Source organism: Methanococcus aeolicus Nankai-3 (assembly GCF_000017185.1).
Taxonomy (GTDB): Archaea; AGJL01; Methanococci; order Methanococcales; family Methanococcaceae; genus Methanofervidicoccus; species Methanofervidicoccus aeolicus.
Window position 1 is genome coordinate 1 of sequence record NC_009635.1, and the last position, 57,671, is coordinate 57,671.

Genomic DNA, 57,671 nt, shown 5'->3' on the forward strand with positions numbered 1-57,671 from the left:
ATAATCAAATATATGGCATACTAAGAACTTTTTGCAATATTATAGAACAAATTAAATAAATATCCCTTTGGGATTTTTATTTTTATAATATAATGATTTTGTTTTAATAAATCTTTGATTTATCATAATTATGAAGGAATTTGACTTTTTGAACACACTATAAAAAACATAAAAATAATATTTAACCGTGATTACATGATTTCAACATTTAAAGAAATATTGGCTAAAAAAAATATAAAATATGATAATCCCGTAATTGTTATTTTATTAGGTTATTTGGCAATATTTGTCCTTGCCATACCTTATTATTATAAGTTTAATTTATTTTCTCTATTAAATATATTTTTAGTTATTTTTTTACTTATTCTTTCCTTTGCCCTGCCATTTTTGTTAAATGTGGATATAGAGGGAAATAATAAAATCTCTAATTTTTATAGACTTTACGGGTTATTATTATTTATTATTATATTTTATGGCGTATTTGTTGTTATGAATTCCATTTTATTTGCCGTTTTATGCTCACTGTTTGTTATTGGAATATCAAATTTATATGTTAAATATAAACTATACGATAACGGACAGGATATAAAAAATAAACAACATGAAAAATATTGTAAATTCAAGGAATTGCTATTTAAAAATATGGATAATATAATATTTGCCATTGGAATTATGTCATTTATGGCGTTGGTGATTATTCATAATGCTATACCGTTGTTTAATTATCCTGTTAGGATGAGTTTATCTGCGGACCCACTTAGATTAATATCTACGGGAGCTCTGGTATATGGAGGTATTAATAATATATTTTATTTTATAATTGCCTTTATTTTACTAATATTATTGGGCTATAAAATGGGCGTATTAATCGTTTTTATAGCTTTTTTAGTATATAGATATCAAACAAAAAAAATAAAAATAAAATATATATTGTTGTCAATCATAGGATTAATTGGATTATTGGCTTTAATGTCAAAAGCAATACTATATACATCAAATCAAAATTGGAATATTGGTGTATTTGGCATATTATCATATAGGGCCTATTTTGATATAATGGTGCTGGAAAAAATAATAAATTATCCATATATGTTGCTGGGGGCAATCTCTTTAAATCCTATTGGGGAAGGACTTATTGCAACCACTTTATTGGGGTATTCAAATCCACATAATATTACTTCAACAATGTTTGGACCCATATTATTGGATTTCGGATTATGGGGAGGATTATTATTTGCATTTTTATTGGGTCTAGCAAGTAAATTAATATATGGGGGAGATAGAAAACTATATGCAATATATGCATCAATATTATTATCTATGTGTGAAGTTGGTATTAATTATGGTTTTTTAATTATTGTGTTTGTAATGTTATATGTGAATTCTAAATTATCGATACTAAAAAATAAAAATAGAAATAAAAATAAAAATAGAACATAAGGAGCTCCACCATAAACACCATATAATGTGATATTATGGATTTTGAAAATAATAATGTTAATGATAATATTGAAGTTAAAAAACTTGAAAAGAATATAAAATATATCGTTCTTGTTGTTGATATGGATGACGATATTGGAAGAAAAGCCAATATTAAAACCCCGATATTAGGCAGATGTGACTGTATAGATGGAGCAATAAAATTAGGATTGGCTGACCCGGGGGATACAGATACAAACTCCATATTGGGGGGCGTAAAATTATATGATGAGTTAAAAAAAGAAGGAAAAGATGTTGAAATTATAGTTATAGCAGGACATAAAAATGTAGAATCAGAAGAATGTGCATTAAAAATAAAAGAACAATTGGATTTTTTAAATTATCTTTATGACCCAAATTTTATATATATAGTTTCAGATGGGAAAGAAGATGAATTAGTTTTAAATTATTTGAGAAATAATAATATTTTTGTATGGAAAAAAAGAATAGTTATAAAACAAAATGAATCATTAGAATCAACATATTATCTGGTTCAGGAATTCCTACATAAAACTATGTCCCAGTATGTTCCATTAATATTCACAGTAATAGGGTTTGTATTGGTAATGGGAGCTCTCTTAGAGGGATTAGGGTGGAGAATAATAGCAGGGTTAGCTGGACTATATATTCTTTTAGAGGGTTCCGGATTAACTAAATCCATCAGAAAATCATTTAAAGAAGGTAAAGAAAGCATTGAGTTTGGAAAAATTACTCCAATAGGTAATATATTAAGTGTGATTATTATAATAATTGGAATATTATATTCATATAAGGTATCCAGTGGTTTAGAATATATAACAGCACTTGGAACTTTTTTATATACGATTGCCAATCCATTAACTTTGGGGATATTAATATACATTGTAATTAGGTTTATCGATGAGGTATTATATTCGGAAAAGGATTTAATAACTTTATTCAAAGGACTATTCTTTAAAATATTGTTAATATTTATGTCAAGAGAATTATTGCTGTTATTTTCCGGATTTCTGTATGGGGATATTTCATTTATAATAATAAGTGTGTATGTTGCAATATATATTTCCATAATAGTTTTGCTATCAGCAGTATTATTTTCCATACGACATAGTAAAAAATAATGATAATAATTGATTATTAATTTAATTAAACAAATGGATATATGATATTTATATTTTGTTATATCATATATTAATTTATATTATGGGATATTATGCTAAAAATCATAGGATATGATGGAGAAGAAATAGAAACAATGGGCCCTGAGGAGATTAACAATGAGAACTACAATGTTATATGGGTGGATTGCTATGATCCATCTGATGAGGAGCTCCTACAATTGTCTAAAAATATTGGGATAGAAATAGAGGAATTAAAAGCAGGGCTCGATGAGTTGGAAGTTCCAAGGGTTGAAGAAGAGGACGACTATTATTTAATAGTTTATAAAGCTCCGCTATTTGAAGAAGACATTACAACAACATCTTTTGGGATATTTATAAAGGATAATATTATATTAACTATTCATATTGATAAAATAAACTCCCTTGGTAAGATATACAGCCTTTTAAAGACTAAAAAACCCAAAACTTTTTTAGACCGTGGAAAAGGATTTTTTTTATATTCCCTATTAAATCAAATAACAATTAGTTATTCAAGAATTATGTTAAATTTAGATGATGAATTGGATAGGTTGGAAGAAGTTTTATTAAAGCATCAAGACCAAAATATAACTACTGAAATACTTCAACTTAGGAAAACCTTGGTATATTTCCATAAGGCATTGGTATCAAATAAAGATGTTCTTTCTATCTTAAAAAGAAAATATCTTCCAATAACTACCCAAGATGATAGGGAGCATATTGAGGATTTATATTATGATACATTGCAGTTGATAGACATGGAGACCACATACAGGGAGCTCCTTGTTTCTACTATGGATATGGGCATATCTCTTGAAAATATAAGAATGAATCAAAAAATGAAAATATTAACTATGATTACGGCATTATTTGCCCTGCCAGTGTGGATAACTGGTATTTATGGTATGAATTTTAAATATATGCCTTTGTTAAATAATCCATATGGTTTTTGGGTTATATTTGGTATTACAATAATGTCTATTATGTTGGTGTTGTATGTATTTTCAATTGAAAAATGGATAAAATAATAAAAATCATACAGTAGTATAATACAGTAATATAACAATAAAGAATACAGAAAATACACATAAATATGGTGGTGAGATTATGAAGGAAATAATAATTTGGTCGGCTTATTTGGATGCTGAAAAAAGTAGAAAAGAAGGAAGAAAAATACCAAAAGAATTATGTGTAAATAATCCAAAAATAAAAGATATATATAATTCATTGAGAAAACTTGGATACAATGCAGAGATTGTGAAAAATAAATGCCATCCAAAAGAATGGTGGGAAATTGTGGGATATATTAAAGTTAAAGTAAATGATGATATTCCTAAATTGGAAATTCTTAAAAAGATATGTGAGAATTTGAAAAAATAAAAAAATAAAAATGCAAATCGAAGATTTGCTTTTATATCTTTTTGTGGTTATATTATAGTAAGTTCAAAAACTGTCCCTTTATTGTTCCAAATAATTAAGTGCGATAAGACGAATTAATATAATATAATCTTATTTACAAAATATGGGGTGAAACAGTTCGAAGATTGACTATATAGTATGGGAGCTCCCAATTATAGCATGTTCAAAAAGTGTATTCTTTAAATGTCCAAAAATACAATGAGCTCCCTTCCATAAATTATAAAGAATATTTATTGTATGTCATATTTTTGTGTAAAAAGTTCCTGAACATACCATATATTATTTTTTATTAGCTTCTTTTAATAATGAAACATAACCAACAAATGCACCAGAGGATATAGTATCACCCAATCCAACAGTAGATTTTGGAACATCTACTAATCTTGATGGTGTTGCCACAATTTTATAGTTTTTATATTTTTCTTCTTTTTGTAGGTTATCCACTATTGATTTAAATAATTCATTATATTTATTGTGGGGGACAGTTAATCCCTTCAACAGGTCTGAAACTTTTGATATTTCTCCTAATTTTGCCTTTGTAGCTGCAAGTATTGTGGCCAATTCAAGAATTTTTTTAAGTTGTTTTGTAGTTAATGGATTATCCTTTTTACACATTACCAGAATATAATATAGGGTATGAACTTGCAGGAGCTCCAAGTTAGGATATGTTTCCATTATAATTTTCGATGCTTCTACCACATCTTCCATTTTACTATCTTTTATTATTTTTTGCCCTAATTCTTCATATCCCATAGTGCTAATTAAATTGCCAACTTCTGTTTCATCCATACCCAAACAGTCCATTTTTGGAAGTATTCTATTAATTATATTTTTTCTGAGATTTATATTTTGAATAGATGCAAATTCCAAATGAATTTTTATTTTTTTATTTTTTTGCCGTAATAAATCCAAATCCTCCTCAGCCTTTGTGAAATAATATTCGTATGTCTTTCCATCGCTGTATTTTTCTTTTATGCCCTGATATCCTGAAAATATGGCACAATCAATTTGTTCTCCTATTTCTGGAAGTTTTTCTTTTAAATCTTCTTTTATTTCTAATCTTAATTTATCTGGTCTTGACGCTACAATAAATCTATTTGCAATAGGTGTAATTATGTGTTTGTCGCCCAATTTAAATTCTATTCCTTCTTTATATTCAAATATCCTATTTATTTTTAAAGGGTCATTTTCTTTATAAGATTCTATTGGTTTTTTTAACACTAAATTGCCATCTACAACGGAAGGATATACTAAATTATCATTATCTACAAACATTTCCGCCTGTTTCTTTGATAAAATTGGAGAATAAGCTATAACTTTTTTTGTCCTTAAAATTGATAAAAGATTTGCTATAATTCCAACCTGCCCTCCCATTCTTTCTTCATCATATTTAAAATTGTCAAACCATTTATTTAAATTTTCATCATCTAAAAGAGGAACCTCTGCTGGTTTTCCATTGGCCATGGCATGAATTAACCTAGCAATATAATCGATAGGATTACAGATTTTTCTAGGATATTCATTATATTTTTCAATTATATCGTCCTCCCCATATCGTTCTATGAGATTTTGAATTTCTTTTCCACTCGTATAATATTTTATGGCATCAACATTTACATTATATGCCAAAAAAATACTTATATTTGAAAAATCCAAATAATCCATGCATTCCCTATATTCTTTATATTCATTACAACTTGTATCCATAATTGCACCACCAAAAAAACAGCAAATATTGATTATATCAATGCGGAATATACAAAAATACTAAAAATACATATTTAAAGGATATTTTATATTTCAATGCAATATTTTTTAGTAGGTTTGGACTCTTTTATTTCATCAACTGGACATTCCTCCAATAATTTCCGCGTAATTATTTTACCTCCTTCAACTGCTGGCTGGTTAAAAGCATTAATTTCAAGGAGCTCCCCCATGAATGCCGTCTGCATCTCATATAAATATATTAATTTTCCAATAGTATATTCATTTAATTCATCTATATTGATACTAATATTTGGAATTTTATTATTAGTTAGTGAAATTTCAGTTCCTTTTTGCTCACTGTGTATTAGCGTTGATAAAGTCCGATTGTTTAGATAGTTGGAGCTCCGTATTTTTAAATCATATTTGAATTTATGCACGGTTATAAATGTAATAATTATATTTTTTAATCCATCCATATATAATTGAAGCTGAGAATGCTGGTCTTTTGCACCAAGGGATATAACGGGAGTTTGTCCAATCCCATTTTTACCTATACTTTCGGCCCATAATTGCCTATACCATAGTCCAAATTTATGCAATCTCTCAATATATGGCATAAGCACAGAAATAGTTTTTCCCTTATTGTAGGCAATATAATGTATTGTGGCGTTCATTAATGCAGGATTTTTAAAAATATCTTTATTCCTACATAATTTGTCCATTTCCTTTGCCCCTTCGATTAGTGCTTCAATATCTATATCCATACAGCATAGTGGGGCTAGTCCCACAGCAGAAAATACAGAAAATCTTCCTCCAACATTTTCGGGCATTCTATAAAATTTATATCCTTCCCTATCTGCAATATTTTTTAATTCGCCAGTATTTGCAACTACCACAATATTTTTTTTATAATCCTTTGTTATGCCTTTCAATTTTTCTTCAATTATCAAAAAATTTGCAAGAGTTTCAGCAGTATTTCCAGATTTGCTTATGGCAAATACCAATGTTTTTTTTAAATTAATAATATTTAAAATCTCAAAAGTTTTTTCTGGGTCAGAATTATCCAAAAAATATACCTTTTTATCATTAAGGTCATTGTAGTGTATTCCTTTTACTCCTTCATATATTGCCTGAGTTCCCAATATTGAACCCCCCATTCCAATAACTACTATATTGTCAAAATCTTTTGAATATTCTTTTAGTTCATAATATATCAATATATCATCATAAATAATCTTCATAAATCCTAATTCATCATTTTTGCATTTTTGCATAACCTTGTCATATGCCGTATTTATTTTCTCTTTTATGTTCACAAAATCTAAGAGTGATATCCCCTCTTCATATATAATTTCATCCATGATATTTGTGTAATTTAATTCTATGTTCATTATTTCCCCTCTATTCTTAATTATATATCATTAATTATTTGATGTAAAAAGTTCTCGAACAGACCACATATAAAATCCTTTAAATTTTCATATCTATACACTATATAATTTATACCTCATATCTTGCCATATGTGTGGGTATAAATTGCACCTCCAAATAGTGCCTTATATTTATCTGCACTGTCATTATTTTGCCAACTCAAATTTTTAAATACATGATTATAACAATTTTTCATCATATTATTCAAAGGACTACCTTTTTCATATGGACTTTTAGGGCAATTGCCATGACTATACTCTAAAAACATGCATACTTCTTCAATACGATAATATGTCCAATTTAAGGCATGTCCAATAGCCCACATTAATCCTACTTTATCGTAATTTTTAAACAAAATTCCAGTAGCTTCATGAAAATTGGGGTTATTTAATATGTCTGGATTTAATGAAATTATGGAGTCTTTTAATCCCCCCACCTCTCTTGCGATTACTGGTGTGCAGTGTGCCATGGATTCCATTTGAACTAATCCACATGGCTCCCATAATGAAGGTGTAATTGTCCAATCGCTACTAGCATATATGATCGAAGATAATGGCATGCAGTGTCCAATTAGTGCCATGACATTTCCATTATATGATTCGGCAAAATCAGCCAAATTTTTCTCTATTCGTTCATCTCCTTTCGCAAGTATTACTAATTGGATATCATGTTCCTCAAATAATTCGGAAAATGCTTCAATTGTTATATCGAATCCTTTCTGATGAGTTGCTCTACCAACAATTCCAAATAATGGAACATTTCGCTCTTTTTGTTTGTTATTTAATTCCCCATATATTTCAACATCTGTTCCAGATATTAACTGTTTATCCATTCCATTCCATGCTTCAACATATTTGGATATCCCCCTATCTGCCAACCATGCATATTTTATTTTAGGTTTGATAATATTTGCATCTTCTGCCCCATAATCGCAGGTGAAAGCATATTTTTTTGGATCCAATTTATTGTTGCATAATGTATTCATCCTATTTAATATGGTCGTTGAATTAAATGTTTCAAAATCAATACCATTTATAATTCCATGATATGGCTTAATTTTACTTTGATTGTGTATATAATCTATTAATTTTATTTCTTCGGCATGTGTTGGGCTCACGGTATTAAATGCATCACTAAAATAAATACCCAATTCCAAAAATGGCATGACTAATCCTTTATATTCTATAATTGGCCCTTTAAATGCTTCATTGTGAATGGTCATGGTCGTAGGTAGATTGAGTTTTTCATGACATTTTGCTATTGCAAGACCACATGCCCAGTCATGTCCTGAAACACAATCCACAGGATATTTACCCAAATATGACACAACCAAATCTGCAAATATATCATATTTCAAAGGGTCCCAAGTGTCAAGTGCATTGAAATCTTTGTTGCTAAATACCACCATATCAATATTTGTAGTTGGGTGTTTTGTGATTATAACATCAAATTCAAAATCAATCCCCTTATATTTGGTCTTTAATTTGTCTGTTTTTGCATGTGGTAAATTAGAGATTTTACCATTGTGGTCTGGCGTTATAATAATAACATCATTTCCATTTCTTTTCAAAAACTTTGGCAAATCTCTCATTACATCTCCTAATCCACCGATAGAAGTTAATGGTGCTATGGTAGGCGTTAATATGGCTAACTTCATAATATCCTCCACATAATGACATATATAATAACCATAATTATAATACTATTAATTATAATATTTTGTATTGATGGTATATATAATATATACATTTATAAATAGTAATATAATACAGTATGGCCATAGATATAGCATATTCAAAAAGTCAAATTCTCGGGTAAAGTTCCTGAACATATTATAATATAAATTTTATATCAATAAGCCAATTGGAGGCATATATTATAGGATAATTAATCTTTTTGGATTTATCAGAACAAACTTTTCGAACACATCAAGACTATATACTATCTATAAATATGTGGTGTGAAATATATAATGGCATATAAAATTATAGAATAGATTGAGAGAAAGGGGAGATTATGAAAATAGCCATGATAACTTGGGAATACCCTCCAATAATGGTTGGAGGATTGTCGGTTCATTGTAGAGGTCTTGCTGAAGCACTTGTTAGGGCAGGGCATGAGGTAGATATAATAACTGCGGCATATGATTTACCCGAATATGAAAATATGAATGGCGTAAATATTTACCGTGTAAATCCTATTAAACATTCTAATTTCTTAGATTGGTCATTATTCTCGGCAAATTTAATGATAAAAAAACTTGGAATGTTGGGAGCTCCTAACTACGATATAATCCACTGCCATGATTGGATGACCTATTTTGTAGGAACTGGTGTAAAACATCTATTAAATAAACCATATGTTCAATCCATTCATAGCACAGAATATGGGCGATGCGGGGGTATCCATTCCGAGGATTCAAATGCAATAAATGAAATAGAGTGGTTAAGCACATATGAGTCAAATGCCGTAATAACAGTTAGCAATTCTATGAAACGGGAATTATGTTCTATGTTTAATGTCCCCCATGATAAAGTAAATGTAATATATAATGGAATAGACCCCGAAGAATTTGATATACCAATGGGAGAACATGAAAAAAACGAATTTAGAAAGAGTTTTGGCGTTCAACCTCATGAAAAAATGGTATTATTTGTGGGGAGATTGGTATATCAAAAAGGAGTAGAATATTTAATCAGGGCATTTCCAAAAATATTGGAGCAACATCCTGATTCAAAACTTGTCATAGCTGGTGCAGGTGATATGAGAGGTTATTTAGAAGAATTGGCGTGGAATATGGGGTATGGAGATAAAGTAGTATTTTTAGGGTTTATTGATGGTATGACATTGAAACTACTATACAAATCTACCGATGTGGCAGTCATACCTTCGATTTATGAGCCATTTGGAATTGTGGCACTTGAAGCTATGGCAGGGGGAGCTCCTGTTGTGGTAAGTGATGTAGGGGGGCTAAGTGAAATTATTCAACATGAATATAATGGTGTTAGAGTATATATTAAAAATCCAGATTCCATTGCATGGGGCGTAAATAGAATTTTATCTGATGAAGGATTTAGAAACTGGATTGTAAATAATGCTAAACATGATGTATATACAAAATATAGCTGGGACGCCATAGCTCAAAATACTATAAATGTATATAATGAATCCATTTTAAAACATAAATAATATTACAACTAAATGAATATTTTATCTAGGTGGTGGCATATGGATAATATAGTGAATAAAATAGGAGAAATAGCCGGGGAAATATATCATATATTAAAAGAAGGCGAAAAAAATATGAGTGGATTAAAAAAACCACTTAAAGAAAAAGGATATACTGATAGCCTTATTACAATGGCAATAGGATGGCTTGCAAGAGAAAATAAAATTGACATATATAAACAGGAAAGACAAACCATTGTAAAATTAATAGAAAAATAAGCAATAATTTGTTATTCTTGATTATAATTAAAATTACTGCCAATTGAGGAATTGTCGTAATAATGTATAACATAAAAAGATAATCCATAGTTATTTATGGTAAATCTTTGGTCTTTTTCAGGCGATATACAATATATTATTATATAGTTTATAAAATTTATTGTATCTATATTTATTTTTTTATTTAATGTATGTTGGTGTAATATGGTAGGAATTATAGGAAATAGCAAAGTTCTGGCTAAATTGGATGATATGGGCTCAATTGAATATGCCTTCTTTCCCCATTTAGGTTTTGAAAAACATATATTTGATTCTGCATTTGCTATTTTATATGATGGCGAATTAAAATGGCATTGGGATTACTCGTGGGATATTGACCAACGGTATTTAGATGATACAAATATTTTAAAAACTACCTATTCCAATAAACATTTTTTTGTGAGCTCTGAAGATTTCGTTTCAATAGCACATAATTTATTAGTTAAAAATATAACCATACACAACAATTCAAACCAAAAAAAGAAATTAAAATTATTTTTCTATGAAAATATTAGGATGGGAGAAAATCCACAAAAAAACACTGTAAAATTTTTAAAAACAAATAACTGTTTAATAAAATCCGATAAAAAATATATGTTCGGTATTGGGGGCGGTAAAAAGATATCTTCATACCAGTGTGGTGTTAGGGCATCAGAAAGTAGTGCATATAAAGATATTGAAAACGGACTTTTAAAGGAACAAATTACTGCTACTGGGGATATTACAGACAGTGCTTTGTGCTGGGATATTGAACTAGGACCCAATCAAAAAAGCAATATTCCGATATATATTATAATGGAAGAATATGATGATTATCATAGTAATATGATTGATGTTGTGAATAATCTAAACCAGATTTCAAATAATATCGACAATATATATAAATTAACATATAATTACTGGATAGATGCAGTTAAAAGTTTTTCAAATTTAAATATATCAAATAATTTAAATATCAATAAAAAACAGTGGAAAAATTATGTGGATATATGTAAAAGAGTTATTTTAACAATATTGTTATTAAAAAATTACGATGGTGGAATAATAGCTTCACCCTCAATTTATCCCGATTATAGGTATGTATGGAATAGGGATGCAAGTTATGTATCAATTGCTATGGATTTATATGGTATACCCAGAGTATCTGAAAAATTTTTTGAATGGTGCAAAAAAGCTCAAAACGAAGATGGCTCTTGGGTTCAAAATTATTTCATAGATGGAAAACCCCGTTTAACAGCAATGCAAAATGACCAAGTAGGCACTACAATATATGCCCTCCTTATACACTATAAAATTACAAAAGATAAATCATATTTGAAAAGATATTGGAACATGGTCAAAAAAGCGGGGGATTATATGACCAATGTTATAGTTTCGTCTTCTTCTTGCTATGATTTGTGGGAAGAAACCGTAGGTATATTTTCATATACTCTCGGAGCCCTATATGGCGGTTTAAAATCTGCTATAAAAATAGCCGAAATTTTAAATACAAATGATTTCGAAAGCATCGAAAAATGGGATAATGCCGTGAAATTAATTGAAGATAATATGTATAAGTTTTATTCGGAGAAGGAAAACAGATTTTTAAAATCTATAAATCCGATAGATAAAACAATTGATGCCAGTATTTTGGGGCTGAGTTTTCCATATAATTTAATTCCCGCAGATGACCCACGAATGATTAGCACAGCTGAACAAATTGAGTCAGCATTTAATTACAAAGTTGGAGGTATTGGGCGGTATCCAGAAGATGTTTATTTTGGGGGCAATCCTTGGATAATTACTACAATATGGTTGTATTTATATTATGTTCAATTAATTGAAGTATTATCTTCTAAAAATGCACCATCGGAAGTAATTGAAAAATATAAAAATAAATGCGATAAACTGTTAAAATGGTCATTGAAATATCAATTTAATGGATTATTCCCAGAGCAAATTCATAAAGATATGGGAGCTCCCATATCAGCAATTCCTTTGGGCTGGTCTCATGCCATGGTATTAATAGCATTACATAATGATGCTATTTCAAAATTACAAATCGAATAAGCAATATAAAAGCCAATATAAAATATAAAATATAAAATATAAAATAATAAATATAAAATATAATAGCGGGGGATATTATGCTAATTTCATTTAATTTTGAGGTCCATCAACCTCATAGATTGAATAAATATATTAAAAATGGGATTAATATTGACAAAATTAAAAATACTAACAATAACAACCATAATTTATGGGATAGATATATTGATGTGCCATTAAATAAAGAAGTATTTAATAAAGTTGCAAATAAATGCTATATTCCTACAAATCGAATTATGCTTGATTTAATAGATAAACATGATATTAAAATAGCATACAGCATAACGGGGGTATTTTTAGAACAGGCAATGGAATTTAATGATGAGGTGCTGGACTTATTTAAAGACCTTGTGAAAACTGGCAATGTTGAATTAATTGGGGAAACATACCACCATTCATTATCGTCTTTGTTTGAAACTCATGATGAATTTAAAGAAGACATATTAAGACATAAAAAGCTTATAAAGGACTTATTTAATTATAAAACAGAGGTATTTAGAAATACTGAATTAATATATCATAATAGCATAGCTAAAACTGTAAAGGACATAGGAGGATTTAAAGGTATATTTACAGAGGGCGCAGATAGATTGCTTGATTGGAGGTCTCCAAATTATGTATATGATTCACTTTGTGGTTTAAATGTTCTTTTAAGGAATTATCAATTAAGTGATGATGTTGGTTTTAGATTTTCGTGTTGTGGTTGGGAAGATTATCCATTATACGCCGATAAATATGCAAAATGGCTTGCAAATACTCCTGGAGACTGTATAAATATTTATGTGGATTATGAAACATTTGGAGAACATCAATGGAAAGAAACAGGGATTTTTGAATTTTTGAAGGAGCTCCCCAATGAAATTGAAAAATACTCCCATCTTGAATATGCAAAACCTACTGAAATATTGGATAAATGTAGGCCAAAGGGGGAAATTGATGTATTTGAGTTTTCTGCATTATCTTGGGCAGATACTGAACGAGATATTAGTGCATGGCTTGGCAACAGATTACAAAAGACATCATTTGATAAATTAAAATCCATTAGAGAACCTCTGGGAAGATATATTCAAACCAATAATAAAAATAGTAAAAATAATAACTCCAATACAACAGATACGGCAACACTCGATAACGATTTATATGACGAAATTATGGAATATAGAATTTATAAAAATCTTCAAACAAGTGATAACTTTTATTATCAATGTACAAAAGGATTCAATGATATGGATGTCCATGCTTATTTCAGTCATTTCGAAACTCCTTATGATGCATTTGTGGCTTATATGGATATAGTATATGATTTTAAAACTCACCTAACAATTTCTCAGATTTTGGAAATATATAAAGAAAAATTAAATCGATTAAATAATGAGCTAAATGAATTAAAAGAATTAAATAAAAAAGAAAACGAAGATACCTCAGAATTAAATAATATCATAAATGATTTAAAAGATAAGATTAAAAACATGGAGCTCCAATTAAACTTAAAAGATGAAAATATTCAAAAGTTAAAAGAGGAAGGTGTAAATTTAGTCAATAAATTAAAACAATACGAAAAAGAAATAATCTCAAAAACTGAGAATGTAAAAAAAGAAATAATGAATTTAAAAAAAGAGCACGAGCAAGAAATTAAAAAAAAAGAAAATAAACTAGGAAATAACTCATATAATATAAGAAATAATGATATACAAAAAGATAACAATAAAAATAATAAAAATAATAAAAATAATAGCAATAATAAGAATAATAAGAATAGTGATTTTATTATAGGCTCTTAATCGGGGAAATTATGAACGAAGAAACAAATAATGAATTTAAAAAAAACCTTGAAAAATTTAAAAAAATGGCAAAACGAGGAAAAGAAACTAAGATGGACAAAAAACCACAAATAATTGTGGTTGGTCGTTCCAATGTTGGAAAATCTACGCTAGTAAGACTTATCACAAAAAAAGATGTGAGAGTTGGAAAAAAACCAGGAGTTACTTTAAAAATAAATAAATATGATGTTGGAAACTTTATTCTTGTGGATTTGCCTGGTTTTGGATTTATGACTGGACTTGAAGAAAAAGTTCAAAATAAAATAAAAAAAGAAATTGTTCAATATATTGAAGATAATAAAGACCAAATTGTGGGCTCCATAATATTAATTGACGTCAAAGCATTTCCGGGCATTGTAGAAAGATGGGATAGTAAAGACGAAATACCGATTGATATAGAAATGTTTGAGTTTTTGGAAGAATTGGAGTTAAATCCATCAATATTTATAAATAAAATGGACAAAATAAAAAAGAACGACCAAGACAAAACACTTGATAAAATTGTAGCAATATTTGGTTGTCCTGCTCCGTGGAGACAGTGGATTAATGATATAATCACAATAGGAATTTTGAAAGAAGGAATCGGACTAAATGAAGTAATGGTCAAAATAAATAAAAATGTCAATGAATACAATCGGGTAAAAAATAAAAAATAAAAAAATAAAATAAAATTTTCGAGTATGTCGATAGGAGCTCCATAAAAAACTTTATATATTATATTACATTATATGGGATAAGCAACTTATAATATTTCATATTATAATTTTAAGAAATAACATTTTATATTTTTTGGAAATGTCTGTCGACTATTGCTATAATTATTGGATATGTTTTAAAAATATATTTGGGACATATAGTAATAGCGAATATTTTAATATTTAGCCATAGTCAATCTTCGGACTGTTTCACTCATAAGAGTAAAAATAAAACTGTATTATGTGTGTAGTATCCCACATTAAATTAATTGTTTAGAACAGTAAAAAGAGACAGTTTTGAAGATTAACTATAAAACACGATTTACTAAGAGAGGAGAAATTATGGCACTAAGACCAAGTAAATGTTATAGAGAAATTAATAAACCAGCATACACAAGAAAAAAATATATTAGGGCTGTTCCACAACCAAAAGTTGTTCATTATGTTAATGGAAACAAAGGTGGAGATTTCCCTGTGGAAGTTCATTTAGTTGTTAAAGATGATATTCAAATAAGACATAATGCATTGGAATCAGCAAGGATTGTAGGAAATAAATACACTCAAAATAAATGCGGTAGATTGGGATACAAATTCCAAATAAGAGTATATCCTCACCAAGTATTGAGGGAAAATAAAATGGCATCAGGAGCTGGTGCAGATAGGATTTCCGATGGAATGAGATTATCATTCGGAAAAGCTGTTGGAACAGCTGCAAGAGTTAGAAAAGGGCAAAAAATTATTACAATTTCAACAACTCCTGAAAATGTAATACACGCAAAAGAAGCTTTAAGAAGATGCAACATGAAAATGCCTGTAAAATGTAAAATAGTAATTGGAAAGGGAGCAGAATTAGTAAAAAATTAAATTAATTTCTTTTTTTATTTTTATTATATTTTATTTTTGTTATATTTTTTTTTAAAAATAATATTTAATGGTATATTATATTAATTATATTATTTTATATCTGGTATTTCTGCCCTAATGTATTCTTCTTTATTTCCTTTTCTTAAACTTATGGTGGCATCTATTCCCATTTTTGCCGTTAATTTATTTTTATGGTCTCCTGATGGGTCTAATGAAGAACCTTTTGTATCACTTATAATTACCACATCTTTATCGGCCTGAACTCGTGTAGCTATGGCAAATTCTACATCACTGGGGTTGTGTATGTTTATGTCATCATCAACAATCACAACATGTTTTAAACTTGGATGTGATGCAAGTGCCGCAAGTATGGCATTTTTACCATCTCCTTCGGTTTTCTTTTCGATAGATACAACGGCATGAAGCCAACAACATCCTCCTTCTGTTAGTGAAACCTGTTTAACTGATGGAACTGTGTTTCTAATTCCTTTATACATTCGTGGCTCTTGTGGCAATCCCATTAAAATTTTATGTTCTATTCCCCCTGGGAGAAGGGCATGGAATATTGGTTCTTTTTTTCTTTTTAAAGCTGTTATTTCTATTACTGGTTGCTGTCTAATTGTATCGTATGTTCCAGTAATATCTACGAAAGGTCCTTCTTCTTCCATTTTATTTGTTATTTTTCCTTCGATAATAAATTCCCCTGCTGGAACTTCCAAATCAACAGTATCACATTTTATCAATTTTAAGGGAGCTCCCATTAGTGCAGAGGCATATTTTAATTCATTAAATGTAACATCTCCCGATGTAGAGGATGCCAACAATAGGGCAGGATGCACTCCTATTACTATTGCTACATCTACCTCTCCATCTTTGATATTTTTGTTGTATATGTAGTGTAAATGTCTTTGTTCAACCATTCTAATTATTAATTTGCCATCTTTTACTAAAATTCTGTGAATTGAGGAATTTATGCCATGGTCTTTATCTTTTACAATTACTATGCCTGAGGTTAAATAAGCCCCCGCATCTTTTTCATAGTAAGTAGGTATTGGGTATTGACTTATTTTGCTTACTTCATCAGATACATATTCTTTTTTTAATTCGTTATCAACAATTAATTCCCCATTTTTTTCATTATCTAGGGCATTTATCATATATTCTACTAAGTCGCTTACTTCGATACCTAAACTTTTTGCTATTATTTCCCTGTTGCATAAATTTCCTATTACTTCATATCCATTTACATCTTTTATATAAGTCGGAGCTCCATCATTTTCAGCCAATATTTTTGTAATTTCAAATTTTTTGTTGGCTTTTTCTACTACTTTTAAATTATCTATTGAGTTAATTAAATCTCTTATCATATTTTATACCTCTATATTTGTTATTATTTTATTTACTGCTGTCATATTTTATTTTTTATTAATTTTATTTTTTATTATTTTATCGAGGATTTTACAAATTAAACTCTTTCATTTTTACTAAGTGCAATAATTCCATTGGCAATTGATACTGCAACAGGAGTTCCTCCCTTTGCCCCTACTGTGCTTATTGATGGTATATTTGTATTTCTCAATTCTTCTTTTGATTCACTTGCCTTTACAAATCCAACGGGAGCTCCCACAACTAACTTTGGTTTTATGCCTTCTTCATTAATTAATCTTATAACTTCAAATAGTGCCGTTGGAGCATTGCCTATTACCACAACTCCACCATCAATATATTCTTTTGCCATTCTCATTGAAGCTACTGCCCTTGTTATTTGTTCTTCTTTTGCTATTTTATGGGTTTTTTCATGATTTATAAAATTATGAATATTGTTGTATCTAATCCCTGCTTCAACCATGCTAATATCTACTACAATCGGTTTATTGGAGGCAATTGCCTCAATTCCATTTTTTAATGGTTCATTTCTAAAATCCATAAGTTTTGCATATTCTTCATCTGCTGTTGCATGAACAACCCTTTCAATTATTCCCATCTCATTTACTGAATATTTATTTATTTTGTCGCCCAATATATTTTTTATCTTTTCTTTTACAATCAATCTTGACTTTTCGGCTATGTCCATTCCGTCTTTTGTAGAGGCTCCCATAAACATAAATTTCACCTAAATATTTTTTATTTTTACTATTATTTTACTGTTTTATTTTATCGCAATACTTTATTTATTTTTATTTTTATTTTTTTATTTATAGTCAATCTTCGAACTTCTTCGCGTAATATCTTCAATTAAACCCCCATAACTATTCTAAATAAATTTCTAAGTCCTGGTGCAAATCCTAATGCCATTATTGTTATTTTAATTATATTTCTTAAATTTTTATTATCTACCTCATGATTTAGCACATATAATACAGAAAATACCAAAGCTAATTTTAAAGGTATCATGCTGTAAGCTCCAAATGTATCCATAAAAAACCGAGGAATTGGATGCTGTTCCCAATAACCATGGGAGGCTATACCCACGGCCGTGGCTGATGCGTCTGTCAATTGTCCCAATATTGCATATTTATCTATTTTATCAAATTTCAATTTATTTTTTATATATTCTACATTATTTAATAGATATGATATTATGCCGTATATTATTGCAATTATTAACAATATCTGTAATAGCGTTCCGAAATATACAATATTTGTTAAAAATATGGCTCCAAAATACAGCATTGGTAAAACTGCCATAATTATTGAATATTTGTAGTATTTTTCTTTGAAAAAGTATCCTGTTAATATTATTGAAAATATGTAGTATATCCCTAAAACTACAACAATTCCGGGGGTAACCGTATAAAAGGTATGGGGCAAAACTCCTGCATCAGTCATTGACCTTAGTAGAGATATTAAAATTACATAAAATACCGTAGTTAGTGCAAATTTGCTGTCTATCTCTATTTTTAAGGATTTGCATGCCCTATAAAATATATAAACCATTACAAAAAGAAGTATCCCATAGGTAATTTCCTGAATAATGGTATATCCTGATTGATTATATATTGGATTAATATAATATTTATTAATAAATCCCGAAATATAAGCTGCAATATCCATTTACTCACCAGTTTTATTTTAATATATTTTAATATATTTAATTATAATTAATATAATTATCGTATTGTATTATCGTAATTATGGGGAGCTCCCAAACTACCATAATTACCCATAATTAATTATAATTAATTATAATTATATTATCATATACAACATAAATTGCTCTGAAAAATTTATATTATCGTAAAAATCGCTTTGCGATTTTGAGACGGTTTAGTGAAAAAGTCCGAAGATTGACCATATAAAAAAGAGGGACAATATGAGTGTAAATTTAAAAAATGCAAAAATGATTAGAATATATATAAAAGAACAAGACGAACATGCCCACATGAAATTATATAAATATATAGTGGAAAAACTTAAAGAATATAATATTTCTGGTGCCACAATATTTAAAGGAATAAATGGCTATGGGGAGAGGGGAACTGCAAATATTGATATAATAAGGTTATCCATGGATTTACCTGTTGTTATTGAATGTATCGACGAGATAGAAAAAATAGATAAAATATTGGGGGAATTGGTTGAGATAATAGGAGATAATGGATTAATTGCCGTTGTTGATGTGAATATAGTTTCCAAATAATAATAGGGCAATTAAAACAATCATATATAATTAAATAAGTGGGTGAAATTGTGGATTTTTCATATATATTAAATAAAAAAGCTAGAATACAGGAAAAAATAAATTCTATCAATAAAACTATGGATATTGGAGAATATTGGATACATGATAATTTTGAAAATTCTTCAAATTGCATATTTGCAGGGGGAGACGGCAGTTTTAATAAAATAGATTATATTGATTATTGTTTATATTCGGTTGGAACAATATCATATATAAATGAAACAGGGGGCAAAATAGAAGAATCAATAAAACAATGGGATATTGATATAATGTTGCCATATAAATATGTATCTAACAGATTACGGCTTTATATGATAAATATGGAGTTAAAAACCATATTGTGGAATTTTATAAATAAAGATATTGATTATTATTTATTTGATGGTTCTTTATATTCCTTATTAATTCAAACCCATACATACGGAGCTCCACGAAATTTAGAACAAAATTCCGATTTAACTTATTGTTATAATTCTCACAAAAAAGAATTAATGGAAAAAATATATGCCCAATTAAATAATAATGATTTATCTCCGATATATGATTATAATGAGGACGAAAAGATATTATTTGAGCAGTTGGAATATATTGTCCTATTGGTAGAGATTTTAAAAAATTATAAAAATAAAATAATAGGAATATCCAAAACTTCTAAAATGAGTATTTATTTTGAAAACTCAAATATGCCAGATATGGGGATTTTTTCAAAAGGAGTAAAAAAAACAGGATATTCTAAACCTATAAATCTTGTGGAAAAACAATTTAATGAGGGCATAAATTATACCATAAATAATTTTAAAAAATTGTATCCTTTGGAAAATTTATATTATGGATTTTTAAAATTGGACAATAATTCAGGATTAACAAATATTACTTCCTTTTGTAAGTTGGATAATGAAGTTTTTTCAAATTTAAAAGAAATATCGGTCTCTGGTTATCCATATGTGTTAAAAAAATCTCATGAAACCGTAAAAATTAGTAATAAATCTATGGAGCTCTGCGGTAAATTGTTGGGAATTAATAAAAAACGAGATAGGGATATTATACTTGATTGAATTATAATAAATATACTTCGTAATGTATTTTACTTCGGGAGTTTTACTTCGGGAGCTCCCAAACACATTAACAAACCATATAATTGTTATATCGTCATATGACGAATTAATATTCATTTTAAATCGAAACTTTTATATAATATATTTTTGTAGTATAATTATGGATAAAATAAAATTGCACATTATCGGAGATGTAGTATTATCTGATGATATTGGAAAAAGTATGAAGAAGTGGAGGGATATGTTTGGCATATCTCAAATAGATGTTTCGAGATACTTAGGGTTATCTCCATCTGTTATAAGTGATTATGAATCAGGACGGCGAAAAAACCCTGGTGTAGTTGTTATAAGAAGATATATTGAAACCCTAATCAATATAGACAGGGAAAAGGGCGGACACACTATAAAAGCACTTCAAAGAGTAATAAATCCTCCATCAATGAATGCTATTTTACAGATAAAAGAGTATGGAGCTCCCATATCAATAGAGGAATTTCTAAAAATAATTGATGGAAAAATAGTTCGAGACAATAAAAATAATAATTCCATTGAAACTAATATTTTTGGGCATACTGTTGTAGATAGTGTAAAGGCAATATTGGAAATGGATGGCCAAGATTTTATAAATCTTTATGGTTGGACAACGGAAAGAGCACTAATATTTACCAATGTTTCAACTGGTAGGAGTCCAATGGTGGCAATTAGGGTTAGTTCTATAAAACCACGAGTTGTGGTATTTCAAGGATATACTAAATTAGATACATTGGCTCTAAAAATAGCCGAAATTGAAGGTATTACGCTAATTACAACAGACCTTGAACTTGATGAATTATTAAAACGATTAAAATAGCATAATATCAAATATAATATATTAAATACAATAATATACAATAAAATAAGATATTTTTGTTTTTGTTTTTTGAATTATACAATTATATAAAAGGTGATTAAATGACAGTAGGTATTGTAGGCTATGGTAGTCATATTCCAAAATATAGAATTAAAGTAGAAGAAATAGCAGCCGTATGGGGGAAAAATCCAGAATCCATAAAAAACGGATTAATTGTAAATGAAAAAAGTCTTCCTGGTCCAGACGAGGATACGGCAACCATAGCAGTTGAATCAAGTAGGAGGGCTTTAAAAAGAGCAGGAATTGATGCAAAAGATATTGGGGCTGTTTATGTTGGTAGTGAAAGTCATCCATATGCCGTGAAACCTACTTCTTCAATAGTGGCGGAGGCAATAGGTGCTACGCCTGATTTAACAGCCGCAGATTTGGAATTCGCCTGTAAAGCTGGAACCGCAGGAATTCAAATGTGCATGGGGCTTGTAGGTAGTGGAATGATAGATTATGGTATGGCAGTTGGTGCAGATACAGCTCAGGGAGCTCCGGGTGATGCACTTGAATACACCGCAGCAGCAGGCGGTGCCTCATATATTATAGGAAATAAAAAACAAGAATTAATTGCAGAAATAAACAAAACATATTCATTTACCACAGATACGCCTGATTTTTGGAGAAGAGAGGGACAATCATATCCAAAACATGGCGGTAGATTTACAGGAGAACCGGCTTTCTTTAAGCATGTTATAAGTGCAGCAAAAGGTATGATGGAAAAAATGGATACTACGGCAAAAGACTACGATTATTGTGTATTCCACCAACCAAATGGAAAATTCTATATAAGGGCGGCAAAAATGTTAGGATTTAGCGAAGAACAATATAAATACGGACTTTTAACACCATATTTAGGAAATACCTATTCGGGAGCTGTTCCATTGGGATTATCTAATGTGTTGGACAATGCAAAGGACGGGGATAAAATATTTGTAGTATCTTATGGTAGTGGTTCTGGTAGTGATGCCTTTGATATGACTGTAAAGGATAGAATTGAAGAGGTAAAGGATAAAGCTCTTAAAACCATGGAAATACTTGGAAATAAAAAATATGTAAATTATTCGGTTTATTTAAAATACAGAGGAGGAATTAAACTTTAATTAAAGAAATTAGAAATATATCTTAATACAACAATATAATAATATAATAATCTAACATATAGGGATAGCAATATATAACAATATTAAAATTAAGGTGAAATAATGAGAGATGTGGCTATAATAGGATATGGACAAACGAAATTTGGAGAATTATGGGATAAATCTTTTAGAGATACAATTGTAGAGGCTGGAGCAAATGCAATAATAGATGCAAATATTGAGGGTGCCGACATTGATGCCATGTATATCGGAAATATGAGTGGAGGTTTGTTTGTAGGGCAGGAACATATATCTTCGCTTATTGCCGACTACACGGGATTTAATCCAATTCCATGCACCAGAGTAGAAGCCGCCTGTGCATCTGGAAGTTTAGCTATTAGAAGTGCATATTTATCTGTTGCTAGTGGTGCCCATGATGTGGTTTTAGCTGGAGGAGTAGAAAAAATGACAGATGTTGAAGATGCTACTTCGGCAATAGCTACGGCAGCCGACCAAGAATGGGAATCATTTTTTGGGGCAACATTTCCATCATTATATGCCATGATGGCAAAAAGATATATGTATGAATTTGGAATGACAATTGACGAATTATCTATGTGGAGCGTTATAGCTCATGACAACGCATCAAAAAACCCTTATGCACAATTTCAATTTAAAACTACGCTGGAAAAAGTTTTAAATGCTTCGCCTGTGGCTGACCCCCTTACACTTATGCACTGCTCTCCTGTTTCAGATGGGGGTGCGGCACTTATTATTTGTGATGCAGATAAAGCAGAAGAATATGCACCAAAAGATGAAATAATGTATATTAGGGCTTCAACACAGGCATCAGATACAATAGCACTACACAGTAGAAAAAGTATGACTACACTTAATGCTGCAAAAGTTGCATCAGAACAGGCATATAAATTAGCTGGTGTAGATGCAAATAAAATAGATGTTGCAGAGGTTCATGACTGTTTTGCAATAAATGGGCTCATATTATTGGAGGATTTAGGTTTCTGTAAAAAAGGAGAGGCTAAAACAGTAATTGGTCAAGAAGAAAAAATAAGAATTGATTATGATAATTTTGTAACTGTAAATCCAAGTGGTGGTTTAAAGGCAGCAGGACATGCTTTGGGAGCTACTGGAATAAGACAGGTGGGAGAAATATATTGGCAGTTAAAACAGGATAAAAATTGTAAAAATAGGCAAGTGCAAATAAATAATGGATATGGAATTACGGCAAATGTTGGGGGAACTGGTGGAACGGTATGCACCCATATTATTTCAGATAAAAGGAAATAAACTAAGAATGATAAATCATATTATAAATTATATGGGGAAATAATAAAGAAAAGAGTATATAGTCAATCTTCGGTCTTTTTCAGGCGACATACAATAAACTCAAATTATTAGGCCATTAAAATTAGATTAATAAATAATTTAGGACAGATAAGGACGGTTATTGAACTTACTATATGTTAGGTGTAATTATGTGTAATATTAATCTTTATTTAAACGATAAAATTGTAATGGAAGATATAATGTCCATTGAAAAAAAGCCCGATGCAGTAAATACACTTGTAGCAATTGATTTATTTGGGGATAAAAAAGAATTTGAAAATTCTGAAATAATTAAAGTGGATTTAAACGAAAATAAAATAATAATACGAGAAATAAAATAATATGGAATAAATGGATAAATAAAAAAATAAGTAGGTGATATGATGGTAGTAAGAACTTGGAGGCATTTTGACGAAAGATATAATTTAATAGGCACAAAATGTAAAACCTGTGGAACTGTTTATTTTCCTGCAAGAAATGTATGTGCAAATTGTAGGAGAAAAGGGGAAATAGAACCATATAAATTAAGCGGAAAAGGTAAAATATATACATATTCTTTAATATCTGCTCCACCAAAAGAGTTTGAATTGGGAGCTCCCTATGTTATAGGTATTATTGAGTTGGAAGAAGGGGCAAAAATAACTGCACAAATCGATGACGAAATTGAAAATATAGAAATTGGCATGCCTGTTGAAGCTACATTCAGAAGAATAAGCGAAGAGGGAAAAGATGGAGTTATAAAATACGGATATAAATTTAAACCTGTTGGAAAATAATATAAATAAATTATTATTCTATTTTTTTTAGTATATATAAAAATGGTAAAAGTTCTTGGACCTAATAAAATAGAGCACAATACAAAAAACTTTGAAAAAACACACAATATATTATATAGATTATATGCATTATATGTGTGTATAATATTTTTTATTAAATTTTAAGGTGTTAAGATGCATGAATTATCTTATGCCACTTCCATAGTAAATGCCATAATGGAGCATATTACAAACATGGAACAGGCTAATAAAGTTAAAAAAGTATCCAAAATAAATTTGGAAATCGGAGAACTTACTTTTATTAATTTTGAGCAGTTGAAATTTGCCTTTGAAGTGGCATCAGAGGGAACACTATGTAAAGATGCCAAACTTGAAGCAGAATTCTTAAAACCACATATTGCATGTAATAATTGCGGATATAGGGGAGAATTAACGGCAAATGATGAATTTGAAGTAAAATGTCCAGAATGTGGAAGTTTATCTCTAAAAATAAGTGGCGGAAAAGAATTCAATATTAAAAATGCTATTTTGGAATCTGATGAATAATAATATTATTTTGTTTATATTATATTTTTTTATATTTTTTTATATTTGATTGTATCTCTAATTATATTTTTAATTTATCCCCTAATCGCGGAGTAATCGTATTAAATCCATTTTCAATTGCCCATTCTTTAAATAACATTATACTTTCTTCCTCCCCGTGCTGTATTATGAGATTTTCAGGATTTGCTTTTTTTACAATTGTTCTTAATTCATCCATGTCGGCATGTGCCGAAAATTCATACTGTGCCACTTCAAATTTAGGTTTTATAAATAACTCTCCTATTGGGAATTTTCCAGTATCGAGGAGAATTCGTCCCGCCGTATTTTTCACTTGATAACCTGTCAATATCAGGGAGCTCCGTGGGTCATTCCAAAAGTTATCTATATAATTTAATACTGGTCCTCCACTGAGCATTCCAGCCGTGCTAACAATTATTCCGCCATTTTCCCTTAAATCTTCAATTACATATTTTCGGTCTTCTTTAACTTTATGCGTACTTAGAAACGCACTTTTAAGTTTTGCATGATTTTCAAGATATGACGGATTTTGATTTAACATAATTTTTGTTATTTTTATACCTAATCCATCAAAATAAATTGGAACGCTCCAATTTACTTCATTGAGCATCAATAGTATTTCCTGACTTCTATCTACTGCAAAAACTGGTATTATAGCAACTCCCCCTCTTTCCACTGTTTCCTTTACCTTATTTAGAAACTCTTTTTCAAGGAGCTCCCTATCAGGGTGATTTTCTCCACCATAGGTAGATTCAATTATTAGGGCATTTATATCATTATCACAATAACTTAAATCTGCCCCATTTACTAATCTGGTTTTTGAAACTCTTGTATCTCCTGTATAAACTATTCTTTTGCCATTTTCATAATTTAAATCTATTGTGGCACTTCCTGGAATATGTCCAGCATCATAATATGTAAATTCAAAGTCTCTGAATTGTTCCATATTTTTATATTCTATATCTTTATGGTGTCGTATTTCTTTTTTAAGGTCTCCTTTATTAAATGGAACTTGACCATGCTCCATTAATCCTATTTTTAATGAATCTTTTAGGAGCTCCTTAGTTAAATCCTGTGTCATAGGGGTTGAATATATTGGACAATTGATTTTCATATGGGGAAGCACAGGTAAAGCACCGGTATGGTCAAGATGGGCATGAGATATAAAAACTGCATTAGGATATAATTTATTAAATACAGGATATTCGGGATTATTATTCTTATTATTATCCTCTTCCAATAGTTTTACTCCACAATCCAATAATATAATGCTGTTATCGCTTCTGACTTCAATACAACTTCTACCTACTTCCATTGCTCCGCCCCTAAATAATATTTTCATATATTATCACCCCTTTTATTTATATGATATATAATGTAGAGAGAGAATTACATATAATTTAATGTAAATTCTAATTAATTATATATACATTTATTTTTATACTACATATTATTTATTATGGGAGCATATTTGGGAGCTCCCGCCGAGATAAATCTAAATTATAATTATATAATATATTATAAATAGTGAAACCATGACTGATTTAATAATCTGCGAAAAACCGAATGTATCAAAAAAAATAGCCGATGCTCTTGGAAAACCTAAAAAGAAATCAAATGATGGGGTTCCATATTATGAAATAGAACGAAATGGAAAAAAAATAATTGTAGCATCTGCTGTTGGTCATTTATATACATTAGAGGAGAAAAAATCCGACGAAAAAGGAAAAAATAAAGGAAGAAATAGCTTTGGGAGATATCCTATTTTTGATATAAGGTGGGTGCCAGCTTCTACAATAAAAGGAAAGGAATATGTTCAAAAATACATAAATACATTAAATAAATTATCTAAGAAATCAAATGATTATTATATTGCTTCGGATTGGGATATTGAGGGGGAATTAATAGGTTATCATGCACTACGATATTGTTGTAATGAGGATAACGCAAAAAGAATGAGATTTTCATCACTTACTAAAAAGGATATTATTAAAGCATATGAGCAACCCGATAATATAGATTTTGGGCTTGTTGATGCAGGGGATACAAGGCATAGATTAGATTGGTATTATGGTATCAATATGTCTGTGGCACTGATGCAATGTATAAGGTCAGTCAATAGATGGCATACAATGAGTACAGGGAGGGTTCAAGGTCCAGCATTATCTTTTTTAGTGGATAGGGAGCTTGAAATAAGAAAATTTGTGCCTGTGCCATACTGGGTAATAGATGCAAATTTAAAAGATGGATTGATAGCAATACATGAAAAAGATAAATTTTGGGACGAAAAGGAAGCTAACACAATTTACAACAAAATAAAAGACGAGAAGGAAGCAATTGTAGCAAATGTTAAAAAAACTAAAAAAACAATTAAACCTAATCCGCCATTTGATTTGGGGGCTCTCCAAAGAGAGGCACATAGAATATTTAAATTCTCACCAAAGAAAACTCAGGAAATCGCTCAGAAATTGTATGAAAAGGCAATTTGTTCATATCCAAGAACAAGCTCCCAAAAACTTCCAAAAGATGATAATTATATTAATGACATATTAAATAAAGTTGTAAATCATAATATATATGGAAAATACGCAAAATCTATAATTGAGGAAGGAAGGAAACCTATTGAGGGGAAAAAGGACGACCCAGCTCACCCCGCAATTCATTTTGTGGATACTCCAAAAGAGGAGCTCCCACCAGAGGAACAAAAATTATATGATTTAATTGTAAGAAGAACTCTTGCCGTATTTTGGGATAATGCTGAAAGAGAATATAGCAATATATCGTTGGACATAGGAGGGGAGATTTTTAAACTTAGTGGCTCACGAACCATTAAAGAAGGTTGGCATGAAATATATTATTTCACTAAATTTGATGAGACGGAGCTCCCTGCCCTAAGAAAAAATAATAAAATTGTCGTAGAAAAAATCAATATTGAGGAAAAGGAGACCAAACCGCCAAAAAGATATACAATGTCTTCAATTATTAAAGAGCTTGAAAATAGGGAGCTTGGAACAAAATCCACCCGAGCTGACATTGTAGAAAAATTGGTAAAAAGAGGCTACTTAATAGAGGATAATTCTTTAACTGTGACGGATTTAGGTATTGGAGTAATAGAAGTTCTTAAAAAATACTGTCCCGAGATTATAGACGAGCAAATGACAAGAGAGCTTGAAAAGAAATTGGATAGATTGCAAAAAAGAACCATAAAAAAAGAAACAGTTTTAAAGGATGCCGAAAAGAAATTAACGGCGATACTTAATGAAGTTAAGAAAAAGGAAAAAGAAATAGGGGCTGAATTGGTTGAAAAAGTAGATGCCACAAATAAAACACTTCAAACCATAGGTAAATGTGAATGTGGAGGGGATTTGGGAATAATCAGAATAAAAAATAAAAGAAGATTTGTAGGTTGCTCTAACTATCCAGAATGCACCATTGCATACCCATTACCTGCCAAGGGAAGAATTAAAATACCAAATGAAGTTTGTGAGGTTTGTGGAAAACCTATGTTATTAATTGATAATCAAAAACTTTGTGTAAATACAGATTGTCCTTCAAAAATATCCGAAGAAGATAAAAAAGAATTGGAAAAATTGGAGAAAAGCGAAAAACCATGCCCAAAATGTGATGGAACACTTACAGTGAAAAAAGGAGTTTATGGTGTATTTTTAGGTTGCTCTAACTATCCAAAATGTAAATACACTGAAAAATTACATAGTAAGAAAGAAGATTCCGAAATTACTGTTGTTGGTGAATGTCCAGACTGTGGAGGGGATTTGGTGATTAAAAAAGGTAGATTTGGAGAATTTATAGCCTGTTCCAACTATCCAAAATGTAAGCACACTGAAAAGATTAAAAAAGATGGTAAAAGCAATGCCAAAGCCACCAAAACAGAAAAAACAGAAACTAAAACCACCAAAAAGAAATCCACAAAAGGAAGCACAACAAAGGAAAAGAAAAAACCAGATAATTCAAACGAAGTTGGTGAATGTCCAGACTGTGGAGGGGATTTGGTGATTAAAAAAGGTAGATTTGGAGAATTTATAGCCTGTTCCAACTATCCAAAATGTAAGCACACTGAAAAGATTAAAAAAGATTAAACAATTTATATTATGGGACCTCCAAAATGTTCTGAAATAAAATTAGTTTAGAATTTTAAGATTTACGAATTATTAATATATATGGATATGATATTATGAAAGATTTAAGACCTATAATATGGGATAATGAAAAAAATCAATTGATATTAATTGACCAGAGAAAACTACCAAATAGTTTGGAATATTTTGTATGTAAAACCTATGAAGATGTTGCATTTGCAATTAAAGATATGGTTGTTAGGGGAGCTCCTGCAATAGGCGTATCTGCGGCTTATGGAATGGCACTTGCTGAATTAAATAACAACAATATCGCTTGCGGTAGCAAGCGAGCAACGAAAACCAAAGGTTTTCGTCTAATAGAAAAAGCACACAATGAGTTAAAAAACACAAGACCAACAGCCGTAAATTTATTTTGGGCTTTGGATAGATGTATGGAAGCATACAAAAACAATAAATCAATATTAAACGAAGCAAAAGAAATACATAATGAAGACATAGAAATATGTAAAAAAATAGGGCAAATAGGGGAAAAAATAATAAATGACGGAGATACAATTTTAACACATTGCAATGCGGGAGCTTTGGCAACTTCGGCATATGGAACAGCTTTAAGTGTGATTAGATTTGCCCACTATAACAACAAAAAAATCAGCGTCATAGCAGATGAAACCAGGCCCCGATTACAGGGGGCAAATCTAACGGCTTATGAGTTAAATTATGAAAATATACCTGTTAAAGTAATAACTGATAATACCGCAGGATTTTTAATGAAAATGGGAAAAATAGATAAAATAATTGTAGGGGCAGATAGAATATTAAAAGATTATACGGTATTTAATAAAATTGGGACATATTCTCTTGCAGTGTTGGCAAAATATCATAATGTGCCTTTTTATGTGGGAGCTCCCTACTCTACATTTGATTATGAAAATAGCATTGAAGATATTATAATTGAAGAAAGAGACGAAAAAGAAGTAAAATATATAAACAATATAAATATTATGCCAGAAGGCGTTTCTGTGTATAATTATGCTTTTGATAGCACACCTGCGGAATTAATTACTGGAATAATCACAGAAAAAGAAATAATTTATCCAAATAAAAAATAATAAATATATAAATAATAAATATATAATACAAATATCAAAATATAAAATTATTATAAAATTATAAAAACTAAATAAGGAGATATAAAATGTATGCATTAGGCGATTGGAGAAGAACACATTATTCATCAGAAGTAAATTCAGAAATGGACGGTCAAGAAATTATAATTATGGGCTGGAATCATTCTATAAGAAAATTAGGAAAATTAGTATTTATTATATTGAGAGATAGGGAAGGAACTATACAAATAGTAGCACCAAAACAGAAAGTATCAGAAGAAACATTTGCAACGGCGAAATCACTTGGAAAAGAAGATGTAATGGCAATTAAAGGAAAAGTTGTAGCAAATGAAAAGGCACCTGCTGGATTTGAAGTAATTCCTATTGAAATAAAAATATTAAACAAAGCAGATACTCCTCTTCCATTGGACCCATCGGAAAAGGTTTCCGCAGATATTGATACAAGATTGGATAAAAGATTTTTAGATTTAAGAAGACCAAAAATACAATCATTATTTAAATTAAGGTCTGAGGTATTAAAATCTATTAGAAATACTTTTCATGACAACGGATTTATTGATGTAGATACCCCAAAACTTGTAGCAAGTGCAACAGAGGGAGGAACAGAATTATTCCCAATATCATACTTTGATAAAGAGGCGTTTTTAGGACAAAGCCCACAGTTATATAAACAAATGATGATGGCAGCAGGATTTGACAGAGTATTTGAAATTGGACCAATATTTAGGGCAGAAGAGCACAACACAAGAAGACATTTAAATGAGGCAATCTCAATTGACTGTGAAATGTCATTTGCAGACGAAAAAGATGCTATGGAAATACTTGAAAAGGTTATTAATAACGCATTTACCGATATCTATAATAATAATCAGAAGGAGCTCCAAACACTTGGTATTGATTTAAAAGTTCAAGAAACACCATTCCCAAGAATAGAATATACCGAAGCTGTTGATATGGTAAATGCAAAAGGTGTTGAAATGGAATGGGGAGAAGACTTCTCCAGACCAGCAGAGGCGGCATTGGGAGAAATGATGGATGGATTTTACTTTATAACCGATTGGCCAACTGAAATAAGACCATTTTATACATTGCCAAATGAGGACAACCCAAAATTATGTAAGGCTTTTGACTTAATGTATAAAGATTTGGAAATATCCTCAGGAGCTCAAAGAAATCATAAATATGATTTACTTGTGGAGGGAATAAAAAGAATGGGACTTAATCCAGAAGGATTTGGAACATACTTAGAGGCATTTAAATATGGTATGCCCCCACACTCTGGTTGGGGAGTAGGTATTGAAAGACTTATGATGATTATGGCATGCCAGCAAAATATTAGGGAGTGTGTTTTATTCCCAAGAGATAGGCAAAGATTAACACCATAAAAACCAAAACACATAAATGAAATAATAAAAATAATAAATATTAAATTATAAATGAAATAATAAAATTTTGCAAGTGGTGAATAATATGGTTTCAAAAGAGGACATAATCGAAGCATTAAAAAAAGTAGCAGACCCACATATGGGAATAAGTATTGTTGAGATGGGATTAGTTCATAATATAGAAATTGACGATGAGGACAATGTTTCATTTGAATTTATGCCAACAAATCCCGGATGTATGAGTGTTATGATGATGGCAGCAGATGCTAAGGAAGTAACCAAAGCAGTTGAAGGAGTAAAATCTGTTAAAGTAACTGTAAAAGGACATATGATGGAAGAAGATATAAATGAAATATTAAATGAAGAAGTTAAAGAAGAGAATAAATAAAATATGATTAAGATAAAATATTTATTATTCTATTTTAAATTATTTTTTTAGAAATTTTCTATATTTTTTATATTATATTGTTGTTATTATATTTGGATATTACTATTGGGTAAGTTACCATAATTTCCTTCGGAAATTATCTAATTCCTACGGAATTCACAAATCTTTGATTTGGGTAGGTTATTTTATATATTTATTTTATATATTTTATTTTTTATCATATCAAACCGAACAGGTGGAATAATGTTTAACAGACCAAAAGGAACAAGAGATTTTGCACCAAGTGAAATGAAAAAAAGAAAAATAATTGAAAATAAATTAAAAAGCGTATTTATGGCATATAATTTCAATGAGATAAACACCCCCACATTTGAATATTTTGAATTATTATCTAAAAAAACAGGGGAAGACATAAGAAAACAATTATTTGTATTTAAAGACCATGGAAATAGGGAAATGGGACTTAGACCAGAAATAACCTCCTCAGTGGTTAGATTTTATATAAATGAGCTCAAAAATCTCCCGAAACCTCAAAAATTATTTTATTTTGCCAACTGTTTTAGGTATGAACAGCCACAGGCAGGAAGATATAGGGAATTTTGGCAAATGGGATGCGAGTTATTGGGTAGTAAAAATCCCATAGCAGATGCAGAAGTTATAAATTTAGCTATGGACGGATTGAATAAAATAAATATGGATTATGAAATACACATAGGACATTTGGGAGTTTTAAAAGGTGTATTTGAAGAATTTGGGCTTACAGAAGATGAAGAATTAAAAATAAGGCGATTAATCGATAAAGAAGATTATGAGAATTTAGAAAAATGTTTAATTGAATTGGAGGAAAACAAAAATATAATTATAAAAGATATTATATTCTCTGTTTTAAACTCAAAGGGGACTGTGGAGGAAGTAATTGGTAATTTAAAAGAAATATTGAAAAATTACCCAAAATCAATTGAGGCACTGAATAATTTAGAAGAAATTATGGAATTTGTAAAACGAAATAACTATATTATAAATTTAGGAATAGCAAGGGGATTGGACTATTATACTGGAATGGTATTTGAAGTATATGGTAAAAAAGAAGGAGCTCGGCAGGTATGCGGTGGCGGTAGATATGACAATTTAATAGAATTATTTGAGGGAGCTCCCACGCCTGCGGTAGGTTTTGCCTACGGATTTGATAGAATTATGTTAAATATTGACGATTTTGAAGTTGAAGATAAACGAATATTGATAGTACCAATTAAAAAAGATAAAAAACTTTTAAAGGAATGTTTAATCATTGCCGATAAATTAAGAGAAATGGAAAAAATTGTAGAAGTAGATTTAATGAATAGAAAATTAAATAAAGCTTTGAATTATGCCAATACCGTTGGAATTAGTAAGGTAATAATGATAGGGGAAAAAGAATTAAATGAACGAAAAATTTCCATAAAAGATATGGAAACAGGAGAACAAAAATTGATTGATTTGGAGGAATTAAGCAATATTTAATTTTTTTTATTTTTTTATTTCACTTTTGTATTTTAGTAGATAAGTATGTCAAAACTGTATATCTATATAGTATGTGTACTTATAGTCCAAGTTCTTTTTGTATGGCATCTGCATCGATATCGCTTATTGGAGTTAAACTATTTCGTAAATGGTAGGATACAATTATTTTACCAGTGTCAACTCTTTTAATCTCTAAATCTTGCAAATTTTTTAAACTTAATGTATTATGGGATACTCCAAGAAGTTTGGTTTCAACCCTTACAGGATATGTTTCGGGAAGCCCATCATTCCATTCTTCAATTACTGTATTGTCAATATATGGCTTATCAATGGCCACTACAATCTTTCTTATACCAATCCCTTTATAATAGATAAACAATCGCGTACCTTTATCAATATATTCTCGAGCGATTTTCTCTGCTTTTAGAGGCACGCCAATAAGTCTGCTGTAAATATCATTTTTATCATGTTCTTTTGTCATACATACTATCACAGCATCCTCAGTAAATTGTATGGGATCATCTACTATAATTTTAAGTGTGTCTTTTTTACTCTTTTTATCGGACTTTTTCTTATTTTTTTCATTGGTATTCATAATTGTGTCCATTATTACTTCCCCCTATAGTATTGCGGTTAATCTGAAAGTACTTTGTAGTCACAAAGTGATTACACTACTAATTCTAAAGTAGATTATACAAGTATATATAATTTACCTTTCCAATCGCGATTAATTTTGCTTAAAACATGCCATGGCGGTGGAGAGATAACACTTATTTACAAAAAAGTAGTAGGATTGTAAGATATTTAAGTAACAAGCATATATTTTGATTAAATGACAGTGTAGGTTATAGACTTAATATAATCAAATTTAATAGCATACTTTGGTTCGATGAAGATTAAAACTGTTAAATATATAGAATATTTATGATTATCTATTCAACTATTCAATAATTCCTTTAACTTCTTCAATTTTTTCATTCATGAGCTCTTTACTATCTGCTTCTAAATTTAACCTTAAAAGTGGCTCTGTATTGGATAACCTAACATTGAACCACCAGTTATCGCAATATATAGATAATCCGTCTATTTTTTCAATTTTACAATTTTTATATTTATTTTCAATTTTATTTAATATTTCTTGCTGGTCTTTTACTTTAAAGTTTATCTCTCCGCTGTGGAAGTATTTTTTATATTCCTTTGATAGTTCAGAAAGTGTTTTTCCCATATCCTCCATAGCAGACAATATATAATTTAGTGCCAACAATGGACTTTCAACATATCCAACTTCTTTAAAATAGAAATGATTTGACAGTTCCCCTGCAAATTCTGCATCTACTTCATGCATAAGTTTTTTTATAAAATAGTGACCCACCCTGGTTTTTAAGGGAGCTCCCCCATATTCATTAATTACTTCTTCAACTATTTTACTACATCTTAAATCATAAACTATTTTTAATTTTTCATTTTTTTCTTTTAGGAGCTCCATAGCTATAAGGAGCGTTAAAATGTCCCCCTGTAAAACTTCCCCTTTTTCGTCAATTATTCCAATTCTATCTCCATCTCCATCGAAAATAACCCCCATATCACAGTTGTTATGTTTAACTGTGTTTATTATGTCCATTAGGCATTCTTTTTTTAGTGTGTCGGGTTCATGGGCGGGAAATGTTCCATCTGGGAAATCATTTATTAATATGCCGTTTATTAATAATTTAGATAATACTTCTTTTTCAGCTATTGCTGTGCTACCATTTGCAAAATCTACGGCTATTTTTTTGTTGCTGGTATTGCATCTATTTAAAAAGAAGTCCATATATTTAGATTTTATATCTACGACAATATCTTTTAAATCCATTTTTTTAATTTTTTCTTTTGTTTCTTCTGTTAATTCATATTCATTAAATATTTTTATTAATTCTTCTGTTGGGGATATTGGTATTACATTTTTATCACACATTTTAAATCCTGTGTATTTTGCAGGGTTGTGTGATGCCGTTAATATTACTCCTAAATCATAATTATCTTTTGTTCCAAAATATATTGTTGGTGTGGATATTGTACCACAATAGGATACCTTTACCCCCTCCTCCATTAGTCCATAAATAAATGGCTTTACTAATTCCTTTGAGCCAATTCTTACATCATTTCCAACCAATACGGTATTGTATCGTTTTCCGATCGATTTCCCCAATGAATAGGCAAATTTTTCGTCAATTTGTTCTTGATATACTCCCCTAATATCATACGCCTTAAATACTGTCATATTCTATTACCTCATATTCTCGTTTTTAATAAAAATAAATTAATAATTAGTGTATATTAAAAGTAGGCACACATTAATTATATACTATAAGGTATTTTGATGTATTGGGATATTATAATAATAGAAATATTTAAATATCGTCGTGTTAAACCTATTAGAGGTTAAATATAATAAAAATCGACAAACATCGTTATAAATAAAGTTGTCGATTGACTCTATAAGGAGGTCTAATATATGACATGCACCATAGTAGTCGGCGGTCAGTGGGGCGACGAAGGAAAAGGAAAAATAATTAGTTATATATGTGAAAAAGATAAGCCATCAGTAGTGGCAAGGGGCGGAGTAGGTCCCAATGCAGGGCATAGTGTAGAAGTTGATGGTAAAAAATACGGAATAAGAATGGTTCCAACAGGATTTCCAAACAGGAGCTCCAAACTTGCAGTAGGTGCAGGTGTATTAGTTGATGTTGATGTTTTATTAAAAGAAGTTGAAATGTTAAAGGAATTTAATATCAAAGATAGGGTAATCATTGATTACAATTGTGGAGTGATTGAGGAAAAACATAAAGAAATGGATAAATCAAACTCCCATTTATCAAAAGAAATAGGCTCCACAGGAACAGGATGCGGTCCTGCAAATGTAGATAGGGCAATGAGAACGCTGAGATTGGCAAAAGAATTTGATGCTTTAAAACCTTTTTTAGGGGATGTTTCAGACCTAGTAAATGAAGCCCTTGAAAATGGAGAAAATGTATTGATTGAGGGAACACAGGGAACATTATTATCCTTATATTATGGTAGTTATCCATATGTTACCTCAAATGACACCTCTGCATCAGCATTTGCTTCTGATGTGGGTATTGGACCTACAAAAGTTGATGAAGTAATAGTTGTATTCAAATCATACCCTACAAGAGTTGGAGAAGGTCCATTCCCTACTGAAATGGATGTAGAAGAGGCTGAAAAATTAGGACTTGTAGAATATGGAACTGTTACAGGTAGAAGAAGGAGAATAGGATATTTTGATTATGATTTAGCAAAAAAAGTATGTAGACTAAATGGAGCTACGGCAATTGCTTTAACATGCCTTGATAAATATGATGAAGAATGTCATGGACTTACTAACTATGACGACATCACGGAAAAAGGATTGGCATTTATAAAAGAAATTGAAGAAAAAGTTGGAGTTCCAGTTAAAATTATCTCAACAGGTCCAGAACTTCATCAAACTATTGATATAAGATAATTAAGACAATAATTTTAATATATTTTTATTTTTTATCTGTTTTTTATTATTTTTATTATAATATTATTTTTTAATTTTTGCTCAATTTTCCCATTTTAATTATATTTTTATATCTTTATGCCCATATATTTATCAACAAACAATGAGGGTAAAAAAGTGCTTGATAAAATTTTTAATCCAAAATCCATAGCAGTTATAGGAGCTCCCCGTGAAGAGGGAAAAGTTGGTTATGCCATAATGAAAAATTTAATGGTATTCAAGGAACAAAATAAAGAACGAAAAATATATCCTATAAATCCAAAATATGAAGAAGTATTTGGGCTAAAATGCTATAAATCTGTTTTAGATGTTGAAAATAATATTGATTTGGCTGTAATTGCAATTCCTTCTAAATTTGTGCCAATGGCATTGGAGGAGTGCGGGAAAAAAGGAATAAAAGGGGCAATAATTATTACAGCAGGTTTTTCAGAAGTGGGGAACAACAAATTAGAGGAGGAATTAAAAGAAATAGCAAAAAAATATAATATTAGAATAATAGGTCCAAATTGTTTGGGAATAATAAACATGCACAATAAATTAAATGCTTCATTCTCTAAGGAATATTTTAAAGAAGGAACCGTAGCATTTATATCTCAAAGTGGGGCAATTTTAACGGCAATATTGGATATATCCCCATTAATTAATGTTGGATTTTCCAAAATCGTAAGTACGGGAAATAAAATGGATATTCAAGAAAGCGATTTAATGGAGTATTTAGCAAATGATGATAATACCTCCGTTATTGTGATGTATATTGAGGGATTGAAGGATAAAAAATTCATAGAATCGGCAAAAAAACTTTCAAAAACCAAACCAATAATAATATTAAAAAGTGGAAAATCAGAAAAAGGGAAAAAAGCCGTATCCTCACATACTGGAAGTTTGGCAGGGGATAATCAAATATATGATGCAGTATTTAAGAAAAGCAATGTTATAGAGGCTGAAACCTTTGAGGAATTGGTGAATATGATGCATATATTTTCCACACAACCGCCTATGAAAAGCAACAATATAGGAATTATAACTAACGCGGGAGGATTTGGGGTATTGGCAACAGATAGCTGTGAAAAATACAATTTAAATGTGGTGGAATTTGAGGAAAACACAAAAACAACCTTAAAAAAATATTTACCCTCTACTTCGTCAATTTCAAATCCACTTGATTTAATTGGGGATGCCACCACAGAACGATATAAAAATGCCATGGCAATATTAAAGGAGGATAAAAATATTGATGGATTATTAATTATATTAACTCCGCAGGAAATGACTAAACCGCTGGAAGTTGCGGAAATTATAGGGCAATTGAATAAAGAAATAGATAAACCAGTTGTGGCATCATTTGTAGGTGGTAAGGAGGTAAAAGGGGCAAAAAGCTATATGCGGAAAATGGGGGTTCCGTCATATATATCTCCTGAAAATGGCGTAGATGCACTATCGAGTCTTTATAAATATGAAAATATAAAAAATAATGAAGAAAATTATGAGTTATATAACAACATAAAACAGGAGCTCCTAAATATAAAAAATAATCCAGAACGAAAAAATATTATTGATAATTTGTTTGATAATCCAAATGAATACAATGCAAAGGAATTTTTAAAAATAAATGGAATATCTGTTCCAAAAAAGTATTTGGCAACCACCGTTGAGGAGGCAAAACAATATGCCAGTAAATTAAACAATAAGGTTGTTCTTAAAATATCCTCTCCAAATATATTGCATAAATCCGATGCAGGTTGTGTAATAATCAATCCAAAAGATATTAAAACGGCATTCAATGAAATAATGGAAAATGGAAGAAAATTTTTAAATGCAAATGCACCAAATGGGGTTATTGATGGTGTTCTGGTAGAGGAGCTCCTTGAAGGAACTGAAATAATAATAGGTGGAAAAAAGGACAATATATTTGGCGGTGTTGTAATGGTGGGTTTAGGCGGTATATTTGTAGAGGTTTTAAAAGATGTGGCGTTTGCCATTAGTCCTATATCCAAAAATTATGGAAGTAGTATTTTAAAGGAATTAAAATCCTATAAAATTTTAGAGGGAGCTCGGGGGCAGTTGAAAAGAGATATTGATTATATTATAAATACAATGATTAGATTGGATATATTGATGGATATTTATCCAAATATAAAAGAAATAGATATAAATCCTTTATTTGTAAAAGAAGAAGGAAAAGGAGGCTTTGCAGGAGATGCCTTAATAATTGTGGATAAATAATATAATTATACAATTGCTTTGCAAATTGTAATTTATAATATATCAAATAATTCCATATTTTTCAATAAAATCTCTTTTTTTAGATTATATATGTCACATACCAAAAAACAATTTTGAGATGGATTTACTATATAACTATCATTGATTTTATCAATGCATCTGCTTTCGTGGATATGTCCACAAATTGTCAATATTGGTCGATATTCCTCAATTATTTTTCTTATGGCGGAGCTCCCAAAATTTTCATTTCCAACTCTATCTGCCATTGTATTTTTCGGTGGGGCATGACATACCAATATAAAATTATTAACTAACTCCTCTTTATTTTGATTTTTTACGGTTTCTTTGAAATTATTATATAATTCCTCTTCGGTATATTCATTTGGGGTGTTAAATGGTGTGGTATTACTTCCCCCCAATCCTATGAACTTAATTTTATTTATTTCAATAATTTTTTTATCTATATTTATATTATATTTATTTAATTCCTCTATTGCCTCATTATTATCACAATTTCCAGGAATTACCATTATTTTTATATTTTTTTCCTCTAATTCTTTCAGCTGTTTTATTATCTTTAAATCTCTACCAAAATGAGTAATATCTCCCGAAACTATTAAAATATCTGGTTCATATTCTATTATTCTATTTATGTTTTTTAGTGGTTTTCCGTGTAAATCTGTTAAACTTATTATTCTCATATTTTTCCACCGTATATGTATATAGTATATGTTATTATATTACATAATTAATATTTTATAGGATATAATATTTTATGGGGTTGGTATTGTTGGGATAGGGTATTGTTGGGAGCTCCCAAATATTAAGTATATTATGTATAGTAAGTATATTAAATATATTAAATATTATATAACCAGAATATAAATTGGTAAAACGATGATAAAAATAATTTATATAATGGAAAATGGCAAAATACTTGCAAATAAAATTAAAAATATTTTGGATTATCATTTTTATGATAATAATATATTTACTTCTAAAAATTTGGAGATAGAAGGCAACGAAAAAGGATTTATTTTTATAATGGCGTCTGGAATTGTTTTAAGAAAATATTTGGACCAAATAAAAATAAACAATGATAAAACAAAAGATGGGTTTGTAATAATTATTGATGAATTTGGAAAAAACATAATACCAATATTATCAAACCACATTGGAGGGGGAAACTATTTTTCTAACTTAATCGGAAGGGAATTAAACTCCAATGTAGCTATTACTACTGCCACAGATGTAAATAATAAAATAGGAATTGATGAACTGGCAACTAAATATTTTTTAGAGATGCCCAACAAAAAAGATATTTTAAAAATAAATAAAAAGGTTTTAACTGAAAAAGTTGATTTAATATTGCCTAATGAATGGAAACCAATTAAAAATATGGTGAATACCTATAATGTAAATTATCACGATAAAAATTATGTTGTTATTGATGACAATATATTATTAAATCCAAAAAAAATAGCCGTTGGTATCGGAGCTCGGAAAAATATCAAATCCCATAAGGTATATTGGGCAGTTAAAAAAGCACTGTATTTAAGGGATATACCATTATGGAGGGTTGACTGTTTTGCCACAGTCGATGTAAAAAAAGATGAAAAAGGACTTATTGAAACAGTAAAAACGATTAATAAAGAATTATTTATTTTTAATAGGCAGGATATAAATGAAGTATATAGTAACAGAAATGATTTAGCAAAATCGGATTTTGTTTATAAAACTATTGGAGTTTATGGTGTGGCTGAACCTGTTTCAATATTGGGGGTAAAAAAAATTAGTAATAACATAAATATTGATATAAATGATATTGAATTAATTTTAAGGAAATTTAAAAATAAGGGGGTTTCTATTGCTATTGCCGTTGGATAGTTATATAATTATATTGGTAATAAATAGTAAAAATAATAATAAAATTTAATCAGGAAGCCCCTTCCACAAGGGAGGGGTAATTCACATATCTAACACTTCTAAAATATTATTTAAACCTTCTTCCTTATCTATGACTTGCGCCCTAACTTCTCTTAATATTCTTTGAATGGTAAATTTTCTATTATGATTAAATGCATGGGATTTTTTTAACAAAGAACAACCATATTTTTGAGAAATAACTATATTATTTTTCTTTAATATTTCTCTACTTTCGTTTTTTGTGAGACATAAAAATGAGGGCATATTTATTCTAACTATATTATTTTTATTTCTAATTATGGATAATTGACCCACGGAAAGCATATCTCCATAAATAATATATTTAATATTATTTTCTAGGGCATAATTTAAAACAGCAGATTCCACTGTTGTATGGCATCTACCACATGGGTGGTATTTTCCATTAACTGTACCCTTTAATACTTCATTTAAATCAATGTCTAAAAATTCATGGCGTATTTTTAATTTCTTTGCTAAATTTGATATATTTTTTTTATTGTCTGGGTGCATAATTATATCAGAATATGCTGTAATCCCGATTATATTAAAAAGTTTACTTGCTATTACTGTGGATGCTGTGCTATCAACACCACCACTAAATGCAACAATTGCGGTTTGTTTTGTATTATTGGTTATGTTATCATATTCGTAATCATTATCAATTCCATTAATTCTGTTGTCCAATAACCTTTTCAAATTTAAATATGTATTTTTATCAACCGTTCCTTCATTATATAAATTTATTAAATTATCCATTGCAGATATTAATCTAATTTCTTTTATTTTTGGGTGCATAATATCCTCTAATATTTTATGGTCATATTTATATTATATTAATTTATATTATATTAATGGTGAATTGATAGTGAATTACCCCTCCCTTACGGACGGGGTTGAACGAAAACCTTTCGGTTTTCGTAGCCCTCGCCCTTCGGGCAAGGTTTCCTGACTCATAGGGGATACTTGCCCAGAGATTACCTTTATATAAGGTATAACTCTGAGTAGAGGTCTCCCCTCCGCAGGCACAACGGACTCTCCTAGCCCTGACTTTAATATATTCAAGGATGCGTTGTAATCCCTATCAATATTCCAACCGCAGTTTGGACAGAAAAAGATTCTATCAGACAATTTTAAACTACTAACTACACAACCGCAATTGAAACACATTTTTTAGATGTATAAGCAGGATTTATAAGTATTACTTCTCTATCAGCACCCTCCGCCTTATAGATGAGTAAGTTTATGAATTTTTTCCAAGAACCGTCAAGAATATGACGGTTTAAGGTCTTCTGACCTTTTTTGTTTTTGACCATTGATTTTATACTTATATCTTCTAAAACTATTTTATCATAGTTATTTATGTAATATCTTGATAATTTATGTAGAAAATCATTTTTCTGATTGTTCAATTTATCATAAACCTTGATAAGTTTTAATTTGGTCTTTTTGTAGTTATTAGAACCTTTAGCCTTTTTAGATAGGTTCTTTTGGACTTTCTTTATTTTATCTAATGTTTTATCTATAAATTTAGGATTTTCAAACTTATTTCCTTCTGAATCTATGGCGTAGGCATTAATTCCTAAATCAATACCTATAACCTTATTAGTTTTAGGTAATGGTTTAGGTTCTTCATCCACTTGGAAGAATGAAACCACTTACCTGTTGGTTCTTTTTTATAATTATTCCTTTAATTTCTCCTTTGATTTTTCTATGTAGTTTTATAGAAATTTTTCCTATTTTAGATAGGTAAAGTTTGCTATCCTTAATCTTAAAACCTGATTGATTGTATTCTATCGTTTTATAGTGATTTTTAGATGATTTGAATCTTAATCTACCTACTTTATATCCATTCCGTTTTAGTTTTCCTAATGCTTTGAGACTGCCCCAAAGTTTAGTATTCACAAGTTGAAGGACTTTGGAATGGACTTTTTTAAGTTCAGGATTCTCTTTTTTATGTAGTGTGATTAGTTTTTGGGTGTCTCCCTTGTTTAGTTTCGGATTTTTGGTTTTTTGTTCCAAAAGATAGTTATAGAGGTATCTACAAATATTTAGATGCTCTTCTATTGTTTCTCTGATTTTCTTGGAGGGGTAAATCCTGAATTTATAAGTTCTCATCATGTGTAGTTACACCATTGTTCATCAACATGTTTAAGAAAACTTATTATATTATCATTTTTATATATTTTTCTTTGGTCTAACTAAATAATATTTGCTCACATTTCCGAGCGAAGCGAGGGAAATATATAAAAACTAAAAGTTTTTACCATAATTCATCCCCCCGTAGCGAAGCGAAGACCTAAAACCTAACGGTTTTAAGTTTTCCTCACTATTGTTCGGAAATGCTACAAAATCCGAAGGATTTTGTTTAATCCCTTACGGAAGGGGACTTCTTATGGAATAAGTTAAAAAACATATGGGCAAACTATGATATATGATTTCTTGAAAGAAAAAAAATTTGGATATACAACAGGTTCTTGTGTTGTAGCCGGTGCATACTGTGGAATATATTATTTAAAACATAGTGTAAAATTAAATATCGTAGAATTGGAAAATTCAAAAAATGATAAATTAATAATTCCCATTGAAGATGTAAAACTGGGTAAAATTGCAACCATCAAAAACATCAATAACACTGGCAAAATAAAGCCAAACAGGGCAACTACAATAGTTAAAAAGTTTTCAGGAGAAGACATTGACATCACAAATGGCATTGATATTGTAGTGGATGTGGAATTATTAAAAATGGAAAAAGATAAACCAAAAATAGAAATAGTAGGTGGAAATGGTGTAGGAATAGTTACAAAAGATGGATTACAGATAAAAAAAGGAGAATATGCTATAAATCCAAAACCGCGAGAAATGATTAAAAATAATATTATAAATTTGCTTGATGACGATGAAAGGGCAATAATAAAAATAACAATTCCAAAAGGGGAGGAATTAGCTAAAAAAACATTAAATCCAAAATTGGGAATAATTGGGGGGATTTCCATATTGGGGACTACTGGAATAGTTAGACCCATGTCAAATGAAGCATATAAAGAATCACTTGCACCACAAATTGATGTAGCTCTTGCAAATAATTATAAAAAATTAATATTCACACCGGGAAATATTGGCACAAAGTACGCAAAAATAAAATATGGTGTAGATGATGACAATATTGTTGAAGTATCAAATTTTTGGAGTTTTATGCTCGATAAAGCTGTGGAAAAAGGAGTTAAAGATATATTGATATTTGGACATTCTGGAAAAATTATAAAACTTGCAGGAGGCATATATGATACCCATTCAAAAGTTGCAGATGCTAGAAATGAAATATTGACGGCATATAGTTCTCCGTTTATTAATGATAAGCAGATTTTAAAAAATATATTATACAGCAATACTACCGAAGAAATAGTTAAAATACTTGAAAAAGAAAATATATTGCATGAGGTATTTAATTTAATTGCTGAGCGAGTAGTTGAGCGAGTAAGTAGTAGATGGGAAGGTATAAAATTCTCCTGTGTTATAATTGATATGAAAGGTGATATATTGGGAAGCCATATTTATAGTTAATCTTCAATAACTGTCCCTTATACGGCTTATTATTAAACAAAATCCTTCTAGGATTTTGTAAACAAATTTTCATTTATTGGTAATATAGAGATTTTAGCTTTTAATGGGATCTCTAAATTTTTCTCTGAAAAATTTATACGACCTTAAAAATTCCTCCGGAATTTTGGGTCGTAAAAATCGCTTTGCGATTTTGAGACGGTTTAGTGAAAAAGACCAAAGATTGACTATGGAAGATAATTTTAAATAAATATGTGCAACAAAACATATAAAGAGATATTTAATTTTGAAGGTTATATTATGGATTATATTTTATTATTGTTAATTATATTGATGTTGCTTATGTCGGTAGTTTTATTTTATACTATTAACACATTTAAAAAAGTAAATAAATTGGTGCAACGAATAAATAAATTGATTATATCTAACATTGCCATTCGCAATAATGGCGACAATAAAGTAATAGAGATATTAAATGATGAAAAATATTATTATTTTGTTCTTAATCAAATATCAAATGCCGAAAAGGAGCTTAATATTGTAATGTTTTCAATATATCAATGTAAAAAAACACAGGAAATAATCGATGAAGTAATAAATGCTAGAAAAAGAGGAGTTATGGTTAGGATAATTCTTGATGGAGAAATAGAATCAAATAAAATAGTAAATAAGTCATTTAGTAGTGAAAAAATACCTGTTAAATTAACAAAAACTCAACGGATACACAATAAATTAATAATCGTAGATGATAAATCAATAATAATTGGTAGTCATAATTGGACTGATAAAGCACTTTTTGAGAATAGGGAGTCCAGCGTGGCAATCACTGATATAAATATAATAAATGAAGAAAAGGAATATTTTGAATCTTTATGGAGCTCCATAAAATAAATAAAATAATTTCGATATTATAGTTAATCTTCGGTATTTTTCAGAAAATATACCATAATAAAGTAAATATATTATTACTAACACTTAACATAAATAGGCGTAATAATTTAGGACAGTTATTGAACTTACTATATGAACCATTTAGGCGATATTATGAAAAATAGTTTGAAAGTTGAACCAATTGAAAACGGAACTGTTATAGACCATATTAAGCAGGGCAAGGCTTTGAATGTATATAATGCTTTAGACATAAAAAAAGATAAAACCATAACTATTGCTATGAATGTTCCTTCGGGCAAAAACCATAAAAAAGACATTTTAAAAATTGAAGGTATAGAACTGTCTAAATATGATGTGGATAAAATAAGCCTTATTAGTCCAAATGCCACTATAAATATCATAAAAAATAAAATTGTAATAAATAAATTTAAAGTGGAAATACCAAATACAATTGAGGGAATTCTCAAATGCACAAACCCAAATTGTATAACCAATATAGAAAATGTGGCAGGTAAATTTGATGTAGAGGGAAGGGAACCTTTAAAAATAAGATGTTTTTATTGCGAGAAATTTTTAAATTCTATTGAAGTATATAAATAATCTTTTTATTTAATATATATGATATTATCATTTTTTTAGGATAAATAATAAATAGTAGATAATTATATTATATCATAGAACCATCGTAAATCTATGAAGATAATTATTCTTATATAATATGGATATAGGATTTAATCCGCTAATTTTTCTGCTTATTGATGGAAGTTTTTTAAACATGATATATATCAGTTTAATATTTTTTTTAACAGGTCTTTTAAAACCTTAATTTAAATAATTTAAACCTTAAAAGGTTAAAAAAATATGCTGGGGAAGATACAGTATAAAATAAAATAATATTTTAACCATCTTCTCTATGTGCGTATTTATTGTAGTGGATTACAATTAAACGGCTTTATCGTTTATAGTATTTAAGCATATGATGATAATATTTTCATTAAGCACAATATGTCCATCGATTTACTTATTATAATATCCAAATGTCATAGTAGTATTATTATTTATTTAGGTGATTTGCATGAAATTACACGAATACGAAGCAAAGGAAATATTTAAAAAATATAAAATCCCCGTTCCAAATGGGTTTGTTGCATCAAAACCAATTAAAGAGCTTAAAACACCATCTGTGATAAAAGCTCAGGTTTTAGTAGGTGGAAGAGGTAAGGCCGGAGGAATATTATTTGCAGATACCACAAAAGAGGCCAATCAACATATAAAAAAATTAATTGGTAAAAAAATTAAGGGAGAAAAAGTAAATAAAGTATTAATAGAAGAAAAATTACCTATAAAATACGAATATTATCTTGGAATTACAATTGACAGGGCAGAAAAAAAACCTGTTATAATATTTTCTACCGAAGGGGGCGTAGATATTGAAGAAATAGCAAAAAATACGCCCGAAAAAATAATTAAATATTATATAGACCCGCAAAATGAATTTTTACCATATATGGCAAGAAATCTATTAAAAGAAGCAGGACTTCCATCAAACAGAATTTCAAAAGTTGCAGACATTATATATAAATTATACAATGTATTCAAAGACATGGACGGAACGCTAGTTGAGATAAATCCTTTGGTAATTACAAAAGATAAAAAAGTGCTTGCAGCAGATGGTGTTTTAAATGTGGATGATGATGCAGAATATAGGCATGATTATGCACAATTTGAGTCTTACTCTGAAAAAGATAAATCTGAATTTGCATATGTGGAATTAGATGGAGATATTGCTGTAATTGGAAATGGTGCAGGTCTAACACTTGCAAGTATGGATATTGTAAAAGAATATGGGGGAGCTCCTGCATGTTTCCTTGATATAGGTGGCGGTTCAGATAAAGAAACTGTTGAAAAAGCACTTGAAAAAGCACTTGAAAAAGATATAAAAGGAGTATTTATTAATATATTGGGCGGTATTACCCGATGTGATGAAGTGGCAATGGGTATTGTAAAAGCATATTATGAACACCCAGAAATAAAATTCTCAGTTAGAATGATGGGCACTAATGAGGAAGAAGGCAGAAAAATATTAACTAAAAACGGAATTCCATTTGAATCTTCCATGGAGTATGCCGTTGAAAAATTAATCGACATGCTAAAATAAATAAAATACATGAAGATATATTGTTTTTGATATACAATATATCAAATCAAATCTCTTCGAGATTTTAGCCATTAATCTTGTAAAATAGCATAATGCACTAAAACAAGCTTTGAAATCTATTAAATAGTATGAATATTTGCGGTTTTTAATAATGCACTAAAACAAGCTTTGAAACAAGCTTACCGTAAATAATCCCTCCGAATACAACATATTCCCTAATTTATTTATTTCTATTTATAACCTACAATAAAATAATATATAATATAGAACACTTTTTTATATGATTTACCCATATAATATTTATATATAATTCTGATGAAAACTTTTTTTTATACAATTTATCTTATACAATTATTAAGTTAATAGGTGGAATTTTGAAACAGGACAACATAAAAAAGGTTATGATTTTAGGTTCTGGTCCTATCGTAATAGGGCAGGCGGCAGAGTTTGATTTTTCTGGTTCTCAGGCATGTAAATCTTTGAGAGAGGAAGGGATATACACCATTTTAGTAAATTCAAATCCTGCAACAATTCAAACTGATAAGGATATTGCAGACAAGGTTTATCTTGAACCATTGAACCCAAAAATAGTGGAGAAAATTATAGAAAAAGAAAGACCTGATGCAATACTACCTACAATGGGCGGGCAGACAGGTTTAAATCTTGCCGTAGATTTGCATAGAATGGGAATATTGGAAAAATATGGAGTAAAATTACTTGGTTCAACTGTTGATGTGATTGAAACTAGTGAAGATAGAGAATTATTTAATAAAGCAATGGATGAAATTGGAGAGCCTGTCACAAAATCTTATGCAGTTGAATCAATTGAGAAAGCTCTTGAAGCTGTGGAAGAATTGGGCTACCCCGTAATAGTTAGACCCGCCTTTACACTTGGCGGAACTGGTGGGGGTATTCCATATACAGAAGAAGAATTAAGAGATATCGTAGAAAAAGGACTTAACTATTCTATGATTAACCAAGTTTTGATTGACGAAAGTGTGCTTGGCTGGAAGGAGTATGAATATGAAGTAATGAGAGACGCAAAAGATAACTGTATAATTGTATGTAATATGGAAAATATCGACCCTATGGGAATACATACAGGAGAAAGTATTGTTGTAGCGCCATCTCAAACTCTTAGCGATAAAATGCACCAAAGGCTTAGAAATGCGGCTTTAAAAATAATTAGGCACTTAAACATTATCGGTGGCTGTAATGTTCAGTTTTCAGTGAGCCCAGATGATAGCGAATATAGAGTAATTGAGGTAAATCCGCGAGTTAGTAGGAGCTCCGCATTAGCAAGTAAGGCAACAGGTTATTCAATTGCTAAAATTGCAGCTAAAATTGCCATCGGTAAAACACTTAATGAGATTAAAAATGATATTACAGCAGAAACCACGGCCGCATTTGAGCCGACTTTGGATTATGTGATTGTAAAAATACCAAGATGGCCATTTGATAAATTTAAAACTGTTGATAAACATCTTGGAACAAGCATGAAATCAACAGGGGAAGTTATGGCAATAGGTAGGACATTAGAGGAAGCACTTCAAAAAGCATGCAGGAGCCTTGATTTGGGGAGACAAGGTTTAATTGGAGATGGCAATGATATATCCCATACCAACGAAGAAATTAACGATATATTAAAAAATCCGACCGATGAAAGAATATTTGTAATAGCTGAGGCACTTGATAAGGGCTGGACAGTTGAGGAAATTTGTGAAATTACAAAAATTAATGAATTTTTCATTAAAAAAATAAAAAATATTGTAGATACCAAAAAAGAATTGGAAATATTATCTAAATTGATTTAATTATTAAGTTAATTATTAGTATTAAGAATATTGGTATTACTAATTATTAACATTACTATATTTTATTATATTTTTATTATTAGCATGTTTGTCGGTGAATAATATGATGGAAACAGAAAAACTAAAAGAAATAATATTTAATGCCAAAAAAATGGGTTTTTCAGATGCCCAGTTATCTAATTTATTGAATAAAAGCGAATCAGAGATAAAAAACCTTAGAAAAGAATTAAATGTAATGCCTGTTTTTAAAATGGTGGATACCTGCGCAGCAGAATTTGAGGCAAAAACTCCATATTATTATTCTTGCTACGAAAATTTATTTTATGATGAACAAAATGAAAGCATACCAACAAAAAGAAAAAAGGTAATAATATTGGGTTCTGGACCTATCAGAATTGGACAAGGTGTAGAATTTGATTATTCCACCGTTCATGCCATATATGCTTTAAAAGATATGGGTATTGAAGCAATAATTGTAAATAACAATCCTGAAACTGTATCCACTGATTACGATACCTCCGATAAATTATATTTTGAGCCATTAACCTATGAGGAAATTATGAATATCGTTGAAAATGAAAATAAAAATGGCGATTTATTGGGAGTAATAGTTCAATTTGGAGGGCAGACTGCAATAAACCTTGCTATGAGATTATATGATTCTGGTGTAAATATATTGGGAACTTCTCCAAAATCTATTGATTTAGCTGAGGATAGGGAGCAATTTTCAGAGATATTAAATAAAATAGGTATTCCACAGGCTGAGGGTGCTACTGTATATAATGAAAAAGATGCACTTGTTGTAGCTAAAAAAATTGGATATCCTGTTCTTGTTCGACCTTCCTATGTTTTGGGGGGTAGGGCTATGGAAATTGTATATAATGAAGAGGAATTAAAGAACTACATGAAAGAAGCCGTAAAAGTATCATCTGAACATCCCATATTAATCGATAAGTTTTTAGATGAGGCTACGGAGGTTGATGTAGATGCTATTTGCGATGGGGACGATGTATTTATTGGGGGAATTATGGAGCATATCGAGGAAGCTGGAATTCACAGTGGAGATAGTGCCTGTGTAATACCATCTCAAACTTTATCTCCACAAGTAATAGATACCATTATTGACCATACCACCAATCTTGCAAAGGAATTGGGTGTAATTGGACTGTTGAATATACAGTATGCCGTTAAAGATGGTGTAGTTTATATTATTGAAGCAAATCCACGGGCAAGTAGGACCATACCATATGTAAGTAAATCTGTGGGAGCTCCCCTTGCCAAAATTGCTACAAAGGTAATCATGGGGCAAAAATTAAAAGATATGGGATATATTGGATTAGCTCAATCAAAATATGTGAGCATTAAAGAAGCCGTATTCCCATTCCAAAAGCTAACCGGAGTAGACCCAGTGCTTAGTCCAGAAATGAAATCCACAGGAGAGGCTATTGGAATAGATACAGATTTTGGTAGGGCATTTTATAAAGCTCAACTGTCTGCCAACATGGAGCTCCCAATGTCTGGAACTGTGTTCATAAGTGTTAAGAAAAAGGATAGAAAACATTTAGAAAAAATGGCAAAAGAATTTAATAAATTTGGATTTAATATTATTGCAACAGATGGAACAGCTGAGGAAATTAGAAGTAATGGAGTAGATGCTACAATAGTCAAAAAAATATCCGAAGGTATAAAAGGTAGCATATTGGAAGAAATACAAAAAGGAAATGTTGATTTAATCATAAATACCTCTTCTGGAAGTAGGGCAAAATCTGATGGATACTACATAAGACGAGCCGCCGTTGAATTTAATATACCATATATTACAACAATACAGGGAGCACTATCCACTATAAAGGCAATAAAATCTGTTAAAGAAGGAGATTTGGGGGTTTATTCTTTAAATGACCTTGAAAATAAATAATAAATATAATAGTAAAATACTAGTGATACAATGGAAAAATACTTAAAAGAATTAAGAAATAGGCACCTAAAAAAAAGAAAAGAAAAAAATCCTGACCGCCCAATTGCTACCTGGGTACAGGACGATATTTTTAGGGATAAAACCAATGGAAAAAGCATAACAATAATATTGCGAACTGTTGGCTGTAAATATGCCTATGATACAGGCGGTTGCACTATGTGTAGTTATTTAATGGATAGCTCCCCCATAAAAATTACCAGCGAAAATATAATCAATCAATTCAATGGAGTATTGGACAAATACAAAGAGGAATTAGAAAATAATAGTAAGAATTATTCAATTAAATTATTTACTTCTGGTAGCTTTTTAGATGAGTTCGAAGTTCCAAACGATGCAATGGAGCATATTTTTAAAACCATTGGGGAATTGAATGTAAAAGAGGTTGCAATTGAATCCAGACCAGAATATATAACCAATGAAACAATGGAATTAATCCGAAAACATATAAATAATGATATTAATGTGGAAATCGGAGTGGGAATTGAAACTGCAAATGAGGAAATAAGAAATATCTCAATACATAAAGGAATATCCAATAAAGATATTGAAGATGCCATAACTACTGCAAATAAATACGCCGTAGGTATTAAGGCGTATTTATTAATAAAGCCACCATTTATAACTGAAAAACAGGCAATGGAAGATTCAATTAATTCCGCAAATAAATATATTGAAATGGGAGTTAGTAGAATATCATTCTGCCCGTCCTCAATTCATAAGGGAAGTTTGGTGGAGCTCCTATGGAAAAAAAATCAATATAGGCCACCATTTTTATGGACGGTAATAGAAATATTAAAAGAAGTAAAATCTAAAAATCCCGATAAACTTATAATGTGCGATACCTCAGGAATACCATCAAATAGGGGAGCACATAATAAAATAGACTGTGAGTGCAACTATAAAATAAAAGAAGCTTTGGGGGATTATACCCTTACACAGGATTTATCTTTAATTGAAAATATAGACTGCGAATGTAAGACCTATTGGGCTGAATTTATGAAATATGAGGAAAAAAATATAGTACCTTTGGGGGATTATGAAAGATAAAAATAATAATATAATAATTAAAATAATACAAAAAAATAGTAAAATAATATATGTAGTAAAAATAAATTAATTATTAATTATTAATTATTATTTATTCAATATCTATTCCTTTTTTAATTGATATTTCACTTTTTGGCAATTCTACTATAAGAATACCATTTTCATATTTTGCCTTAGCACTATCTTCTTTTACTGTTGCAGGTAATTTTATGGTTCTGTAAATTTCTTCGTCTTCTGGGATTTCTGAATAAATTATTCTTTCTGATTCTGTAATCATTAATGGTGTTCTTTTTGCCCTAATTTCTAATGTATCGCCGATTGCATTTATTACAATATCTTCTTTGGCAATTCCCGGAACCATGGCAATTATTTTTATGTGGTTATCTCCTTCAATCAGCGTTATTGGCATTTGTCCTTTTCCAGATATCTCAACACCTGAACCCATGGAGCTCATTGATGTCATGGTTGTCATACTCATAGGAGCTCCCCCTAAAAATTCAGATAATATTTTTTCAAAAAATGGATCTTTTCCTATCATAATTATCACCCCAATATTCAATATTATTTCTATATAATATACCGTTGTAATTCAATATAAATATTTCGGTTTTGTGTATTGTTATGACATAATTATGCACAATACAAATATATAATATATTATCGTAAACATATCAAACGATAAAATATATGGGGTATGTTAGGGAGCTCCGTTAATATGGAGCAAACTTTTTAAACATACCATATTTGGTGATTAAATGTTCGGGAAACTTAAAGAAAAATTAAATAAAACAGTTTCAAAAATAACTGAAAAAATATACAATAAAGGAGAAGTGAAGGAACAAGAAGAAAAAGAAAAAGAAAAAGAATCAGAGATTATAACAACCGAAAAACCGCATAAAGAAGAAACTAAGGAAACCAAACCACAAACAGAAGAACCAAAAAAAGTTGGATTTTTCGATAAATTAAAAATAACAAAAGTCGTTAAAAAAACGCTTGGTTATGATGTAGTATTAACAGAAGACGATATTGAGGAAGTTTTAGAAGAGTTGGAGATGGAGCTCCTTGAAGCTGATGTAGCTTATGAAGTAGTTGAGAAGTTAATAGAATCTTTAAGAAATCAATTAATAGGTATAAAAATATCGGCAAAGGATGACCCTGAGGAAATTACCATAAATGCACTAAGAAATGCCATTAAAGAGGTATTATCTCAAAAAGAAATAGACATATATAAACTCATTGAGGAAAAAAAAAGTAATGGGGAACCCACTGTTATTGTTGTTGTAGGTATTAATGGAACTGGAAAAACTACGACAATATCCAAATTAGCATATAAACTTATGAACAATGGCTATTCTGTTGTTTTAGCTGCGGGAGATACATTTAGAGCAGGGGCAATTGAACAGTTGGAGGAACATGCTAAAAATATAGGGGCTAAAGTAATTAAACACCAAAAAGGCTCTGATGGTGCAGCTGTAATATATGATGCTATAAATCATGCAAAAGCCAGAGGTATATCCGTAGTTTTAGCCGATACAGCAGGACGACAAACTACAAATATCAATTTAATGGCTGAAATTAAAAAAGTAGTGAGGGTATCAAATCCAGATTTAGTGGTATTTGTTGGGGATTCCCTTGCTGGAAATGATGCAATTACACAGGCAGAAGAGTTTAACAACATGGTAAATATTGATGGAGTAATACTCACAAAAACAGATGCAGACGCAAAAGGAGGGGCTGCTTTATCTATTGCCCATGCCATTGGAAAACCTATTTTATTTTTAGGTGTTGGTCAAAGATATGAGGATTTAATGGAATTTAATGTTAATTGGATGATAAACAAATTATTTGGGGACGAAAACGACGACAAAATAATTGAAGAAAAAGAGAATATAATAAGAGAATTTTAAATATTTTTATTTTTAGTATTCAAAAGCTCTGCTTTTGAACAAAATCATTTGGATTTTGTATTGCAAAATATGGGAGCTCCAAAGCATATATTCATATTTTTTATTTTAATCTAACGGCATCTAAATTCATCGGAGCTCTTGTTTCTTTTTTAAATAATTTATATGCGGCACTAGCTAAATCTATACATTTAGAGGATTCCCCATGAACTGTTAATATTCTATCGGGCATAGGTTTTAACTTTCTTAAATATTTTATAAGCTGTCTTCTATCGCTATGTCCTGAAAATCCTTCAAATGTATGAACACTTAAATTTACTTTTACAGCTCTTGATTTTCCATTTCTATTCATTACTGGGATTTCATTCCAGCCTCTTTGGATTTTTCTTCCCATAGTTCCTTCTGATTGATAACCAACAAATACAATTGCGTTTCTTTCATCATGAGCCAATGATTTAAAGTATTCTACACTTGGACCGCCGCTAAGCATTCCAGATGTGGTCAATATAATACAGGGCTCATCGCTATCAATTATGTTTCGTCTATTGTTGGTATTTCTTACTTTTTTAAATACTTCCGAAAGGAATGGATTATCTCCTTCGTGGAATATCCTATTTCTCATATTTTTTGATAAATATTCAGGATATGCTGTATGTATTGCCGTAGCTTCCCAAATCATACCATCTAAATAAACAGGGGCATTAAATATGCCTTGATTATATCCTTCTTCTAATACCAACATTAATTCCTGTGCCCTACCAATTCCAAATACAGGAATTATAATTTTTCCTTTTCTTTTAATTGTTTCAGCAATTACTTTTAAAAAGTTCTGTTCTGTTTCTCCTTTATCCGGTAAAACATCATCATAAGCCCCATAGGTAGATTCTATAATTAAAGTTTCTAATCTTGGGAAATTGCATACGGCCGGTTCCAATAATCGGGAGGCTTCAAATTTTATGTCTCCTGTATATGCTATATTATATAATCCATCTCCGATATGGCAGTGAGCTATTGCTGAACCAAGTATATGCCCTGCATTATGCATGGTTAATTTTATGGCAGGTGCAACATCGGTTGTTACTCCATAATCAATAGGAATAATATGTTTAACACATTTTTTAATATCTTTTGAAGAATATGGAACAACTTTTCCTTCTTTTTCAGCAATATCAATATAATCTTTTTGTAAAAGAGTCATTAAATCTCTGGTTGGTTTGGAACAATAAATTGGACCATCATATCCATACCTAAAAAGCCCCGGGACAAAACCGCAATGGTCTAAATGAGCGTGAGTAACTACTACGGCATCAATTTCTTCAACTGCAAATTCAGGAGCATCGAAATGTGGAAAAGCTCTGTCTCCATCCATTGCCACATTTATACCGCAATCAATTAATATTCTACTTTCAGGGGTTTGTAGATAATTACAAGTTCTACCTACTTCTCGAGCCCCACCTAAAAAAGACATTCTTATCCATGAATCTTCTCTTAATTTAACATCTCTATGTATTACCTTTCCAACTCTCCTAAGAATTTCTTTTACATCCATTCGTTCCCTGTATAATGTTGCCCTTATGGCATTAACAGTTTCGGATGAAATTGGAGGGGTTCGAACTGGCTTAGGTGCCCATTTTATTTCTTTTTTCAATTCTTCTAATGTGCTACCTTCTTTTCCGATTACCAACCCTGGTTTTTTTGATTCTATAATTATTTCTCCAGTATTTGCATCAAATATGCAGTTTGTAATTTCGGCATCATCAGGTATAATTTCTAAAATTTTCTTTTTTGCTATTTCTGGCTCCATTAAAACAGAAGGGTCTGGTCTTATGGCTATCCTTTTTCTAAATAATTTTGCCAATTCTCTTACAAATGTGTTGGAAAAAATCTCTGGATTTTTGGCATATATTACTACTTCGGGTCCTTCAAATTGCACATCTGTAATTGCAGCATTTCCTGGTGCTGTTTTCATTACATGATTTTTTATTTCATTTAAAATATCTTCGGCTGACAAAATAAACTCCTCTATTAAATTTATTAAATTATAATCTTGATATAAAATATATATGTTGATATATGTGGTATAAAATATAGGTTAAATTGTAAAATAATAGGTTAATATGTGTATATGTATCCATACTTTAATGTAAAATTTAGTATTGTAGTATGTTCGAAAAGTTTGTTTATTATATATTACAAAACCGTAGCGAAGGCTATAAAAACTAGAAAAGTTTTTATTCAAATTTAGTGGTATAAATTTAAATATCCTGTTTATATTGCCTATTGCAATTTATTACTGCAAAGGATTCTCGAACATACCATATATTATTATTTTTTATAATGGTGGTGGTGATAATGCAACAATAGCGCATTATAATATAATAAAAACATAATAAAATGAAAAATAAAATTTTATTTTCTTATTTATGCTTAGCCTATCTGTTTTATTTTTATTTTCTTATTTATATAATATATTGGAGAGCTCCTCTATCTCTTCATCAGAGTATATCTTTACTCCATTTTTGTCAATTACTGCAAGAGATATGCCATTTCCTGAAAAAGCATCTCTTTTCATGGCAGCAGTTAAAGATTTAATGGCAAGTAA

General features: G+C 29.9%; 50 protein-coding genes and 1 pseudogene (1 of these 51 running past the window's edge). 34 read left to right on the forward strand and 17 right to left on the reverse strand.

Translation table 11 applies throughout. The annotated features are described in order from the left end of the window. Positions 1 to 195: 195 nt before the first annotated feature. From MAEO_RS00005 to MAEO_RS00020, 4 genes are all read left to right on the forward strand, one after another. On the forward strand, positions 196 to 1,440 hold the full coding sequence (locus MAEO_RS00005) for an oligosaccharide repeat unit polymerase family protein (RefSeq protein WP_011972726.1): 1,245 nt from the start codon (positions 196 to 198) through the stop codon (positions 1,438 to 1,440). Between the two features lie 35 nt (positions 1,441 to 1,475). Further along, on the forward strand, positions 1,476 to 2,579 hold the full coding sequence (locus tag MAEO_RS00010) for a DUF373 family protein (RefSeq protein WP_011972727.1): 1,104 nt from the start codon (positions 1,476 to 1,478) through the stop codon (positions 2,577 to 2,579). Between the two features lie 92 nt (positions 2,580 to 2,671). Next, entirely contained in the window at positions 2,672 to 3,625 is a 954-nt protein-coding gene (corA, locus tag MAEO_RS00015) for a magnesium/cobalt transporter CorA (RefSeq protein WP_011972728.1), read from the forward strand. 79 nt (positions 3,626 to 3,704) lie between these two features. Beyond that, a complete protein-coding gene (locus MAEO_RS00020; protein ID WP_011972729.1) occupies positions 3,705 to 3,977 on the forward strand; it encodes a signal recognition particle subunit SRP19/SEC65 family protein in 273 nt (90 codons plus the stop codon). 318 nt (positions 3,978 to 4,295) lie between these two features. Here the strand turns inward: MAEO_RS00020 and pfkC are convergent, their stop codons facing one another. The 3 genes from pfkC to MAEO_RS00035 form a co-directional block, all read right to left on the reverse strand. Continuing rightward, entirely contained in the window at positions 4,296 to 5,723 is a 1,428-nt protein-coding gene (pfkC, locus tag MAEO_RS00025) for an ADP-specific phosphofructokinase (RefSeq protein ID WP_011972730.1), read from the reverse strand. 86 nt (positions 5,724 to 5,809) lie between these two features. Next, complete coding sequence (pgi, locus tag MAEO_RS00030) at positions 5,810 to 7,114, reverse strand: glucose-6-phosphate isomerase (protein WP_011972731.1); 1,305 nt, start codon at positions 7,112 to 7,114, stop codon at positions 5,810 to 5,812. Positions 7,115 to 7,230: 116 nt separating this feature from the next. Then, positions 7,231 to 8,811: a glycogen/starch synthase gene (locus MAEO_RS00035; RefSeq protein ID WP_011972732.1), complete on the reverse strand. Its 1,581-nt coding sequence runs from the start codon at positions 8,809 to 8,811 to the stop codon at positions 7,231 to 7,233. A gap of 359 nt (positions 8,812 to 9,170) precedes the next feature. Here MAEO_RS00035 and MAEO_RS00040 point away from each other — a divergent pair, with 359 nt between their 5' ends. From MAEO_RS00040 to rplJ, 6 genes and pseudogenes are all read left to right on the forward strand, one after another. Further along, positions 9,171 to 10,343 (forward strand): glycosyltransferase family 4 protein, encoded by a 1,173-nt coding sequence (locus MAEO_RS00040; RefSeq protein ID WP_011972733.1) that lies wholly within the window; start codon positions 9,171 to 9,173, stop codon positions 10,341 to 10,343. Positions 10,344 to 10,382: 39 nt separating this feature from the next. Next, positions 10,383 to 10,601, forward strand: coding sequence for a winged helix-turn-helix domain-containing protein (locus MAEO_RS00045; RefSeq protein WP_011972734.1), 219 nt, complete (start codon positions 10,383 to 10,385; stop codon positions 10,599 to 10,601). A gap of 204 nt (positions 10,602 to 10,805) precedes the next feature. Further along, positions 10,806 to 12,689 carry a glycoside hydrolase family 15 protein gene (locus tag MAEO_RS00050; protein ID WP_011972735.1) on the forward strand — a complete coding sequence of 628 codons (1,884 nt, stop codon included), beginning with the start codon at positions 10,806 to 10,808 and terminating at the stop codon, positions 12,687 to 12,689. A gap of 77 nt (positions 12,690 to 12,766) precedes the next feature. Next, positions 12,767 to 14,077, forward strand: a pseudogene (locus MAEO_RS00055) (glycoside hydrolase family 57 protein); the annotation flags it as partial. A gap of 443 nt (positions 14,078 to 14,520) precedes the next feature. Then, positions 14,521 to 15,204, forward strand: coding sequence for a GTP-binding protein EngB (gene engB, locus MAEO_RS00060; protein ID WP_011972737.1), 684 nt, complete (start codon positions 14,521 to 14,523; stop codon positions 15,202 to 15,204). A 381-nt stretch (positions 15,205 to 15,585) separates the two neighbouring features. Further along, the gene (rplJ, locus tag MAEO_RS00065; protein ID WP_011972738.1) at positions 15,586 to 16,107 is read left to right on the forward strand and encodes a 50S ribosomal protein L16; all 522 of its coding nucleotides are present in this window, start codon (positions 15,586 to 15,588) and stop codon (positions 16,105 to 16,107) included. Between the two features lie 89 nt (positions 16,108 to 16,196). Here rplJ and MAEO_RS00070 read toward each other — a convergent pair whose 3' ends face one another. From MAEO_RS00070 to MAEO_RS00080, 3 genes are all read right to left on the reverse strand, one after another. Further along, entirely contained in the window at positions 16,197 to 17,474 is a 1,278-nt protein-coding gene (locus tag MAEO_RS00070) for a UbiD family decarboxylase (RefSeq protein WP_011972739.1), read from the reverse strand. Between the two features lie 98 nt (positions 17,475 to 17,572). Next, a complete protein-coding gene (locus MAEO_RS00075; RefSeq protein WP_011972740.1) occupies positions 17,573 to 18,211 on the reverse strand; it encodes a cobalt-precorrin-8 methylmutase in 639 nt (212 codons plus the stop codon). Between the two features lie 131 nt (positions 18,212 to 18,342). Next, positions 18,343 to 19,161, reverse strand: coding sequence for a DUF63 family protein (locus MAEO_RS00080; protein ID WP_011972741.1), 819 nt, complete (start codon positions 19,159 to 19,161; stop codon positions 18,343 to 18,345). A gap of 259 nt (positions 19,162 to 19,420) precedes the next feature. Between MAEO_RS00080 and MAEO_RS00085 the strand changes: the two genes are divergently transcribed. The 8 genes from MAEO_RS00085 to hypA all read left to right on the forward strand — a co-directional run bounded on the left by MAEO_RS00085 (position 19,421) and on the right by hypA (position 25,490). Next, positions 19,421 to 19,747, forward strand: coding sequence for a DUF190 domain-containing protein (locus tag MAEO_RS00085; protein ID WP_011972742.1), 327 nt, complete (start codon positions 19,421 to 19,423; stop codon positions 19,745 to 19,747). Between the two features lie 50 nt (positions 19,748 to 19,797). Next, complete coding sequence (locus tag MAEO_RS00090; RefSeq protein ID WP_011972743.1) at positions 19,798 to 20,844, forward strand: DNA double-strand break repair nuclease NurA; 1,047 nt, start codon at positions 19,798 to 19,800, stop codon at positions 20,842 to 20,844. 160 nt (positions 20,845 to 21,004) lie between these two features. Beyond that, positions 21,005 to 21,694, forward strand: a complete 690-nt coding sequence (locus tag MAEO_RS00095; protein ID WP_048062337.1) for a helix-turn-helix domain-containing protein — start codon at positions 21,005 to 21,007, stop codon at positions 21,692 to 21,694. A 101-nt stretch (positions 21,695 to 21,795) separates the two neighbouring features. Beyond that, positions 21,796 to 22,842, forward strand: coding sequence for a hydroxymethylglutaryl-CoA synthase (locus tag MAEO_RS00100; RefSeq protein WP_011972745.1), 1,047 nt, complete (start codon positions 21,796 to 21,798; stop codon positions 22,840 to 22,842). Between the two features lie 102 nt (positions 22,843 to 22,944). Beyond that, positions 22,945 to 24,129, forward strand: a complete 1,185-nt coding sequence (locus MAEO_RS00105; protein WP_011972746.1) for a thiolase domain-containing protein — start codon at positions 22,945 to 22,947, stop codon at positions 24,127 to 24,129. A gap of 188 nt (positions 24,130 to 24,317) precedes the next feature. After that, complete coding sequence (locus tag MAEO_RS00110) at positions 24,318 to 24,509, forward strand: CooT family nickel-binding protein (RefSeq protein ID WP_011972747.1); 192 nt, start codon at positions 24,318 to 24,320, stop codon at positions 24,507 to 24,509. 42 nt (positions 24,510 to 24,551) lie between these two features. Next, positions 24,552 to 24,944, forward strand: a complete 393-nt coding sequence (locus tag MAEO_RS00115) for a Zn-ribbon domain-containing OB-fold protein (RefSeq protein ID WP_011972748.1) — start codon at positions 24,552 to 24,554, stop codon at positions 24,942 to 24,944. A gap of 174 nt (positions 24,945 to 25,118) precedes the next feature. Continuing rightward, a complete protein-coding gene (gene hypA, locus MAEO_RS00120) occupies positions 25,119 to 25,490 on the forward strand; it encodes a hydrogenase maturation nickel metallochaperone HypA (protein WP_011972749.1) in 372 nt (123 codons plus the stop codon). Positions 25,491 to 25,551: 61 nt separating this feature from the next. On the opposite strand, the gene MAEO_RS00125 is transcribed toward hypA, so the two are convergent. After that, entirely contained in the window at positions 25,552 to 26,850 is a 1,299-nt protein-coding gene (locus MAEO_RS00125; protein WP_011972750.1) for an MBL fold metallo-hydrolase, read from the reverse strand. A gap of 193 nt (positions 26,851 to 27,043) precedes the next feature. Between MAEO_RS00125 and topA the strand changes: the two genes are divergently transcribed. The 5 genes from topA to hisS all read left to right on the forward strand — a co-directional run bounded on the left by topA (position 27,044) and on the right by hisS (position 34,005). Next, positions 27,044 to 29,605: a DNA topoisomerase I gene (topA, locus tag MAEO_RS00130; RefSeq protein ID WP_011972751.1), complete on the forward strand. Its 2,562-nt coding sequence runs from the start codon at positions 27,044 to 27,046 to the stop codon at positions 29,603 to 29,605. Positions 29,606 to 29,700: 95 nt separating this feature from the next. Continuing rightward, positions 29,701 to 30,714 (forward strand): S-methyl-5-thioribose-1-phosphate isomerase, encoded by a 1,014-nt coding sequence (gene mtnA, locus MAEO_RS00135; protein ID WP_011972752.1) that lies wholly within the window; start codon positions 29,701 to 29,703, stop codon positions 30,712 to 30,714. Positions 30,715 to 30,800: 86 nt separating this feature from the next. After that, the gene (gene aspS / locus MAEO_RS00140) at positions 30,801 to 32,117 is read left to right on the forward strand and encodes an aspartate--tRNA(Asn) ligase (protein ID WP_011972753.1); all 1,317 of its coding nucleotides are present in this window, start codon (positions 30,801 to 30,803) and stop codon (positions 32,115 to 32,117) included. A gap of 85 nt (positions 32,118 to 32,202) precedes the next feature. Further along, the gene (locus MAEO_RS00145) at positions 32,203 to 32,505 is read left to right on the forward strand and encodes a metal-sulfur cluster assembly factor (RefSeq protein ID WP_011972754.1); all 303 of its coding nucleotides are present in this window, start codon (positions 32,203 to 32,205) and stop codon (positions 32,503 to 32,505) included. A 243-nt stretch (positions 32,506 to 32,748) separates the two neighbouring features. Beyond that, the gene (gene hisS / locus MAEO_RS00150; protein WP_011972755.1) at positions 32,749 to 34,005 is read left to right on the forward strand and encodes a histidine--tRNA ligase; all 1,257 of its coding nucleotides are present in this window, start codon (positions 32,749 to 32,751) and stop codon (positions 34,003 to 34,005) included. A 79-nt stretch (positions 34,006 to 34,084) separates the two neighbouring features. Here the strand turns inward: hisS and MAEO_RS00155 are convergent, their stop codons facing one another. Next, entirely contained in the window at positions 34,085 to 34,612 is a 528-nt protein-coding gene (locus MAEO_RS00155; RefSeq protein WP_011972756.1) for an EVE domain-containing protein, read from the reverse strand. A gap of 333 nt (positions 34,613 to 34,945) precedes the next feature. After that, entirely contained in the window at positions 34,946 to 36,265 is a 1,320-nt protein-coding gene (locus MAEO_RS00160) for a phosphomannomutase/phosphoglucomutase (RefSeq protein WP_011972757.1), read from the reverse strand. A 234-nt stretch (positions 36,266 to 36,499) separates the two neighbouring features. Here MAEO_RS00160 and MAEO_RS00165 point away from each other — a divergent pair, with 234 nt between their 5' ends. After that, positions 36,500 to 37,510: an adenylosuccinate synthetase gene (locus MAEO_RS00165; RefSeq protein ID WP_011972758.1), complete on the forward strand. Its 1,011-nt coding sequence runs from the start codon at positions 36,500 to 36,502 to the stop codon at positions 37,508 to 37,510. Between the two features lie 117 nt (positions 37,511 to 37,627). Beyond that, the gene (gene acs / locus MAEO_RS00170) at positions 37,628 to 39,772 is read left to right on the forward strand and encodes an acetate--CoA ligase alpha subunit (RefSeq protein ID WP_011972759.1); all 2,145 of its coding nucleotides are present in this window, start codon (positions 37,628 to 37,630) and stop codon (positions 39,770 to 39,772) included. Positions 39,773 to 39,804: 32 nt separating this feature from the next. On the opposite strand, the gene MAEO_RS00175 is transcribed toward acs, so the two are convergent. Beyond that, on the reverse strand, positions 39,805 to 40,473 hold the full coding sequence (locus MAEO_RS00175; protein ID WP_011972760.1) for a metallophosphoesterase: 669 nt from the start codon (positions 40,471 to 40,473) through the stop codon (positions 39,805 to 39,807). 196 nt (positions 40,474 to 40,669) lie between these two features. On the opposite strand from MAEO_RS00175, the gene MAEO_RS00180 reads away from it, so the two are divergent. Further along, positions 40,670 to 41,659 (forward strand): cobalt-precorrin 5A hydrolase, encoded by a 990-nt coding sequence (locus tag MAEO_RS00180; protein WP_011972761.1) that lies wholly within the window; start codon positions 40,670 to 40,672, stop codon positions 41,657 to 41,659. A gap of 81 nt (positions 41,660 to 41,740) precedes the next feature. Here MAEO_RS00180 and MAEO_RS00185 read toward each other — a convergent pair whose 3' ends face one another. From MAEO_RS00185 to MAEO_RS07950, 4 genes are all read right to left on the reverse strand, one after another. Beyond that, entirely contained in the window at positions 41,741 to 42,514 is a 774-nt protein-coding gene (locus MAEO_RS00185; RefSeq protein ID WP_011972762.1) for a 7-cyano-7-deazaguanine synthase, read from the reverse strand. Positions 42,515 to 42,589: 75 nt separating this feature from the next. Continuing rightward, complete coding sequence (locus tag MAEO_RS07940) at positions 42,590 to 42,847, reverse strand: zinc ribbon domain-containing protein (protein ID WP_232202522.1); 258 nt, start codon at positions 42,845 to 42,847, stop codon at positions 42,590 to 42,592. 14 nt (positions 42,848 to 42,861) lie between these two features. Continuing rightward, the gene (locus MAEO_RS07945; protein ID WP_232202523.1) at positions 42,862 to 43,356 is read right to left on the reverse strand and encodes an RNA-guided endonuclease InsQ/TnpB family protein; all 495 of its coding nucleotides are present in this window, start codon (positions 43,354 to 43,356) and stop codon (positions 42,862 to 42,864) included. Beyond that, positions 43,349 to 43,837 carry an RNA-guided endonuclease InsQ/TnpB family protein gene (locus MAEO_RS07950; RefSeq protein WP_232202524.1) on the reverse strand — a complete coding sequence of 163 codons (489 nt, stop codon included), beginning with the start codon at positions 43,835 to 43,837 and terminating at the stop codon, positions 43,349 to 43,351. The genes MAEO_RS07945 and MAEO_RS07950 overlap by 8 nt, the downstream gene beginning before the upstream one ends. Before the next feature lie 306 nt (positions 43,838 to 44,143). On the opposite strand from MAEO_RS07950, the gene cbiD reads away from it, so the two are divergent. From cbiD to MAEO_RS00225, 7 genes are all read left to right on the forward strand, one after another. Next, entirely contained in the window at positions 44,144 to 45,280 is a 1,137-nt protein-coding gene (cbiD, locus tag MAEO_RS00195; RefSeq protein ID WP_011972764.1) for a cobalt-precorrin-5B (C(1))-methyltransferase CbiD, read from the forward strand. A gap of 297 nt (positions 45,281 to 45,577) precedes the next feature. Further along, a complete protein-coding gene (locus tag MAEO_RS00200) occupies positions 45,578 to 46,168 on the forward strand; it encodes a phospholipase D family protein (RefSeq protein WP_011972765.1) in 591 nt (196 codons plus the stop codon). A gap of 153 nt (positions 46,169 to 46,321) precedes the next feature. Continuing rightward, positions 46,322 to 46,768: an aspartate carbamoyltransferase regulatory subunit gene (pyrI, locus tag MAEO_RS00205; RefSeq protein ID WP_048062338.1), complete on the forward strand. Its 447-nt coding sequence runs from the start codon at positions 46,322 to 46,324 to the stop codon at positions 46,766 to 46,768. A gap of 475 nt (positions 46,769 to 47,243) precedes the next feature. Continuing rightward, complete coding sequence (gene sucC, locus MAEO_RS00210; protein WP_011972767.1) at positions 47,244 to 48,326, forward strand: ADP-forming succinate--CoA ligase subunit beta; 1,083 nt, start codon at positions 47,244 to 47,246, stop codon at positions 48,324 to 48,326. A gap of 401 nt (positions 48,327 to 48,727) precedes the next feature. After that, positions 48,728 to 50,140: a carbamoyl-phosphate synthase large subunit gene (carB, locus tag MAEO_RS08075; protein WP_048062415.1), complete on the forward strand. Its 1,413-nt coding sequence runs from the start codon at positions 48,728 to 48,730 to the stop codon at positions 50,138 to 50,140. Between the two features lie 103 nt (positions 50,141 to 50,243). Then, positions 50,244 to 52,058 carry a carbamoyl-phosphate synthase large subunit gene (carB, locus tag MAEO_RS08080; protein ID WP_011972769.1) on the forward strand — a complete coding sequence of 605 codons (1,815 nt, stop codon included), beginning with the start codon at positions 50,244 to 50,246 and terminating at the stop codon, positions 52,056 to 52,058. A gap of 30 nt (positions 52,059 to 52,088) precedes the next feature. Next, positions 52,089 to 53,165, forward strand: a complete 1,077-nt coding sequence (locus MAEO_RS00225; protein ID WP_011972770.1) for an archaeosine biosynthesis radical SAM protein RaSEA — start codon at positions 52,089 to 52,091, stop codon at positions 53,163 to 53,165. Between the two features lie 91 nt (positions 53,166 to 53,256). Here the strand turns inward: MAEO_RS00225 and MAEO_RS00230 are convergent, their stop codons facing one another. After that, positions 53,257 to 53,703, reverse strand: a complete 447-nt coding sequence (locus MAEO_RS00230; RefSeq protein ID WP_011972771.1) for an Hsp20/alpha crystallin family protein — start codon at positions 53,701 to 53,703, stop codon at positions 53,257 to 53,259. 217 nt (positions 53,704 to 53,920) lie between these two features. Here MAEO_RS00230 and ftsY point away from each other — a divergent pair, with 217 nt between their 5' ends. Next, positions 53,921 to 55,072 carry a signal recognition particle-docking protein FtsY gene (gene ftsY / locus MAEO_RS00235; protein WP_011972772.1) on the forward strand — a complete coding sequence of 384 codons (1,152 nt, stop codon included), beginning with the start codon at positions 53,921 to 53,923 and terminating at the stop codon, positions 55,070 to 55,072. A 100-nt stretch (positions 55,073 to 55,172) separates the two neighbouring features. On the opposite strand, the gene MAEO_RS00240 is transcribed toward ftsY, so the two are convergent. Next, a complete protein-coding gene (locus MAEO_RS00240; RefSeq protein WP_011972773.1) occupies positions 55,173 to 57,080 on the reverse strand; it encodes a beta-CASP ribonuclease aCPSF1 in 1,908 nt (635 codons plus the stop codon). A gap of 444 nt (positions 57,081 to 57,524) precedes the next feature. Beyond that, a protein-coding gene (gene psmB, locus MAEO_RS00245) for an archaeal proteasome endopeptidase complex subunit beta (RefSeq protein ID WP_011972774.1) crosses the window boundary here: on the reverse strand, positions 57,525 to 57,671 show its 3' portion. Its footprint extends 507 nt past the window's final position; only the last 147 of its 654 coding nucleotides appear in the window; its start codon lies off the right edge, out of view; the stop codon is at positions 57,525 to 57,527.

Coding starts and splice junctions, on each gene's coding strand:
- MAEO_RS00045 (WP_011972734.1), top strand. CDS start 10,383: ATGGATAATATAGTGAATAAAATAGGAGAAATAGCCGGGGAAATATAT.
- carB (WP_048062415.1), top strand. CDS start 48,728: ATGATTTTAGGTTCTGGTCCTATCGTAATAGGGCAGGCGGCAGAGTTT.
- MAEO_RS00200 (WP_011972765.1), top strand. CDS start 45,578: ATGGATTATATTTTATTATTGTTAATTATATTGATGTTGCTTATGTCG.
- MAEO_RS00185 (WP_011972762.1), bottom strand. CDS start 42,514: ATGCACCCAAAAATAAAAGAAATTAGATTAATATCTGCAATGGATAAT.
- MAEO_RS00110 (WP_011972747.1), top strand. CDS start 24,318: ATGTGTAATATTAATCTTTATTTAAACGATAAAATTGTAATGGAAGAT.
- pgi (WP_011972731.1), bottom strand. CDS start 7,114: ATGAACATAGAATTAAATTACACAAATATCATGGATGAAATTATATAT.
- carB (WP_011972769.1), top strand. CDS start 50,244: ATGATGGAAACAGAAAAACTAAAAGAAATAATATTTAATGCCAAAAAA.
- MAEO_RS07950 (WP_232202524.1), bottom strand. CDS start 43,837: ATGATGAGAACTTATAAATTCAGGATTTACCCCTCCAAGAAAATCAGA.
- MAEO_RS00160 (WP_011972757.1), bottom strand. CDS start 36,265: ATGACAGTATTTAAGGCGTATGATATTAGGGGAGTATATCAAGAACAA.
- MAEO_RS00005 (WP_011972726.1), top strand. CDS start 196: ATGATTTCAACATTTAAAGAAATATTGGCTAAAAAAAATATAAAATAT.
- MAEO_RS00040 (WP_011972733.1), top strand. CDS start 9,171: ATGAAAATAGCCATGATAACTTGGGAATACCCTCCAATAATGGTTGGA.
- MAEO_RS00125 (WP_011972750.1), bottom strand. CDS start 26,850: ATGAAAATATTATTTAGGGGCGGAGCAATGGAAGTAGGTAGAAGTTGT.
- MAEO_RS00180 (WP_011972761.1), top strand. CDS start 40,670: ATGATAAAAATAATTTATATAATGGAAAATGGCAAAATACTTGCAAAT.
- hypA (WP_011972749.1), top strand. CDS start 25,119: ATGCATGAATTATCTTATGCCACTTCCATAGTAAATGCCATAATGGAG.
- MAEO_RS00085 (WP_011972742.1), top strand. CDS start 19,421: ATGAGTGTAAATTTAAAAAATGCAAAAATGATTAGAATATATATAAAA.
- MAEO_RS00145 (WP_011972754.1), top strand. CDS start 32,203: ATGGTTTCAAAAGAGGACATAATCGAAGCATTAAAAAAAGTAGCAGAC.
- MAEO_RS00010 (WP_011972727.1), top strand. CDS start 1,476: ATGGATTTTGAAAATAATAATGTTAATGATAATATTGAAGTTAAAAAA.
- ftsY (WP_011972772.1), top strand. CDS start 53,921: ATGTTCGGGAAACTTAAAGAAAAATTAAATAAAACAGTTTCAAAAATA.
- MAEO_RS00020 (WP_011972729.1), top strand. CDS start 3,705: ATGAAGGAAATAATAATTTGGTCGGCTTATTTGGATGCTGAAAAAAGT.
- sucC (WP_011972767.1), top strand. CDS start 47,244: ATGAAATTACACGAATACGAAGCAAAGGAAATATTTAAAAAATATAAA.
- MAEO_RS00115 (WP_011972748.1), top strand. CDS start 24,552: ATGGTAGTAAGAACTTGGAGGCATTTTGACGAAAGATATAATTTAATA.
- rplJ (WP_011972738.1), top strand. CDS start 15,586: ATGGCACTAAGACCAAGTAAATGTTATAGAGAAATTAATAAACCAGCA.
- MAEO_RS00070 (WP_011972739.1), bottom strand. CDS start 17,474: ATGATAAGAGATTTAATTAACTCAATAGATAATTTAAAAGTAGTAGAA.
- MAEO_RS00155 (WP_011972756.1), bottom strand. CDS start 34,612: ATGGACACAATTATGAATACCAATGAAAAAAATAAGAAAAAGTCCGAT.
- pyrI (WP_048062338.1), top strand. CDS start 46,322: ATGAAAAATAGTTTGAAAGTTGAACCAATTGAAAACGGAACTGTTATA.
- MAEO_RS00050 (WP_011972735.1), top strand. CDS start 10,806: ATGGTAGGAATTATAGGAAATAGCAAAGTTCTGGCTAAATTGGATGAT.
- MAEO_RS00230 (WP_011972771.1), bottom strand. CDS start 53,703: ATGATAGGAAAAGATCCATTTTTTGAAAAAATATTATCTGAATTTTTA.
- MAEO_RS00175 (WP_011972760.1), bottom strand. CDS start 40,473: ATGAGAATAATAAGTTTAACAGATTTACACGGAAAACCACTAAAAAAC.
- MAEO_RS00095 (WP_048062337.1), top strand. CDS start 21,005: ATGGATAAAATAAAATTGCACATTATCGGAGATGTAGTATTATCTGAT.
- MAEO_RS00225 (WP_011972770.1), top strand. CDS start 52,089: ATGGAAAAATACTTAAAAGAATTAAGAAATAGGCACCTAAAAAAAAGA.
- mtnA (WP_011972752.1), top strand. CDS start 29,701: ATGAAAGATTTAAGACCTATAATATGGGATAATGAAAAAAATCAATTG.
- MAEO_RS00075 (WP_011972740.1), bottom strand. CDS start 18,211: ATGTTTATGGGAGCCTCTACAAAAGACGGAATGGACATAGCCGAAAAG.
- hisS (WP_011972755.1), top strand. CDS start 32,749: ATGTTTAACAGACCAAAAGGAACAAGAGATTTTGCACCAAGTGAAATG.
- MAEO_RS00035 (WP_011972732.1), bottom strand. CDS start 8,811: ATGAAGTTAGCCATATTAACGCCTACCATAGCACCATTAACTTCTATC.
- MAEO_RS00165 (WP_011972758.1), top strand. CDS start 36,500: ATGACATGCACCATAGTAGTCGGCGGTCAGTGGGGCGACGAAGGAAAA.
- engB (WP_011972737.1), top strand. CDS start 14,521: ATGAACGAAGAAACAAATAATGAATTTAAAAAAAACCTTGAAAAATTT.
- MAEO_RS00080 (WP_011972741.1), bottom strand. CDS start 19,161: ATGGATATTGCAGCTTATATTTCGGGATTTATTAATAAATATTATATT.
- cbiD (WP_011972764.1), top strand. CDS start 44,144: ATGATATATGATTTCTTGAAAGAAAAAAAATTTGGATATACAACAGGT.
- acs (WP_011972759.1), top strand. CDS start 37,628: ATGCCCATATATTTATCAACAAACAATGAGGGTAAAAAAGTGCTTGAT.
- pfkC (WP_011972730.1), bottom strand. CDS start 5,723: ATGGATACAAGTTGTAATGAATATAAAGAATATAGGGAATGCATGGAT.
- corA (WP_011972728.1), top strand. CDS start 2,672: ATGCTAAAAATCATAGGATATGATGGAGAAGAAATAGAAACAATGGGC.
- aspS (WP_011972753.1), top strand. CDS start 30,801: ATGTATGCATTAGGCGATTGGAGAAGAACACATTATTCATCAGAAGTA.
- MAEO_RS00105 (WP_011972746.1), top strand. CDS start 22,945: ATGAGAGATGTGGCTATAATAGGATATGGACAAACGAAATTTGGAGAA.
- MAEO_RS00100 (WP_011972745.1), top strand. CDS start 21,796: ATGACAGTAGGTATTGTAGGCTATGGTAGTCATATTCCAAAATATAGA.
- topA (WP_011972751.1), top strand. CDS start 27,044: ATGACTGATTTAATAATCTGCGAAAAACCGAATGTATCAAAAAAAATA.